This window comes from Paenibacillus sp. LHD-117, from assembly GCF_030929555.1.
Taxonomy (GTDB): domain Bacteria; phylum Bacillota; class Bacilli; order Paenibacillales; family Paenibacillaceae; genus Pristimantibacillus.
Genome location: NZ_JAVFVT010000044.1, coordinates 1 through 57,671 on the forward strand (window position 1 = coordinate 1; position 57,671 = coordinate 57,671).

General features: G+C 55.5%; 42 protein-coding genes and 1 pseudogene (1 of these 43 running past the window's edge). 36 read left to right on the forward strand and 7 right to left on the reverse strand.

All coding sequences use genetic code 11. The annotated features are described in order from the left end of the window. Positions 1-502 precede the first annotated feature (502 nt). From RB620_RS26045 to RB620_RS26060, 4 genes are all read left to right on the forward strand, one after another. A complete protein-coding gene (locus tag RB620_RS26045) occupies positions 503-1,207 on the forward strand; it encodes a response regulator transcription factor (RefSeq protein WP_308099519.1) in 705 nt (234 codons plus the stop codon). A gap of 3 nt (positions 1,208-1,210) precedes the next feature. Then, positions 1,211-2,680 carry a sensor histidine kinase gene (locus RB620_RS26050; protein WP_308099520.1) on the forward strand — a complete coding sequence of 490 codons (1,470 nt, stop codon included), beginning with the start codon at positions 1,211-1,213 and terminating at the stop codon, positions 2,678-2,680. After that, positions 2,677-3,858, forward strand: coding sequence for a WD40 repeat domain-containing protein (locus tag RB620_RS26055; protein WP_308099522.1), 1,182 nt, complete (start codon positions 2,677-2,679; stop codon positions 3,856-3,858). The genes RB620_RS26050 and RB620_RS26055 overlap by 4 nt, the downstream gene beginning before the upstream one ends. Positions 3,859-4,097: 239 nt before the next feature. After that, positions 4,098-4,847 carry an N-acetylmuramoyl-L-alanine amidase family protein gene (locus RB620_RS26060; RefSeq protein WP_308099524.1) on the forward strand — a complete coding sequence of 250 codons (750 nt, stop codon included), beginning with the start codon at positions 4,098-4,100 and terminating at the stop codon, positions 4,845-4,847. 156 nt (positions 4,848-5,003) lie between these two features. Here RB620_RS26060 and RB620_RS26065 read toward each other — a convergent pair whose 3' ends face one another. Next, on the reverse strand, positions 5,004-5,435 hold the full coding sequence (locus RB620_RS26065; RefSeq protein ID WP_308099526.1) for a hypothetical protein: 432 nt from the start codon (positions 5,433-5,435) through the stop codon (positions 5,004-5,006). A 1,234-nt stretch (positions 5,436-6,669) separates the two neighbouring features. Here RB620_RS26065 and RB620_RS26070 point away from each other — a divergent pair. Together RB620_RS26070 and RB620_RS26075 are read left to right on the forward strand one after the other, a co-directional pair. Continuing rightward, entirely contained in the window at positions 6,670-7,599 is a 930-nt protein-coding gene (locus RB620_RS26070) for a hypothetical protein (RefSeq protein ID WP_308099528.1), read from the forward strand. A gap of 49 nt (positions 7,600-7,648) precedes the next feature. Beyond that, positions 7,649-7,993: a DUF1360 domain-containing protein gene (locus RB620_RS26075; protein ID WP_308099530.1), complete on the forward strand. Its 345-nt coding sequence runs from the start codon at positions 7,649-7,651 to the stop codon at positions 7,991-7,993. An 86-nt stretch (positions 7,994-8,079) separates the two neighbouring features. On the opposite strand, the gene RB620_RS26080 is transcribed toward RB620_RS26075, so the two are convergent. Then, positions 8,080-8,601: a hypothetical protein gene (locus tag RB620_RS26080; RefSeq protein ID WP_308099532.1), complete on the reverse strand. Its 522-nt coding sequence runs from the start codon at positions 8,599-8,601 to the stop codon at positions 8,080-8,082. A gap of 243 nt (positions 8,602-8,844) precedes the next feature. On the opposite strand from RB620_RS26080, the gene RB620_RS26085 reads away from it, so the two are divergent. Beyond that, the gene (locus RB620_RS26085) at positions 8,845-9,786 is read left to right on the forward strand and encodes a hypothetical protein (protein ID WP_308099535.1); all 942 of its coding nucleotides are present in this window, start codon (positions 8,845-8,847) and stop codon (positions 9,784-9,786) included. A gap of 90 nt (positions 9,787-9,876) precedes the next feature. Here RB620_RS26085 and erm read toward each other — a convergent pair whose 3' ends face one another. Both erm and RB620_RS26095 read right to left on the reverse strand, forming a co-directional pair. Next, on the reverse strand, positions 9,877-10,764 hold the full coding sequence (gene erm, locus RB620_RS26090; protein ID WP_308099537.1) for a 23S ribosomal RNA methyltransferase Erm: 888 nt from the start codon (positions 10,762-10,764) through the stop codon (positions 9,877-9,879). A 310-nt stretch (positions 10,765-11,074) separates the two neighbouring features. Then, entirely contained in the window at positions 11,075-16,663 is a 5,589-nt protein-coding gene (locus tag RB620_RS26095) for an S-layer homology domain-containing protein (protein ID WP_308099539.1), read from the reverse strand. A 221-nt stretch (positions 16,664-16,884) separates the two neighbouring features. Here RB620_RS26095 and RB620_RS26100 point away from each other — a divergent pair, with 221 nt between their 5' ends. The 6 genes from RB620_RS26100 to RB620_RS26125 all read left to right on the forward strand — a co-directional run bounded on the left by RB620_RS26100 (position 16,885) and on the right by RB620_RS26125 (position 23,504). Further along, entirely contained in the window at positions 16,885-18,231 is a 1,347-nt protein-coding gene (locus RB620_RS26100) for an extracellular solute-binding protein (RefSeq protein WP_308099541.1), read from the forward strand. Between the two features lie 108 nt (positions 18,232-18,339). Then, positions 18,340-19,233: a carbohydrate ABC transporter permease gene (locus RB620_RS26105; RefSeq protein ID WP_308099542.1), complete on the forward strand. Its 894-nt coding sequence runs from the start codon at positions 18,340-18,342 to the stop codon at positions 19,231-19,233. A 16-nt stretch (positions 19,234-19,249) separates the two neighbouring features. Continuing rightward, on the forward strand, positions 19,250-20,110 hold the full coding sequence (locus tag RB620_RS26110) for a carbohydrate ABC transporter permease (RefSeq protein WP_308099543.1): 861 nt from the start codon (positions 19,250-19,252) through the stop codon (positions 20,108-20,110). A 10-nt stretch (positions 20,111-20,120) separates the two neighbouring features. Beyond that, a complete protein-coding gene (locus tag RB620_RS26115; protein WP_308099544.1) occupies positions 20,121-21,947 on the forward strand; it encodes a cache domain-containing sensor histidine kinase in 1,827 nt (608 codons plus the stop codon). Beyond that, the gene (locus RB620_RS26120) at positions 21,944-23,119 is read left to right on the forward strand and encodes a response regulator (RefSeq protein WP_308099545.1); all 1,176 of its coding nucleotides are present in this window, start codon (positions 21,944-21,946) and stop codon (positions 23,117-23,119) included. The genes RB620_RS26115 and RB620_RS26120 overlap by 4 nt, the downstream gene beginning before the upstream one ends. 124 nt (positions 23,120-23,243) lie before the next feature. After that, positions 23,244-23,504: a hypothetical protein gene (locus RB620_RS26125; RefSeq protein ID WP_308099547.1), complete on the forward strand. Its 261-nt coding sequence runs from the start codon at positions 23,244-23,246 to the stop codon at positions 23,502-23,504. 166 nt (positions 23,505-23,670) lie between these two features. Here the strand turns inward: RB620_RS26125 and RB620_RS26130 are convergent, their stop codons facing one another. Both RB620_RS26130 and RB620_RS26135 read right to left on the reverse strand, forming a co-directional pair. Beyond that, complete coding sequence (locus RB620_RS26130; protein ID WP_374121465.1) at positions 23,671-24,552, reverse strand: arylamine N-acetyltransferase family protein; 882 nt, start codon at positions 24,550-24,552, stop codon at positions 23,671-23,673. Positions 24,553-24,742: 190 nt separating this feature from the next. Continuing rightward, positions 24,743-26,236 carry a PhoX family protein gene (locus RB620_RS26135; protein WP_308099550.1) on the reverse strand — a complete coding sequence of 498 codons (1,494 nt, stop codon included), beginning with the start codon at positions 26,234-26,236 and terminating at the stop codon, positions 24,743-24,745. Between the two features lie 169 nt (positions 26,237-26,405). Here RB620_RS26135 and RB620_RS26140 point away from each other — a divergent pair, with 169 nt between their 5' ends. From RB620_RS26140 to RB620_RS26210, 15 genes are all read left to right on the forward strand, one after another. Beyond that, entirely contained in the window at positions 26,406-26,705 is a 300-nt protein-coding gene (locus RB620_RS26140) for a DUF6916 family protein (protein WP_308099552.1), read from the forward strand. 61 nt (positions 26,706-26,766) lie between these two features. Beyond that, the gene (locus RB620_RS26145; RefSeq protein ID WP_308099555.1) at positions 26,767-27,261 is read left to right on the forward strand and encodes a phage tail protein; all 495 of its coding nucleotides are present in this window, start codon (positions 26,767-26,769) and stop codon (positions 27,259-27,261) included. 45 nt (positions 27,262-27,306) lie between these two features. After that, a complete protein-coding gene (locus tag RB620_RS26150) occupies positions 27,307-27,816 on the forward strand; it encodes a phage tail protein (protein WP_308099557.1) in 510 nt (169 codons plus the stop codon). 23 nt (positions 27,817-27,839) lie between these two features. Next, positions 27,840-28,364 (forward strand): phage tail protein, encoded by a 525-nt coding sequence (locus RB620_RS26155; RefSeq protein ID WP_308099559.1) that lies wholly within the window; start codon positions 27,840-27,842, stop codon positions 28,362-28,364. 27 nt (positions 28,365-28,391) lie between these two features. Then, positions 28,392-35,420 (forward strand): S-layer homology domain-containing protein, encoded by a 7,029-nt coding sequence (locus tag RB620_RS26160; protein WP_308099561.1) that lies wholly within the window; start codon positions 28,392-28,394, stop codon positions 35,418-35,420. 350 nt (positions 35,421-35,770) lie between these two features. Continuing rightward, positions 35,771-36,580 carry a nucleotidyltransferase domain-containing protein gene (locus tag RB620_RS26165; protein ID WP_374121463.1) on the forward strand — a complete coding sequence of 270 codons (810 nt, stop codon included), beginning with the start codon at positions 35,771-35,773 and terminating at the stop codon, positions 36,578-36,580. Positions 36,581-36,913: 333 nt separating this feature from the next. Beyond that, entirely contained in the window at positions 36,914-38,338 is a 1,425-nt protein-coding gene (locus RB620_RS26170) for an RtcB family protein (protein ID WP_308099565.1), read from the forward strand. Positions 38,339-38,341: 3 nt separating this feature from the next. After that, positions 38,342-39,652 carry an AAA family ATPase gene (locus tag RB620_RS26175; RefSeq protein WP_308099567.1) on the forward strand — a complete coding sequence of 437 codons (1,311 nt, stop codon included), beginning with the start codon at positions 38,342-38,344 and terminating at the stop codon, positions 39,650-39,652. 741 nt (positions 39,653-40,393) lie between these two features. Further along, positions 40,394-41,845, forward strand: a complete 1,452-nt coding sequence (locus RB620_RS26180) for an FAD/NAD(P)-binding protein (RefSeq protein ID WP_308099569.1) — start codon at positions 40,394-40,396, stop codon at positions 41,843-41,845. 143 nt (positions 41,846-41,988) lie between these two features. Continuing rightward, the gene (locus tag RB620_RS26185) at positions 41,989-42,252 is read left to right on the forward strand and encodes a hypothetical protein (RefSeq protein ID WP_308099571.1); all 264 of its coding nucleotides are present in this window, start codon (positions 41,989-41,991) and stop codon (positions 42,250-42,252) included. A gap of 43 nt (positions 42,253-42,295) precedes the next feature. Beyond that, positions 42,296-42,439 carry a hypothetical protein gene (locus tag RB620_RS26190; RefSeq protein WP_308099573.1) on the forward strand — a complete coding sequence of 48 codons (144 nt, stop codon included), beginning with the start codon at positions 42,296-42,298 and terminating at the stop codon, positions 42,437-42,439. A 414-nt stretch (positions 42,440-42,853) separates the two neighbouring features. Beyond that, positions 42,854-43,450, forward strand: a complete 597-nt coding sequence (locus tag RB620_RS26195; protein WP_308099575.1) for a sulfurtransferase TusA family protein — start codon at positions 42,854-42,856, stop codon at positions 43,448-43,450. Continuing rightward, positions 43,450-44,595, forward strand: a complete 1,146-nt coding sequence (locus RB620_RS26200) for an MBL fold metallo-hydrolase (protein WP_308099577.1) — start codon at positions 43,450-43,452, stop codon at positions 44,593-44,595. The genes RB620_RS26195 and RB620_RS26200 overlap by 1 nt, the downstream gene beginning before the upstream one ends. A 121-nt stretch (positions 44,596-44,716) precedes the next feature. Further along, positions 44,717-44,986 carry a metal-sensitive transcriptional regulator gene (locus RB620_RS26205; RefSeq protein WP_308099580.1) on the forward strand — a complete coding sequence of 90 codons (270 nt, stop codon included), beginning with the start codon at positions 44,717-44,719 and terminating at the stop codon, positions 44,984-44,986. Between the two features lie 150 nt (positions 44,987-45,136). After that, positions 45,137-45,616 (forward strand): DsrE/DsrF/DrsH-like family protein, encoded by a 480-nt coding sequence (locus RB620_RS26210; RefSeq protein ID WP_308099582.1) that lies wholly within the window; start codon positions 45,137-45,139, stop codon positions 45,614-45,616. A 39-nt stretch (positions 45,617-45,655) separates the two neighbouring features. On the opposite strand, the gene udk is transcribed toward RB620_RS26210, so the two are convergent. Continuing rightward, a complete protein-coding gene (gene udk, locus RB620_RS26215) occupies positions 45,656-46,276 on the reverse strand; it encodes a uridine kinase (protein ID WP_308099584.1) in 621 nt (206 codons plus the stop codon). 180 nt (positions 46,277-46,456) lie between these two features. Here udk and RB620_RS26220 point away from each other — a divergent pair, with 180 nt between their 5' ends. The 8 genes and pseudogenes from RB620_RS26220 to RB620_RS26255 all read left to right on the forward strand — a co-directional run. Further along, positions 46,457-47,023 carry a glycerol-3-phosphate responsive antiterminator gene (locus RB620_RS26220; protein WP_308099586.1) on the forward strand — a complete coding sequence of 189 codons (567 nt, stop codon included), beginning with the start codon at positions 46,457-46,459 and terminating at the stop codon, positions 47,021-47,023. Between the two features lie 66 nt (positions 47,024-47,089). Further along, positions 47,090-48,577 carry a glycerol kinase GlpK gene (gene glpK / locus RB620_RS26225; RefSeq protein WP_308099588.1) on the forward strand — a complete coding sequence of 496 codons (1,488 nt, stop codon included), beginning with the start codon at positions 47,090-47,092 and terminating at the stop codon, positions 48,575-48,577. 230 nt (positions 48,578-48,807) lie between these two features. Further along, on the forward strand, positions 48,808-50,532 hold the full coding sequence (locus tag RB620_RS26230) for a glycerol-3-phosphate dehydrogenase/oxidase (RefSeq protein WP_374121464.1): 1,725 nt from the start codon (positions 48,808-48,810) through the stop codon (positions 50,530-50,532). A 191-nt stretch (positions 50,533-50,723) separates the two neighbouring features. Then, positions 50,724-51,215, forward strand: a complete 492-nt coding sequence (locus RB620_RS26235; RefSeq protein WP_308099590.1) for a hypothetical protein — start codon at positions 50,724-50,726, stop codon at positions 51,213-51,215. Next, positions 51,212-51,901, forward strand: coding sequence for an AIM24 family protein (locus tag RB620_RS26240; RefSeq protein WP_308099592.1), 690 nt, complete (start codon positions 51,212-51,214; stop codon positions 51,899-51,901). Before RB620_RS26235 ends, RB620_RS26240 begins: the two co-directional genes overlap by 4 nt. Before the next feature lie 55 nt (positions 51,902-51,956). Continuing rightward, complete coding sequence (locus RB620_RS26245) at positions 51,957-54,488, forward strand: GH39 family glycosyl hydrolase (RefSeq protein ID WP_308099594.1); 2,532 nt, start codon at positions 51,957-51,959, stop codon at positions 54,486-54,488. 441 nt (positions 54,489-54,929) lie between these two features. Continuing rightward, a pseudogene (locus RB620_RS26250) lies at positions 54,930-56,394 on the forward strand (RNA-guided endonuclease InsQ/TnpB family protein). 227 nt (positions 56,395-56,621) lie between these two features. Then, positions 56,622-57,671 carry the 5' portion of an MFS transporter gene (locus RB620_RS26255; RefSeq protein WP_308099596.1) on the forward strand. Its footprint extends 249 nt past the window's final position, so the window shows 1,050 of its 1,299 coding nt (coding positions 1-1,050); its start codon is at positions 56,622-56,624; its stop codon lies beyond the right edge, outside the window.

Genomic DNA, 57,671 nt, shown 5'->3' on the forward strand with positions numbered 1-57,671 from the left:
TGCCTTATATCGTACCTCTTTGAACGCATTGTTCCGTTGTCTCATCATCCCCGCCCCCTTCATCAAGATTGTACCTTATTTCCCTGCTATCTCTCCAACTTGATTAGGGGGCTTAATAGATACAACCCCGAATGGGCGCCATGAGTACGATTTTTCGTACACATTCGTCCCGTTGCACCCCGAATGGGCGCCATGAGTACGATTTTTCGTACACATTCGTCCCGTTGCACCCCGGATGGTCGGCGTGAGTACGATTTTTCGTATACATTCGGCCCGATGCCCCCCTAATGGTCGGCGTGAGTACGATTTTTCGTACACATACGGCCCATTGCACCCCATGTAGACGAAGAAAAGCTGTCCCTAAACGTGTTTACTTCTGGGACGGCGACAGCCGTTTCGCCTTGGCGCCTTTCATGCGTCATTTTTAAGTGCCGCCTTCTTCGTGCTATGATGGTTGCAAGTTCACACCATTTCATGGGACGCGCGGGGTGATCATCGAATCATGGACAAAACCAAAATTCTCATCATCGAGGACGAAACGGCAATTGCCGAGCTGCTGGCCTACGGCTTAACGAAGGAAGGGTATGAGACGCGGACGGCGGCAAGCGGAGCGGAAGGCATGCGCGAGATGGAGCGGTTCCGCCCCGATCTTCTTGTTCTGGACTGGATGCTGCCGGATGCGAGCGGGCTCGATCTATGCAAAAAAGTGACCGCAAGCTTCAACATTCCGATCCTCATGGTGACAGCCAAATCCGACATTACCGATAAAATACTCGGCCTGGAGTTCGGGGCGGACGACTATATTACGAAACCGTTCGATCTTCGAGAGGTCATCGCCCGCATTCGGACGATTCTTCGCCGGGTGGCGCAGGCGAACGCGAACCACGGCGCGAAGGAAGAGGTCGCGGGAGAAGCGCTGCGCATCCGGCACATCGACATCGTCCGGGGCGAGCGGCTCGTCAAGAACAACGGGGAGACGGCTGATCTGACGCCCAAGGAATTTGATCTGCTCATGAAATTATGCACGAACCGCGGCAGAATCTTCACCAGGGAAGAGCTGCTCGAGCTCGTTTGGGGTTACGACTATATCGGGGAAACAAGAACCGTGGACAATCATATTCAACGGCTGCGCAAGAAGCTGGACGCGAACGAGCTGATCACGACCATATTCGGCATCGGCTACAAGTTCGAGAAAGACGCGGATTAAGCCATGCGCATCGGGATTCGGTCCATCAGCGCCAAGTTCATCGTCGGTTTTTTCCTCATCTTCGCCGTTTCCTTCCTGCTGTTAAGCTGGACTGTTACGAGCATTATCCAGACAAGCAATCAGAAGATCATTACCGATGACCTCATCGGGCTGAAAAAAACGGGCAACAACTACGTGCGGCAAGCGTTCCTGATCAACCACTTCGCGAACGACGACATTTATTTCGCCCAGATCGCGGAGGAGATGATCGGCGATCTTCGTTACGCTACGTCCAGCGAAGTCGGCGCTTATACGGTCGGCGGCAAGCTCATCCAGGCCTCCGAAACTTTCGCCTTCGCCGACGCGGCTGAAGACGACCTGAAGCAGGCCGTTCGCGGGGCGACGGCCTATACGATTTCGTACGACGGCGGCACGGCATCCGTGCTGTACGCTTATCCGGTCATGATCGACGGCATGAAGGTCGGCATTCTCCGCTACTCGAAACCGTTCGATCTGCTTTACGAGCAGTCGGACCGCATTCTCAGCGCCGTGTTCTACATCGCGCTCGCGATCTTCGCGGCGGCGTTCTTGTTCTCCTATTTGCTGTCGCGTCATATCTCGATTCCGCTCGCCAAGCTGGCGGGCGCGTCGACCGAAGTGATGAAGGGGAATCTGGATGTCCGCTTGACGATGCGAAGGCGCGACGAAATCGGGCGGCTGGCGGATAATTTCAATGAGATGATCGGGCAGCTGAAGAGCCAGATCGGCAAGATCGAGCGGGACCGCGACCGGCTGGAGAAGCTGCATTTGCAGGGCAAACATTTTTTCGATAACGTGACCCATGAGCTGAAGACGCCGCTGACTTCCATTCTGGGGTATGCGGAGCTGATCAGGGAGAATGGGGAAAACGATCCGGCGTTTTTCCGCAAGGGGATGAACCATATCGTGGACGAAAGCCAGCGGCTGCACGGCATGGTCGTATCCCTGCTGGAAACGTCGAAGGAGCAGGCGGGCTGGGAGGACAGCGGCCGGATCGAAGCCGGGCAACTGCTGAGGGACGTATGCGACGCCATGTCTTTTAAGGCGCAGCGCTACAAGAAGACGATCCGTTGCGAGTCGGAAGCGGAGCTTTACGTAGAGGCGCAGCCGGACAAGCTGAGACAGTTGTTCATCAACTTAATCGATAATGCCATTAAATACAGTGATCCGCATTCGGAGATTAGCGCCAAGGCGGAAGCGTCTGCGACCGGGTGCGTCCGGATCGTCATCGCAAACCCAAGCGTTCCGATCGCCCCGGAACGGCTGGCGCATATTTTCGAGCCGTTCAACGGTGTTGAACATTCGGCCCGGGAGCAAGGCAGCGTAGGGCTTGGCCTTGCCATCGCCCGATCGATAGCAGACGAGCTAAGCGGCCTGATCCGCGTCGCGAGCGAAGCCGGGGAAACCGTCGTAACGGTTGAATTGCCCGGTATGGAAGCGGGGAGACAAGGATGAACCCAATACGCAAACGAAACAATAGGGTAACGCCATCGGGACCGCTTGCGGTCCTGCTGCTGGCCCTTCTGCTGCTGTCCGGCTGCGCGGGCGGCTTGCGCACGGAAACGATCGTCATACCCGATACGGCTGAACCTACGCCAGCCGACGCCGGGGGCGATGTTTTCGAAGTGAATACGATATACCGGTTGGCGTCCATGGACGAGAAGTACAGCGGCGTGATCCGATGGGCGAGCCCTGACGAGCTGATCCGATTGTCATGGGACAACAAGGGAAGCGTTGCCGTCGACCGATACGTTCAGCCTTTCGAGCAGTCGCAAAGGGTGCTGGATGTGGGAGCCCATATCATCGATTTCGGCAGCTTATCTCCGGATGGCCGGTACTTTACCGGATTTGCTTACGGAGACAAGGAGAATGGCGACTCCGCGTTAACGCTTCAGCCGTTGCCGGATGGGGAGAGGCAATCGATCGATACGCTTCAATCCGTCCTGAGACTGGGCGCGCGTACGCTCGCTTGGTCGAACAATAGCCGTTTTGTTTCCTATTTCTCGATATCGGAGCAAGGCGAGATCTGGATCGAAGCCTATGACACGGAGAGCGGGACCAAAAAAACGTACGCGATGCCGGATCAGATCAAGACGGCATTTTATTTATCGGTTAGGCTGTCGGATGACGGAAGCAGCGCGCTGATCGTGAAAGAGGGGAAAAACGATCCGCTAAGCTTCGAGCTCGGCAAGCTGAAGGAAAACAAGTTCGAAACCCAATACGAGCATACGCTGAACCAGAGCGGTGCGGTTGATTGGCTCGATGGCGACCGGGTTGCGTTCGTCGGTACGGACCGCACCTTGTTCTCGTATGATCTTCGGAATGAAGGTTATTCCGTGCTGCTTGACCAAGTCGACGGCTTCGCATTGTCCGACGATCGTCAATACATTGCCTACGCGACCGCCGAAGCGACCGTCGACGTCGCAAAGCTGCAAGGAAATAACTTGCTAAGCAAAAAAACGGTCTATCGCGGCTTCGTCGCGGATCAGCTCTCGTGGAGCCCGGATGGCGGCGCCTTGCTCATCCATGGGAGGAAGCCGTATGATGGCCCGATCGTAGCTAAGCCGTCCCAAGATTCTGATATCAAATACAGTTACGCTGCCCAGCTCATCGTCGTTGATTTCCTGAAATAACGAATGAAACAGACCACACATCTTCTCAGGCGGAGGGACGTTGCAAGACGTTCCCTCCGGTTTGGCGGAAGATGTTTTTTTTTTGCCACGCGCTTCTCAGACTCTCTCACTCTATGCTTTTCGTGCTAGAATTAGTTTAGAGACATTTTCGTTACAAGTTGTTGACGTTCCCGTGATTTTCCGATGTTATAACTAAGAGGCGGCAATCATCTATCCACATTCGGGAGGGCGTCATCTTCATGATCAGACATAGGAGAAGTAAAAAGATTGCTAGATTCGCGGTGCTCCCGCTCGTTCTGCTGGTCCTCATGGGAGTCGTATTGATCGCGGCAAGCCAGTTCACCAAAAATTCAGGCGAAATGACCAAAGCGCTGGACGGGCGAGAAGAAGAGCCGGCTCAAGTGAGCTCGGGAAACGCGGAAACCGAGATCGCGAAGGAAACGTTCAAAATCATGATCGACGCGGGCCATGGAGGCAAAGATCCAGGCGCGCCGGGTGCGAGCGGCGTCGAGGAGAAAGTCAGCAATCTTGCGATCGCCTTGAAAGTAAACGAACTGCTTCGGCAGGATCCGATGTTCGAGGTTCGAATGACCCGCACGGACGATACGTTCGTGGAGATCGAGGACCGATCGGCAATGGCGAACGATTGGGACGCCGACGTCCTGCTTTCGATTCACGGCAATTCTTACGAAGACGGCAGCGTCTCGGGTTCGGAGACGTTTTACCGCTACGATAACGGCCTGGCGCTTGCTACTTCGATCCATCAGAAGCTTGTCGATGCGATGGGCTTCAGAGACCGGGGAGTCCGGCTGAACGAGCTGAAAGTATTGACGTTAAGCCAAATGCCTGCGATTCTGATCGAGACCGGCTACCTGACCAACGCCGCGGAAGAAGCCGTCATCCTGAGCGAGGAAGGGCAGAACAAGATGGCGCAAGCCATCGTGGACGGACTTAAGCAATTCGTTCAGCAATCCGCAGCGACGAAATAAATCAAGAGTCTAGCAGTGTAAGATAAGAGCAACTCCAGAATTTATGTCTGGAGTTGCTTTTGTTGTATATCTGAATTGACATAAAATTGGTTGTCTCCACGGTACGGGGGAGGCGTGAATTTCCCCTATGCAGTGGGTCTATCTTCTGTAACGCTCCTAGTCTAACGGTCTTTCTGTGCATTCAATAGTCCCATGTTTTTTCTTTTTTTTAATGGCAATCTTAATGATCTCCTTCTCGACAAATCTAAATGCCAGTATGCGCTCACCACACTCTGGATGGATAGGACCGCCGAAGTTGGCTTCATGGGCAAACACTTCGCAAACCGTAATTTCCTTGATCTCGAACTTATCGCATTCTTTTATGTCATCTCTCGATATCAAACATTGAAACGGAACGTCATCTTTAATCGTATGGCACGGCATTTCAATTCCGCCGTCAACTGCCGTATACGTTATTTTCTTGCGGAGGACGCCGCAAATCACGACAACCCCCGGACATACTTTTTCAATAACTGCCTCGACGCATACTTCCGCACAGGAGGTTCCTTTTACCGCAGGCGGAACCAATTGTGTTTTATGATCGATCATGACATGGCATTCAAGCGGCATTTTTGGCGCCGGCGGTCCTGTTGGACCCGTTGGCCCTGTAGGACCCGTTGGCCCTGTAGCTCCCGTTGGTCCTTCTGGTCCTCTCGGTCCTTCTGGTCCCCTTGGTCCTTCTGGTCCCCTTGGTCCTTCTGGTCCCCTCGGTCCTTCTGGTCCCCTCGGTCCTTCTGGTCCCCTTGGTCCTTCTGGTCCCTTTGGTCCCCTCGGTCCTTCTGGTCCCCTTGGTCCTTCTGGTCCGCGCGGACCTTCTGGTCCCGGCGGCCCCTCGGGTCCGGGCGGACAAATTACCTTGCATTTGCAGCAGCATTTCTTTTTGCATTTGTAGCAGCGTTTCTTTTTGCATTTGTAGCAGCATTTCTTTTTGCATTTGTAGCAGCATTTCTTTTTACGTTTGCAGCAGCATTTCTTTTTGCTTTTGGGACAAATGTGACTATTCTCGTTCTCAGAACTGCATGATTCCTTCTTGCACTCGGAACGGCTGATTTTCTTTTTGAAAATTCGCTTAATCGAAGTCTTTTTCTTCAGCAAAAGCTTGCTCAACGACTTGTCACATCCTTTCATATGCTCCATATATACTACACAGGTAAGGAGCACAAATTGCTAGGTTAATATCCTTACATTGCAAATACCTAGCAGACGTTTGCCAAGTATAACTAGAGAGAAAGCAATTCGGATCGCATACATACAAAGAGACCCATGCTTTAAAGTCATGGGTCTGCCCGATTCAACTGGTATTCGTTAGTGTGAAGCTTCGTTACTGCTGGTTTTGGTCGGTTTCTTGTGAAGCAAGCTCCGTCTTTAATGACTCTTTCGGTTGGTTATCCGGAATGGAGGGAGCTTTGGAAATCAACTTATTTGGATGAACATTCACTCTTGGTTGAACAATCACCCGTCTCGTCACGCCCTGAGCATAGTATATCTTGGAATTATTTCCGCAATTACATCCCATCGTTATTTTGAACCTCCTTTATTAGTATGAATCTATTTCTACTTTAAAAAGGCGGCATTGACCTTTCATTTCATTATCTTATGAGAAAATAACAGAGCAGGAAGGAACAAACGTTGACGTTAAATGCCTGATTTTTAATGAAGAATCAATGCAGGCTTGGCGAAGGCCTATTTTTGATACGCTGATGAATTCATCCATACCTAACTTGTCAGCGACAAATATATTAATTCTGAAAGTAATCTTATCTTCACGAGGAGGAATAATAGAATGTCGCAACTTATTAACCCCAGCTTTGAGACGGGCGACTTTACCGGTTGGGTTGTAACGGTTCCACCAGGGGGGACAGCAAATGTCGTTTCGGTATTCGGGAGTTTTACTCCAATCGAAGGCAATTTCTTTGCTCTGCTGAAAACGGACGGTCCCAATTCTTTTACAACGATTGAGCAAACCTTTACTGCGGTAGCAGGCCAAGTCATATCCGGGTATGCATTCTTTCAAGGAAATGACAGTCTGCCATTCAATGATTTTGGCGAAGTACAGATTCTTCAAGGTATTACTGTCGTCGCAACCCCATTTTTTGCATCGGTAGCAACGGGAAGCACTGGCTGGACACTATGGTCTTATACGATTACGACTGCAGGAACGTATACAGTCCGAGCAAGGGTTACTAATGCTCTCGATTCAGTAGCAGACAGCTTCCTGGGATTGGACGCCCTCCAACTGTCTTGTCCTGTTGCCAACCCGCAATCCTGCTGTCAAATCGTCGTTGATCATCTGACTCAATTGGTTCCTCCGCTTGCGCTCGGCTTCACTCCGGGACCTGTTCAGGATGTGACCGTTACGGCGACTATCGAGGGCGTATGCCCTGAGAAAGTAATCGTCTGCGGCTTAATCAAGAAGACGATCACTTATCAAGGCGTCGTTGCCGATCCGGAAACAGGAGAATTCATTGTTGGAACGGTGGTGAAAGAAGATCAGATCCCATTCCAATGCGCGATTGACCGGGAAGACGCGAACGCGGGAGATCCGTTCCATGTAGTGCCGAATGGCGCGGCGGTGCTTTGTTCGTTATCGGTTGGACCTCAAAACACAGGAGTCTATGAAGGCTTTGATGTAGCATGGAAATGGGCCGAAAAAGATGTCGTGAAGGTTTGTATCCGCAAAGGCTTTTTCCCAGGACCAGTTCTACCGCAATAATCATGAAACAAGAGACGGCGTATCATGAACTCGAAAAAAGGTGGAACCGATGTCAGATATTTCATGGCTTCATTTTGTAATATTGGTGCTTGCCGCTTTTCGTTTGACGCGCTTAATCGTGTTTGATCAAATCACTTCCTTCATCCGAAAGCCGTTCATGAGCATTACCGTAGAACACAAGGAAGACGGTTCAATGGTAGAACGGATTGAATTGCCGGCTTCGGGGATTCGTTCTTGGATCGGGTATTTGCTAAGCTGCTATTGGTGCTCAGGTATTTGGGTCTCACTGCTTGTTGTCGCTCTCTATTGGCTAGTTCCGCAGTCGTACCCTTTACTGGTCGCTCTTGCCGTAGCCGGCGCGGCAGCTCTGATTGAATCGAAGGTTTCATCGTAAATTCTTTCCCAATAAGAACAGCCTGCTCGAGTTTACTCGGCAGGCTGTTTTTACATATATTGCGTGTTAGTTACCATTCCTCCGTGTCATGAGAGATCGGAGCAGCACTCCACTTTATGGGGTTCCTTCTTACAGTGCTTGATGGATTTTCGGATACATATTTTGAGGATTTCTTTCTCTATAAATTTCCAGGCTACAACTATTTCTGCTCCAGTGACGGGATTAGTTTGAATGCCGAAATTTGCCGGGCGGGCGAAGACGGTGCAGAGTACGGTCTTTCCGACAATTTCGAAGGCGTCTCCTACGTTGGCGTCATCGCGGTCAATGAAGCATTGAAACGGAATGTCGTCTTCTTTCTTGAAATTTTCCACTTCCGTTCCGTCCTGCAGAACGGCGGTGTATACGATCGTTTTACGGACGACGCCGCAGATCGTCACCTTCTCCGGACATACTTCTTCGATTGCGGTGTCGATGACAATAAAATGAGTGACCGGAAATTCATTTGGATTATCCGGGTTGAATTTTGCGGGCGGAACGAGCTGCGTCAGATGTTCGACCACGACTTGGCAGCAGGATTGAGGATTGGCAATAGGGCAGATACCATCCATTTTTTACTTCCTCCTTAGATTTAGGTTCTCTGCTGGAATCTAGTGAAAAGTAGGCAAGAGGACTATCTTGTATATATATTGGCGGGGAGCCGTATCGGTATAGACAAGTGATGACGTTAAACAACTATTTTTGATTCCGATGAAGGCTGATATAGAAAGGCCGATGAATACGTACAAGCAAAGCTTGTCTGTGCGCAATATATTGATTCTGTAAGATATTAAATTGCGAGGAGGTGAAAAGAGATGTCGCAAATTGTGAATCCCAGCTTTGAGACAGGCGACTTTACCGGTTGGAGCTTAACAGTTCCTTCGGGGGGTTCTGCAACGGTCGTTCCCACGTTCACTACGCCATTTTTTCCGTTTTTATCTTTTAACCCGGTCGAAGGCAATTTTTTCGCTTTGCTGAAGTCGGGTGACAGCACTTTAACGACAACGATCATCCAAACTTTTACGGCGACAGCAGGCCAGACTATTTCAGGGTATGCTTTCTTCCAATGCGAATTCCAGGGGCCGCCATCCGATGGTTCTGCTAGAGTGCAGCTCGTAGACGAGCAAAGCGCCACGGTCATTGCAACCCCATATCTTGCCGAGGTTCTTACAACCGGGAGTACGGGTTGGGTTCAATGGGCTTATACGTTCACGACTTCCGGAACTTTTACGGTTCGCGCAAGGGTTAATGATGCCGGTTCTCTAAGTGACAATTTCATGGGGCTGGACGCTCTTCAGCTATCTTGTCCTATTGCCAATCCGCAAACCTGCTGTCAAGCCGTCGTTGATCACCTTATTACATTGATTACGCCGCTTGCGCTGGACGCAACACCGGAGCCTGTACAGGAATTAACAGTCTCTGCAAATATCTTTGGCGTTTCTCCGGGGAAGGTTACCGTCCAAGGCACGATTACGAAGAATCTTACGTACCAAGGCGTCATTGTCGATCCGGTTACGGGCGCAGTCACGATAGGAACAGTGGAGCTTGAAGAGCAGATTCCCTTCCGGTGCGCGATTGAGCGGGAGGACGCGAACGCGGGAGATCTGTTTCATGTCGTACCGAATGGCGCAGCCGTGCTCTCGTCGTTTTCGGGACCGCAAAACACAGGCGTCTTTCAAGGATTTAACGTTGCTTTTCAATGGTTTGAAGAAGATAACGTAATTGTATGTATCCGCAAAGGCCCTGTTCCAGTTTAAGCTGAAAGGAATAGAGGGGGTATAACACAAATAAAGGGACAGCCTGCTTGGGTTTATTCGGCAGGCTGTTTATTTTTACAACAACGAAGCTTAGTCTCGCTTCCGTTTTTGGCTATGCGAAGTTTTCGGCCACCGATAGGAAGGGACATGGTCCAGCATTGTATGGAAAATAACGCCCCATTCGCGTTCGTTTAATGCGTAAACCGGCTTATCCCGGTCGATCCCAAGGCTCGACGCCAAATGTTTCAATTGCGGAGGGGTAAAGACGGTACTGAACGCTCCGCCGAAAGGTAACTTCGGATTTCTTAGCCCATATTCAGCAAGACCCGTAAACAAAGCTCCAAAGCGGCATGGAACTTCAGGACATGCCTTTCTCCTTATCGATAATATGCAGCATTCCACCTTCGGAGGCGGCGAAAAATATCCCGGGGGGAGTGTCTGCACCAGTTCCATGTCATACCTCATCCTCCAGCTTAATAGCTGCGGATTCGTCACGACTGAAGAGGTAAACCGTTTGGCCGCTCCCTTCTCTAAAATGATGGCGGCTCGCTGTAGCGGGGTAGAAGGATCATCCAATAGCTTTCTCAGAATTGGAGTTGTAATCGAAAAAGGGATATTCGATACGACGCAAAAGGGCTCTCTTGGAAGGTATCCCCGCATAAAATCGCCATGAACGATTTTAATATTAGATTCGCCTTCCACCTTGCCGATCAATTTTTGAACATACGCGGCATCGTTCTCAAAAGCGATGACGATCCTCGCCTTCTCCGCCAAAGGCAGCGTGATCGCGCCGAGGCCGGCCCCTATTTCAATGATGACGTCTTTTTTCGTAATTTTTGCCGTTTCGATCAAATCACGCACCGCGCGTTTGTTATGCAGGAAATGCTGACCGGAGAAGTTAGGGCTGCCTCCGCTTTTATTTGGATTCGTGCAGGAACTGTACCCGGCAACGACCGGCTTTTTATTCTTTTTACGCAACACAAAAACACCTCATTCATTTGTTTAGGTAAATGAAAAAGGCGCACCACAAATAGACCCGATCACGCTTTCAAAAAAACGGATGAGTCAACCTGTACCGCACCTCTTTTTACCGTAAACGCATGTAATGGGTGATCAAATAAAGCACCTCCTAAAAACTATTGCCATTATAACAAATATGCCAACGATTTCAAGTGCTGGATGACGGTGAGTCCTTTACTTTTATTTCGGTTTCTTAGGCTGAAGGTTTTGGCGTAAAAAGAAAAGCTGCTGCACCGGGTTGAACCGGGGCAGCAGCTTTTTTAAACAATCAAATCGATTCTAGCAAATTGTGCAGAAGCTTCGCGCTTTGGGCGCGGGTGCCGAAGCCGTCCGGCTTAAACGCGCCGTCCGGATACCCCTGCATTAACCTGAGCGAATGGGCGTCGCCGATCGCTTCTTGCGCCCAATGCGGCACGTTGGCCGTGTCTGAGAATGGAGGCGCAGAGCCATCTCCTGCCGTCTTGCCCGTCGAATATTCGTAGGCGCGTACGATCATCGCCGCCATCTCTTGGCGGGTAACTCCGGCATCCGGCTTGAACAGGTTGTCGCCGTATCCGGTGACGATGCCGGCATGCGCCGCAAGCTGGACTTCGGCCGCATACCAGGCATCGGTCGGTACGTCCGCGAATCGAATCGACGGGGATTCCGCCGTGCCCGCGAGGTTTAATGCCCGTACGAGCATAGCCGCGAACTCGGCGCGCGTCATGTTCCGCTTAGGGGAGAACAGCGTATCCGTGACGCCTTGCACGACGTGTTTGGCCGACAACTCCGTAATTTCGTCGATTGCCCAGTGGGAAGAGCCGACATCCATGAACGTTTTCTTATATTGAAGTAGAGCGTACTTGCTGAAATGGAATACGGTTCCCGTGATCCAGCCATCTTTCCATTCGCCGCCGACGTATTCAAGCTTGCCTGAATTCGAGATGTAATAGATGCCGGCGAGCCGTTTGTCGGTGTCCGGATTCGCTTGGAGCGAGATCGTTAGCGGGTGGTCGAATCGTTTAATCGTCTTCGGCTTTCCGTTCGGATCCGTGATGGTCAGATTGAAGTCAAGCATCATTCCCGAAAGTCCGATCTCCGCATTGTTTTCGTCCGCGGATTTGTCCAGCAGCTCCGCGGCTTGCTCGCTGCCTACTTGATCGATCGATAGCTCGATGAAGCTATCTTCCAGCCCATCGGCAGGCAACTCGTTGGCCAGCTCCTTCAGCCATTCCGAAGGAATCGTGATCCGTAAATTGCCCGATTCCACGATGACAGCGGAAGAACCGGCCAGCTCGGCCGCATGGCCCGGCAGGACAAGCTTCTCGAGCCTTACGTCCGTTCGAATAACAATATCCTCGCCGTCATCTGCATCCTCTAGCTGCTCCGGCAGCACTTCCAGTCGGCCCGAGTCCGGTGTCGGCGAAGGCGATGGGGTAGGTATAGGCGTCGGAGCAGGTGTCGACGTCGGCTCCGGCGCATCCTCTTTGACGATGCTAAAGCTGTCCACCAGCTCGCCTTCAACCGTTTTGGCGGTAATCGTGATCGTGTCTCCATCGATCTCAACCGACGTGAAGATGTTTTTGTCCTCATCGTACACGAACTCCTGCCAGTACCGTTCCGTCAATGCGTAAAACTTCGGTCCCGTAGAACCGCCGATGACGTACCGCGTGCCTTCTCCTTCGCCGACGATTTCGCCGCCTTTCATCGGGTAGGTGCGAAGGTAAATATGGTCGTGTCCGTTCAGCACGAGATCGACCTCGTATTCGTCGAAAACCGGTACCCAGTACTGCTGCACGTTCGTGTTGGCGTAAATGCTGCCGTATGGTCCCTGATGGAAGACAGCGACCTTCCACTTTTTATCCGTCGCGGCCAAGTCTTGTTTGAGCCATTCCGCCTGCTCCCGGAGCCCTTCTAACGAAGTATCCGAATTGAGCATGACGAAGTGGGTGTCGTCGTAATCGAACGAATACGTGCTGCCCATCGCGGCCTGCGGGCCGTTCTGCGGGTTGTTGAAGTGGGCCAAATAATCGCCCGTTCCGTTCGTGCCCGTTACTTCATGATTGCCGACCACGGTCTGCAGCGTATAGTCCAACAGGAGATCCTGCACGGCGCCGAACCACATGTTCCATTGCTCCTGTTCGTGCCCGTGGTCGACCAAGTCGCCCGCATGGATGAGTAAGTCGGCGTCCGGCGTATCGTTCACCGCTTTGCTCAACGCATCCCCCCATTGATCGAAGCCTGCCTGGTCGGTCGCTTGCGAATCGCCGAGGAACAGGAACTTCAGCGTATCGTCCGAAGCGGATGCGGAAGCCGTGCGGAACGATCCTTGCGCACTGACGTTGCCGTCGTCGTCGCCAACCCGGTAGACGTATTCCGTATTCGGCAATAGCCCCGCCACTTTAGCCTTGTGTACGCGATACGTGCCATCGTTATTGGTCGTGTAGAGGCTGCTGGTTCCTTCCGTCCGCGTAATATTGTCCGCGCCGAAGTCCGTAAACTCCGCCTTCGGAGCCCATTCCACGATGGTCGCTGCCGTATTCGAATGCGTTTGCCAAGCGAACCTGCGCGAGGTCATCGCGTCTTCGCCGACGGACGCGCTTATATTGGTCGGAGTCGCCGTTCCGACCAGAGGTGCGACGACGAACGTCATGACCGGGCTGTACCCGGAATCCTTCTTCGCCTGCAGCAAATAAGAGCCTGCCGCAATCGCCGCATCGCTCGTCACGACGATGCCGTTCTCTCCCGACACCGCGCCGGCGATTTCGGAACCGTTCAATAGAAGCGTCGCGCCTTGAACCGGCACGCCGGCTTCGGTCACCGTAAAAGAAGCGGGGGAACCGATTGCCACGTCGGCATGGTTCCATAGCAGCTTCAACCGATTTTTTACCGTCGACTCCAGAGGGGCGCCGAAGAACGGCATTGGCGTGCCGTCGCCGTCAACCTTGACGATGGAGCCGGACTTGAACTGGATCGTATGATTGCGCGTCACTTCTTCGCCCTTGGCTTGCTCTAGTCCGATCGGTCCGATCGCATCGTTTTTCACGGTGTATCGGATACGGGCAAGTACGTCCGTGTCCGCAAGCGCGGCGGACTGAAGCGCCGAGAAGTCGAGGCGGACAAGCCCTTGCTCGGCCTGAACGGTCGCGACAAGCATCTCCTCCGTCAGCTTAGGTCCGCGAATGACCTCGAAGCCCTGCATAACGGCCGGGTCGAATTGATATTCCGCATGCCCGCCTACCAGCTTGGCGGCGGTTTCCGCCGTAATCGTCACATCGTAGGTTTCCCCGGCAAATACTTCGGTTGGCGTTTCGTACAGAAACTGAGGCGATCCGAGATTGACGTTAAAATACCACTCTTTGATCGTCTGGTTACCGCTGAGGTCCCGAATGGCGATTTTGGCTTTGTGTCTGCCTTCGCTTAGCGGCTCGATCGGCGAGTACGAAATCGTGCCCTTCGGCGGATAGAGGCCGTGCTGAACGAGCTGATCGTCCACGTATACCCTGATTTTCTCCGGGTCGATCAACGTCGTCGCGGGATGCTGCATGGGATCGTAGCCATCGTCCTCGCCAACGGCGTTGATCGTGGGATGGGCGTTCTTCACGGTCGCGTTGCTCGCGGGCGAGATGTTTTTGATTATCGGAGGCACGATGTCCTCGGCTGTTGTTCCGTACACGGCGCGGATGTCGTCGATATAGAGCGCGCCGGCGTCCTTCTTCGAGTTGTTCGTCTCCATGTATCTCACCGGCATGTCGCTGGTGAAAGGAGGGGTTTTGCCAGCCGGCATCGTCGCTTCGACGTAACGCCAGCCCGTCCAGTTGATGCCGGTCGTCTGATCCGTGAAGTCGAGCGGAATGGCGGCGTTGTTGGCGTCGCGAAGCTGCATGCGAAGCCAATGTTTTTTGCCGTCGCCGTATACCCACATGCTGATTTTTTGCGGATAACCTGGGATTTGCAAGCGGTCTGCCGTCGTTTTGGCCTGCAGATAGGCGCCCGAAGTACCCGTTTTGCCAGTAAAATCGTACGCCAGCTTCAGCGACGAAGCGCCTGAGCGAACGAAGTCGGGATTCGTTTCCTGTGTAATCGTAACGCTATTAAAAGCTGCTCCGGCAGACATATATTTGCCGAGTCCGTCTTCGAACCCCTCCATGACGATGGGAGGGAGGCCGACGCTGACGTTCATGGACGCTTCCAGATCGCCAAAGGAGGCGATGATTCGCCCGGACTTGCCGTTGTCGCTTGTCGCCGTGAATACGCCGTTCGCGTCGACTGCTCCGATATCGCCTTCGACGCTCCACTCGAAGCTGGCGTTGTCGGCCTGAATGACTTGGCCGTTTCGTTTGGCAACGACCGAAAGCGTCTCCGATTTGCCGGATTCGTACGTTTTGGCTTCGTCGGGAAAACTTAACGCCGTTAACGTATCGACGACCTCGAGCTCGGCGGTGCCGGTCAGCCCGCTGCTTTCCGCGGTGATCGTTCCCGTACCGGCGCTCTCGCCGGCTATAAACGTGCCATCGGCCTCAATCGTGCCAAGCGAAGAGTCGACCTGCCATGTCAACGTACCGCCGAAAGCAGCTGGATGGCCGTTCGCGTCAATTCCCTTCGCGCGGAACGGGAGGGAGGAACCGGCGAGCACGCGCTCCGCGCCGGGCTGAACGACAAGGCTTGCGGCCGTTCCGAGCTCCGGCATTTTGTTCACGAGCAGAAGCCCGTTGCCCGTCTTGCGCTCGCCGCCGTCCGACGGGCTGTTCATGACGCGGAACGCCGTTTCGCCCGGCATCCTGGCCGCGAAGGTGGAAGAGCCGCCGCCGTCAAGATTCATGGCGTTAACGACTCCGATATCGGCAAGCATCGCCGCAAGCTCTTCCGTCTCCGCGCCTTCGCTGAAGCCGGGCTGGCGGCCGTCGATTTCGAAGAGGACGATGGAGCCGTCCGCCTTCGTTCCGATCGCGGTCCGGGGATGGACGCCGGTTGGACCAATACCGTTTTGAACGACACCGTCTTTCACGAGCGGCCCCATGCCGCCTATGGCGACCTGGACGTCGCTCCATTCGCCGGCAAGCTCCACGTTTACTGTAAGCTCGTCGCCGGCTTTCAGGCCGGAGAGTATGGATCGCGCGCTGCCCGATGCGGACAAGACGGCTTGTCCCTCCGCAAGCGGAGCGTTGCCCTGACCCGTGCGAATTTCGACTACCCGAAGCTGCATAGGCGCGCCGGACTTCGGTTCGCCGCTCACGATATCGAGGAGCACTTCGTCGCCTTCGGCGGAAGTCATGGTCGAAGCGTAATAATCGAATGTATAAAGAACGAGTTGATTGTCGCCGCGGTGACGGTTAATGTGCGTAAGCGGAGCAGCCGTTCCGTTCACCGTTACGGTCTTCGTCAAGGAAGGCGTGCCGTAGATCGACGTACCGTCGGCCTTCAAGCCGAATGCGTAAGAACTCGTCGAGCTGTTCAGAATCCGTCCCTCTCCGATGAATAAGCCGTTCGGCACGCCGGTCGCGTTGCCGCTAATCTCGTAAAAGTCGCCGTTAATGCCGGCGATGACGCGGTTGCCCGGGGCGTCGGCATAAGCGGCCATTTGCGTGACGCCCTCCATGCCGCGAACCTTGCCGGATTTCGTGCCGGCTACCAAACCGAGGTTCGGGTTTTTCGGGTCGAACTCCACGAAATGTGCTTTCTGGCTACCTCTTGGTGTCTGCATGTCATACCAAGTGTAGGTTGCTCCCGGAGCAAGCTCCGATTGCCGCTGATCGACTACCGTGCCGAACGTGACGCTCGGCGGATCCATCGAACCGGCGGTGACGGACGGCGCCAGCAGCGATAGCAGCATCATGATGGCAAGAATCAGGCTGGCGGCTCGTTGTCGTTTTTTCATTATTCCATTCCTCCTACTGTGTTTTTGTGCTCACCAAAGTGAGTATAAGTGAAATAATATTTCACCAACAGTAGATTGTATGAAATAATATATTTTCTTAATACTAGCCGTCAACATTTATTTAATCTTAAAAAAACAAACATCAACTCCTAATTAACTTCATTGTTTGACATGGCGATGTAGAGCATAATAACCCCATAACCATTAAGGGGGATACACAAATGGCGAACAAAACGACGAAAGTACTGAGCGTTCTGATGGCCGGCGCGCTGGCGACTTCGCTCACCGCATGCGGCGGCAATAACGGAGGAACGAACGAAGGGGCCGCGAACGGCGGCAACAACGGCGGCAATGCCGGCGGAGAGAAAGCGACAATCACTTTCCAAAACATTTATCCGGATCCGTCCGATCCGAAATACCAAATGATCCGCACGATCGTAGCGAACTACGAGAAGGATCATCCTAACGTGAAAATCGAGCTGGACTCCCTGAACACGGACCAGCAAAAGCAAAAACTGAAAACGCAAGCGGCATCCAAAGAAATGCCGGACATCACGATCGTGAACCCCGCGGCTCAAATGCAGCCGTTCGTAGAAGCAGACCTGTTCGCTCCGCTGAACGAAATGGTGGAGAAAAACGGACTGAATGACACGTTCCAAGAAGGCCTCCTAGATTACTATACCTTCGACGGCAACCTCTACGCCTTGCCTGACGGCAACAACATCGGACTCGTATACTACAACAAGGCGTTGTTCCAACAAGCCGGCGTAGAAGTGCCTACGACATTCGAGGGAATGGTCGAAGCAGCCAAGACGCTTAAAGCGGCAGGCATCACGCCAATGGCGATCGGCGAGAAGGATTCCTGGACGGGTTCGTTCCTGTTCATGAACATCCTGCTCCGCACGAACGGACCTGGCTTCCTGCAATCGGTAGTCGACGGCGAGAAGACGTTTGAAGATCCGGCGTTCGCGGAAGCGGTCGACGCATTCCAAAGCCTGGTTCAAGCGGGCGCGTTCCAAGAAGGCGCGACTTCCTTCGACTACAACGCCGGCGAAAATCTGTTCAAGACGGGCAAAGCTGCTATGTACTACATGGGAAGCTGGGCAACGGGCGGCATCGAGACTTCCGAGGTGAACAAAGACGACAACATCGGCGTCTTCAAGTTCCCGACGGTTAACGGCAAAGGCAATCCGGACGAATTCATGCTGGCTCCAGGCTCCGCTTTCGCGGTATCCAAGAATAGCAAGCACCTGGACGTTACGCTTGACTTCCTGAACTACTTCATGCTGAACTACCCGATCGAAGCGTTCAAAGTAAAAGGCGCGGTCGGCGTGGGTCAAGTGATCAACGAGGACTTCAAAGCGGCTGGCTACTCCAACATGGCCGTACAAGTGCTGGATCTGTTCAAAGACGTAAAAGGCGGCGACATCTCCTTCGACAACACGATGAACCCGGGTACGTCCCAAGTTCACCTGACGAGCATTCAAAACCTGTTCGTATCGAAGAAAGAAGGGGCCGAAGTGGCCAAAGAGCACCAAAAAGCGTACGAAGAAAACAACAAGAAATAACATCTAGACAAAGAAAAACCGTTAATGCGATGACGGAGGGGGCTGCTGAACAAGCGCTCCCTCCCATTGCGTCATCGGGCGAAGATTTTGAAGAAGGAGATGGATGCCTTGAACGTACTGAAAGTGTCCAAGTGGACCATCGCGGCGTTCGTGCTGCCCTGCGTTCTGCTATATGTCGGACTGGTATTCGTGCCGATCCTCGTATCTGTGTATACCTCATTGCTGGATTGGAACGGAATAGGGGATTCGTCCTTTATCGGACTCGACAACTTTACCTACATGCTGACGGACGATCCGGTGTTCTGGCCGGCGGCCTTGCGCACCTTCCTGCTCGCGGGATTCTCGATGATCATTCAATTGCCGCTCGCGCTGTTCGTGGCGATTCTAATCAGCCGCTACGTGCGCAAAGCGAATTTTCTTGTTTCCAGCTATTTCTTGCCGGTCATTTTGTCGGTCGTCGTTATCGGTCAATTGTGGAAGACGATTTATAACCCTGCCTCCATGGGCGGGATGATTAACCAAATTCTCGAGAAAATAGGACTGGAGAGCTGGGCTCACGCTTGGCTGACCGAACCGAAATACGCGATCTACGCGATTATCGTCGTCGGTCTGTGGCAATACCTGGGCTACCACATTCTGATCCAGTTCACTGGCGTACAGAACATTCCGGCCGACATTTACGAAGCCGCCAAAATCGATGGCGCCGAAGGCTTCAAGGCCGATCGCTATATAACGCTTCCGATGGTCATTCCGATCTTCAAAATTTCCGTCGTATTGTCGTTCATCGGTTCCCTGCAATCGTTCGACCTGATCATGGTCATGACGGGCGGCGGTCCCGGCAACGCGACGGACGTTATCGCCAGCCATATGTACAAGATGTCGATCCTGTCGCAGAAATTCGGATACGGAAGCGCCATTGCGACCTTCCTTGTCGCCGTCTGCTTGATCGCGACTGTCATCATCAACTTCCTGTTCACTCGTCTGGACAAAAAGTATTCGTAAGAAGGAGGCGCTTCACATGAGCCGATCCGCGACTCTACCAGAAAGCGGCAGACGCTTCTCGGTAGCCAAACCATTCATTTACCTTGTGCTGGGCATCCTGCTCGTCACGCAGCTTTATCCGCTCGTCTGGCTGTTCTTGTATTCCTTCAAGACCAACGACGAAATCCTGTCCGGCAGCTTCTTCTCGCTCCCCGACGTGTGGCAGATCGAGAACTATCAGGCGGCGATCGAAAGCGGGAACTACTGGAAGTATCTCAGCAACAGCCTGATCGTCACCTCGATCACGATGGTGAGCGTTATCCTTCTTGCCTCTTTGGCGGCTTTCGCCATTACGCGGTTCCAGTGGAAATACGGCCAAATGGTTTTGCTGCTGTTCTTGCTCGGCATGATGATTCCGCTTCAGAGCACGCTCTTGCCGCTTATGATTATTTTCAAGAACATGGACATCCTAAACACGCATCTGTCGTTGATTTTGCCGTATATCGCCTTCCAAACGCCGATTTCCGTGTTCATCTTGAGCGGCTTCATGAAGTCGATCCCGAATGAGATCGAGGAATCCGCGATCATCGACGGCGCGGGCGTATTCCGGATTTTCCGCAGCATTGTTCTGCCGGTTTCCATACCGCCGATCGTGACGGTGTGTATCCTGACGTTCATTAATATCTGGAACGAATATATTTTGGCCGCAACGTTCATCTCTTCGGAGAGGCTGAAAACATTGCCTTTCGGCGTTAACAGCTTCGTCGGCCAATATTCCGTCAACTACGGCGCCATCGGCGCTTACCTGGTGCTTGGCGCGCTGCCGGTCATCATCATTTACTTCCTGCTCTCCGAGCGTATTACGAAAGGGATGGTAGCTGGCGCCGTTAAGGGGTAAGATAGGAAACATGAAACCATTCCAATCGATCCACGGCCGCTTGTTCCCGATGTTCCTGCTCAGTATGCTTGGGCTCCTGCTCGTCGTAACGGTGGTGTTCTACCACCGTGCGACGGAGCAGGTCAGGGACAAAGTCAGCTCCATTTCCGAAAAAAACATTTCTCAGACGGTCGATTTGTTCGATCTATTGCTCAAAAGTTATGACAGCGTCACCAAATCGCTGAACAGCAACAACGAGCTGATCCGCCTGCTCAAGCAATACAGCACGGCCGATTCCGTTCAGGCGGTCCAGCTGGAGAAGCAAATCAGCGACATTATCGCAGCGATCTTCTATTCGCGCAGCGATAACGTCGGCATTCATATCGTGACCCGGTACGACAAAGTGTTCAGCTTCGATCGGACCAACGGAGGCTCCGTCCGGGAGTATTCCGAGACGAGTTGGTTTACGGAGCTGAAGGGCTCCACGGGTGAAATGAAATGGCTAGGGGTATATCCGGAGTCGCTTATGAGCGCAGGCATACATCGGCCCGTTTTTGCGTTCGGCCGTCAACTGTTCGAGTTGTCCTCGCTGAAGTCCATCGGCATCGTGCTCATCGAGACGGATGCCGACGCCATCGCGTCGGCGCTCACGAACGCGAGTCTCTCGGCAGACAGCCAAGTTGTCATCCGCGACGCGGACGGAGCCGATATTATCCGCTCCAAGGTCGCGGAGGAGACCCAGATCGGGGATATCCCGGCCGGCTGGCCCGGCAAGATCGCTCCGGGCGCGATCGTGGCGCGGAGCGTTCCCGGCGCGATGATGACCGCGGCTCGGATCGGCATCGCGGATTGGACGATGATCAGCATCACGCCGAATAAGGAGCTACAGCTGGAGCTGAAGGATACGCAGCAATTTCTAATCTCGCTTTCGCTTATCCTGATCGTAGCGGCGACGGTGCTGGCTACGCTGGTGTCGCGCTCCTTTTCTTCCCCGTTCAAGCGGCTCATCCAGCAGATGAAGATGGTGGAGCTGGGCAATTTCAAGGGCGAGGTGCAGGTTCAGTCCTACTACGAGATCAATGTGTTGGTAGGCTCCTTCAACCGTATGGTGCAGCAGATGGACGATCTGATCGAACGCATCAAGCTGTCGTCCATCAGCGAGAAAAACGCGCAGCTGCAGGCGCTGCAGTCGCAAGTAAACCCTCATTTCCTGTTCAATACGCTCGACATGATCTATTGGATGCTGGATGAACGGGAGAACGACAGGCTTGGCCGCGTCATCTTGGCGTTGTCGCGCATCTTCCGCTATAGCAGCGACTGGGAAGAAGCGTCGATGGCGAAGCTTCGGCTGGAGCTGGAGCAGTTCCGGCATTATTTTACGATTATCGAGACGCGTCTCGGCGGCAGGGTGCAAACGTCCATCGAGGTGGAAGAGAGATGGCTGGGCGTGGAAGTGCCCAAGATGATTCTTCAGCCGATCGTCGAGAACGCAGTGAAATACGGGCTTGAACCACTGAAGCGCCCGGGTTCGCTACACGTTTATTCCAGGGAAGCCGATGGCGGCAAGCTGGAGATCGTCGTGGAGGACGACGGCATCGGCATGGACGAGGATACGCTGCGGCGGATTCGGACGATGCTGGAAGAGGCGCCGCAAGCGCCGGTCCAAGAGGAAGCCGGCTCGGCCGAAGGCGAAGGCGGGCATCGGGCTCGCAGGGGCATCGGGCTGCTGAACGTTCACAGGCGGATTCGGCTCATGTTCGGGGAAGCATACGGACTGCGCGTCGAGAGCGAGATGGGCGAAGGCACGGTAATTATCGCATCATTCCCGATACAGGGGGGAGAGGGGACTTCCGGATGAACATTCTGGTCGTCGACGACGAGGAAGTCATACGCAGCGGCATCGAGCGGACAATTCGCAGGCAATTTCCGCAGCACCGCGTCTTGATGGCGGCCAGCCCGGAGGAAGCTGTCGAGCTGCTGAAAAACTTGCCGATCGATCTCGTGCTGACCGACGTGCTCATGCCGGGCATGACGGGACTTGAGCTGATCGAGATTTCGCGCAAGCGGCATTCGCATATCAAGTGGGTCGTCATCTCCGCTTACTCCGAATTCGCTTATGCGAGGGAAGCCGTCCGCCTCGGGGCGAAGGACTACCTGCTCAAGCCGATCGGCAAGGAATTGTTGATCGACATGATCCAGGACATTGGCGAGGAGATTGAGAAGGAGAACGAACGGAACAAAGAAACGCAGCTGCTCGCGCGCAACCTGCGGTTCCTTCGGGAAGCCATCTTCGCGCGCTGGGCGTCCGACCTCGATCTCGGCGGCATCGACCTGTCGCCGTTTGTCGGCAATCACCCGTACTTCCATCTGCTCATGCTGAGGCTCGACAGCGAATCGGACTTGAAGCTCGAGCATTTTATCGTGGAGAACGTCATGTCGGAGCTGATCGATTCGGCCGGTGAAGGGTTCGTGGCCAGCATCGACTCCAAGAACTTGCTCGGGCTGGTCACCTTGCGGGAAGCGGCCGGTCTCGGGCCGCTTATCGAGCAGCTTCGGTCGCATCTGAAGCGTTACCTCAAAATTCCGTTCCAGGTGCTGCATTCGGAGCGGATTACCGACCTGGAATCCGTGCCGGAGCAAGTGAAGCAGATGCACAAGTCGTCCGAGTCGAAGGTGTACGACCATTATGCCAGCGGCGGGGAAAAGGCGGTCGAGGTGGCGATGCAGTATATCCACTCCCATTTCGCATCGGAGCTGACGCTGGAGAAGGTTGCATCCGTCGTTTACTTGAACACGGTTTACTTCAGCCAGCTGTTCAAGCAGAAGACGGGGGGCGGCTTCAAGGAATACGTGACGCAGCTGCGCCTGGACCGCGCGATGGAGCTGCTGAGCCAATCGGAGCTCAAGATCGGCGAAATCGCGGATCGCGTCGGTTACTCCGACGTCCGCCACTTCTCCCAGATCTTCCGCAAGAAGACCGGCTGCACGCCGTCCGAATACCGCCAGAACGCTGCCGCGCCGGTTCATTAACCGGCGCTTTTTTTTCGCGCTAATAATGATGACCTGCGTTAAGTTCCCCAAGAAAGGAAATCGTTCCCTGCATCTAGAATGGTATTAGCAATAACAGTAATCGCATTGCGGAAGGAGAACTTCGATGCAAAAGACGCTTAAAACCATTGTATCCTGGATGCCGTACGTCTTTTTGCTGGTCTGTCTCTTGTTTTACATCGTCCTGCTGCGGGCGCCGATCTGGTTTCTTGGCGGGATCGCCGTCGGGCTGGCCGCTTATTGGGGAAGTTATGGCGTTATCAAAATTGGAGGATTCTCTGTCCTAAAATGGTTCCTAATCGCGATCGTATATTTGTCCTTTGCCTTATTGTTATACGGGCTGTGGTATACGGTTCAGCTTGACTAGAGTCTGCCAGCATCGAAAAGCCGCGAGCAACGGATTCACGTTGGTTCGCGGTTTTTTTCTGCACAACTTGTGCAATTGGTCGTAGTCAAAGCCGACTCGCCTCGTAACCGCGGATTGCAGAAGTTCCCACATGTGCCTGCCACGGGCGACCCGGGTCGTACCCGCCTCAGACGTTCCCCGCCAACTCCTGCGCCCGTTTCCACTCCTCGTGCATGGCGTGGACCTTGCCCCATAACGCGTCTCGACCCGCCGAATCGTAGGCGACGAGCCGTTCACCGAATACGTCTCCGAGTACGTCGCGCCACCGCGATTGGGTGGAGAGCTCGATTTTCTCCACACGGTCGCCGTCGCGTCTGCTCCATACGCAGCCGCGCAGCTCGTTGCTTCCCGTCGCATGTCTATGGCGAACGAGGAATGTCCGAATCCACGGCGATTCCGGTGAGGTGCTGTAATGCTCGTGTTTTGGATAAAAAACCGACAAGTCCTCTAAGACATCCGACGCCACATCCACCCCGACGAAATGAGCGAGGGGATCATGTTCGATCCGCCAACCGTTCTTCGACAGCTCTGAATGCGTGACGGTGTACGTGAAGGGACCTTGTTTGTAAATGCCTGCCGCCAGCGGAATCGGCTCGAACGGCATATCACCGAGTCCGGCGTCCGCGATCCACAACGCCTCGTCGCCTTCCTCGTTTATCGTTCCGACGCTCATCGCCAGATGGAAGCCGTTCAGACGCGGTTCCATTCCGGCCGGCTGTACACCCGCCCAATGCCAATGGACTTTAAATCCCAATGAACGCAGCAGTGTCCCGAAAGCGCCGTTCAAATGAAAGCAGTATCCGCTGCGTCCGCCGATGATAAGCTCGATTGATTGCTTGGGATCGATGGAGGCTGGCTTGCCGGCGACAATGTCGATCGTTTGCCAAGACAGCCGCTCCACATGGGCGCGATGCAACCGGTTCAGAAAAGGAAGCGTCGGCCTTTCGATCTCGGAGAGGCCGAGTCTTTTCAGATAAGCCTGAATCTCGGAGTTATTCAGAATCATGATGTTCATCTCCTTGCGCATTGTAGGGTGTTGCATCCTAGTTTACAATGAATCTGACTTGTTTAAAATGGACAGAAATCAATAAATTCAAAGGGGCAACGCGGTCTTGAAAGTCCGCGTTTATTGCGCTCTACACCAAAAAAAGCCCATTCCACGGTTCGCGATGGAATGGGCTTTCTGCGTGAAAGATGAATTAGAGCTGCCGGAAGGCGTAGACGCCGCTTTGTTTGCCGTCCGCTCCGATCACGGAAGCGAACAGGGTGCCGCTAGGGCCGAAGGCCGGCAGCGACATTGCGCCGTCGCCCGGCGCGTACGCGAAAGCTTGCGCTTGCCCGAACGACTCGCCTTGGGGAGTTAACGCGTATAGAGCGTTACTGCCGAACGCGGCGAACGCGCCTTGGTGGAGCTGATCCGCGGCGATTCCGGATGCGGCCCACAGCCTGCCGGAGTTATCGAACGCGAGAGCGCCCGGTGAGCTGATCGCCGCCTGACGTCCCCCGGCGACGACGAGATCGGATTCGAACGCGACAGCTTCCGCGTCATTGCCGTTCTCGACGATCCGAAGGATGCTGCCATGGCCGTTGCCGGAACCGTCGTTGCCGCGTTGAGCGACGAACAGCGACCCGTCGGCAGGGTGAAGGGCAACGCCGTAAGCCCCTTCGAGCTTGGTGGCGCCGAGCACGAACGCGGCTTCGTGAGCGTTCGTCAGGACGCCCGCTTGCTCCTTCAGCAAGACGAGCAGCTCTTCGCGCAAACGATTGACGCCAGCCGGGACGCGGTAGGCAGGATCGGCAAGCACGCGGCCGGCGGCTTCGCTCGTCAGCTCGACCCAGCGGCCTGCGCTAAGATTGGCTGCGTAAAGCTTGCCATCCTCGAGCAGGGCGGAGTTGCCGCTGCCTTTAGCCGGATCGTATTTGGCGCTGCTTATGAATTTGTACAGCGCATGTTCGCCGCCCATATAAACGGCGATCCGTCCGCTGCTCGTGACAACGACGGTTGCATCGCCATGCGCGAAACGTCCCAGCGCCGTGTGTTTGCGCACGCCGAAGCCCGCGTCCTTCGGATCGGCTTCGCCGATCCAGCCGTACGACGGCGGATTGATGCCCGCACGAATGGCGTCGGCATCGTCTGGCCGCTCGCCGGCAAGAACGGTGCCCCACGGCGTGCGGCCGACGGAGCCGTTGCTCCATAGTCCTTGCGCGACGGATGAACCGTTCATGGCTTTGGAGCCTTTGGCCGGACCGGTCAACTGGACGCGGTCCATGGCCGTGATGCGGCGGGAGCCCGCGACGGACTTGTCCGCCTTCCAAGCGCCGCCCGGCTCGCGTTTGACGCCAATGATCGAAGCGCCGCGCTCGCGCGGGTCGCTTGCGCCCGCAAGGCTGCGGCTGACCCACAAGATGCCTTCGTTCGCACTGGCACCCTGCATGAATACGAGATTGCCTCCGCCTGAGCCAACCGGCTGAATCGAATCGATAGAGTAGCCGATCGGCGCGGTTAATTCGCTCGCCTTCATCGGCTTCAGCGATGGGAAAGGCAGCGCCGCGGGTGAACCGCCGGCGGCCGCTTCGGCTTTTTCGACCAATGGTCCCAGACCCGTTGACGCCACGGCGATCGTGGCCGCGCTGGAACCGAGGAAACCTAGAAATTTGCGGCGTGACATTTGATTATTTTCGTGACCGTTCATGGGCACCTCCGAAAGTACTGTGAATAATAGCAAATTTATTGCAAAGTTCGAGAATTAAGTATGTAAATAGCTGTTGATAATCGTCTCTATCAACTATAATACATAAGGGAGAACAGTGTTGGAAAGCGGTTCTCGCAATTTTATTTTTTGATATAAGGCAGGGAAGCGGATGGCATCTATTAAACTACAACAATATAAAGAGGCGGCCGCGACTAGATTCGCGGTAAAAGGCGTCGAGCCGCTGCTGGAATTAGTGCTTGAGGACGTACAGGATCGAGGGCAGGCGTCGGGTTATGAATCGTTTACCCTCGTCTTCCGGGGACCACGGAGTCCGTTTATTCCGCAGCAGTTAGTCCCGCTGGAGCATGCCGGGCTTGGGCCGTGCGACATGTTTCTTGTGCCGGTGAGCCAGGATGCGGAGGGGTATCGGTACGAGGCCGTGTTTAATCGGTTGGTAGAGGAAGAGTAAAGGGATTTAGTAGATTGGAAGGGGAATAGTCATGGGACAGCCGTACTTAGGGGAAATTCGGATGTTTGCCGGTAGTTTCGCTCCAGCGGGGTGGGCGTTTTGTAATGGTGATTTAATAGCCATCGCGGAGAATGACGCTTTATTTACTTTAATCGGCACGACGTATGGGGGGGATGGGCAAGAAACGTTTGCACTGCCGAACCTGCAGAGTCGCATTCCGATTCATCATGGACAGGGGCCGGGTATCACCAAAACCTACACGATCGGGGAAGCGGCCGGAACGGAGACGGTTACGCTTACGACGAACCAAATACCGGCGCATAACCATTACATGCTTGCCCGCAAGGAGCAGGGTAATACGAGCAATCCGGAAGGCGCCGTGCCTGCGTTGTCCACTTTGGCTTCTTATACAGGCGCCGGAGGTGTCGTAGGCAATAACATGTCCGCATCATCGATCGGTATCGCCGGAGGGAGTCAGCCCCACGACAATATGATGCCGTACCTATGCGTCAATTTCATCATTTCCTTATTTGGGGTATATCCGACGCAAAATTAGTTGGATCGGAAGCTAGTATTTGTAATGTTAGAAGGAGGAGCACGAATGGGCGAGTTTCTAGGGGAAATCCGTTTGTATTCGTTTAATTTCGCGCCCAAAGGTTGGGCGTTGTGTAACGGGCAGCTTCTGCCGATCAACCAGAATCAGGCATTGTTTTCTTTGCTTGGAACGACATATGGGGGGAATGGCCAGACGACGTTTGCACTGCCGGACTTGAGAGGGCGCGTGCCGGTCCATCCGGGTAGAGGGATCGAGCAAGGACAGAGTGGCGGGCAAGAAGCGCATACGCTTACTCAATCGGAGCTTCCAGCCCATACGCATATAGTTCAGGCCAGCTCGGCCGCGGCCACGCAAAAAAATCCTGACGGACAGGTATGGGCGGCACCGGCCGTGAGCGCCTATCATAGTTGGGGTACTGTCGATCCTAGCAGCGTGGCAATGAACCCGCAAGTCATTGCTAGCAGCGGGAGCTCGCAGCCGCATACCAATATGCAACCCTATTTGACACTCTCATATTGTATTGCATTGGTTGGCATCTTTCCGTCGAGAAATTAAAAGTTTTAAGGAGGTATTGCAAAGTGGCAGATCCATTTGTTGGCGAAATACGCATCGTAGGATTTAACTTCGCCCCTACCGGCTGGGCATTGTGCAACGGTCAGCTTTTGCCCATCTCGCAGAATACGGCTTTGTTCTCGCTGCTTGGCACGTTTTACGGGGGCGACGGCAAGTCGACGTTTGCGTTGCCGAATCTGCAAGACAGCGCGCCGATGCATTCCGGGCAAGGGGCTGGATTGTCCGAACGGTCTATAGGAGAGTCGAGCGGAACGCAATACGTAACGCTGCTCACATCGGAGATGCCCGCGCATAACCATGCGATTAGGACTGGATCCACGATGACGGTTCAGGGCAATCCGGATGGGGCTTTCCCCAGCACGACCGCGGGAAGGCGCGGAGGCCTGCTGTATGGTCCGCATGCAAGCGGTGTAGTCATGAATCCGGAGGCGGTAAGCGTTACAGGATCAAGTCTTCCACATAACAATATGCAGCCTTACCTCGGGATGTATTTCATAATCGCGATGCAAGGGATATTCCCTCCTAGGTAATATGCGGAGGGAGAAGGAGGGGACCATATGGCAGCTTCGATACATAGGATCATGGGAAAAAAAGGCGTGTCTCGGTTTGTATGGGCGGTTGTCGCGGTTATCGTCGCGACTGCCGCGTACTTTGGTTTGAGCGCGGATGCTCGGGCCACAGATTGTACGCCAGCCCAAGTCAGCGCCCTGCGCGCCGACGTGGCGAACAGCAACAGCACGGCGGGCGTGCAGACGATCACGCTAGCCGCGTGCGACTACGATCTGGCGGGTACACCGCTGGAATTAACGGCGGCAGCCACCATTACGGGCACGGGCAGCCATGACGGCGGTTCGAGACTGAAAGGCAACGGCGATAGGGTTCTTATTATTAACGAATCGATGAACGATGGCTTTGGAAACGTTACCCTGCAAAATCTGGCCATTATGGACGGCGATTCCAATGAAGCCAATTACGGCGGCGCCGGCGTATTCGCGGATACGGGAACAGGCACGTTAACCTTGCAAGATGTTGTCGTGCAAGGCAATACCGCCGCCACCGGCGGCAACGGCGCGGGTCTGTATATTTCCGGCGCGGATGGCGGAGCGCTCGTTCTCGATCGCGTCACGCTGGTCGGGAATGCAGCGGACGGTAGCGGCGGCGCGTTGTTCCTGGACGGGGATCTCGATCTTCGGATCAACAACTCCACGATCGAAGACAACATCGCCACCAAAGGAGCCGGCGGCGGCATCGGGTTCTTGCCCGCGGGGCGCAATGGCAAGGTCGAGATTCGGAACAGTTCCTTTATTGGCAACGAAGCGAAAGGCGGCACCTCGGGAGCGTATACCGGCTTCGGCATCGGCGGCGGCATCGCGGTCGGCGTGTCGGATACGCTGATCGCGAACAGCACGTTCAGCGGCAACTTCGCGCGTGACGGCGGGGGCGGCATCGCTACGACGGTGGACAAGCCTGCCGGCGTGACGGCCAATCCGAAATACGTCCATTTGACAATCACGGATAACGATAGCGAGACGAAAGCTGGCGGGGGACTGCTTGTTGTAGCAGGAAAGCCGGAGCTAATCAAGTCTATCGTTTCGGGGAATAGATCGATTGCCGTACCTGCCAATAACGACATTGGTTTGGGGACGTCGAGCGATCCTGCCAATCTTCAACTTAATCCGTCTTTCAGCTCCTACAATGTGGTTACATCAGCGGCTGGCGTTTTCTCCGGCGCAGCGGGAGCTGGGAACAACAAAACGGTAGCGGATGCAGGCTTGAATCCGCTGTCGGTCGATAATGGCGGTTATACGCTTACACATGGATTAACGGCGACAAGTCCTGCGCGCGGAGCAGGCGGGCCGGTGCTTGCGGGTGAAGTGAACGATCAGCGCGGGTTCCCGCGACTGATTGCTAACGAGACGGCAGCCGGCGCGGTAGAGGGCTGGAGCAAAAAATCCTTCAAACACGATACGACATTCACCCAATTGTTAACACTCCGAAACGGCGTTGTGCCTAACGTGGTACGTTCTTCCGCGCAACCGGTCGATCTGATAGCTAGCGATTTGCCGCTTACCGGAAGCGGTGAAACACGAACGCTGACTGTCACACCGGCCACCGCGAAATACGGGAAAGCGACCTACACGTTTAGCGTCCCGGATGCGGCGAACGGGGGCGGCGCCACCATTGCGTCTACGTTGGAGCTTGAAGTAACGGCGCATGCCGATCTTCAACCTTCGATTCAAACAACGGGTTTGTATTACGAGACAAAGTCAGGAGCGACTTATACGGTTAACGTAACGAACATCGGGCTCGTGTCGACGTCCGGAAACGTAACAGTAACGCTGACGAAACCAAGCGGCGTAACGATCACTGGCATTTCGGGAAGCGGTTGGTCTTGCACGCCGGCGACAGGCATTTGCACGAGATCCACGGCCATCGGGGAGGGACAAACCTCAACCTTGACGGTGACGTTCGACGTCGGCCCGAACGCGAAAGGCAATGGCTCGCTTACCGCCGACGTGGATTATGCCAACGACGAGAATCCAGCGAACAACGATTCTACGACGTCAATTACGATCCACCCGCTGCCTCGCGTCGAGGCGGTGTTGATACCGGCGGATGGCTTGTATAAAGCCGGGGATACGTTGACGTTCACGGTCGATTACGATCTGAACGTTACGCTGAATGAGGCGGGCGGCACTCCGTCGCTTCCGATTACGATCGGAGCCTCGACGAAACAAGCGGCTTTCGCCAGAATGAGCGGATCCGACAAGTTTGTATTCGAATACTTGATCGAAAACGGCTTGCTCGATGCCGACGGAATTACGGTCGGAACGAACCTGTCGCTGAACGGAGCCGTGCTTGAAAGTCCGGCGGGCGTTCCGGCTTCCCTTGCCTTATCGGCAGGCAATACCTCCGGCATCTTGGTGGACGCGAAAGCTCCGGCTATCTCCACGGTGAACGTGCCTGCGAATTCCGTATATTCGGCAGGCGAAGAGCTTTCGTTCGGCGTTCAGATGGACGAGAATGTCGCCGTCACCGGCTCACCGGAGCTTAGCATCGAACTGAACGGATCGACGGCGATAGCAGAGTTCGATTCCGTTACAGGCAGTTTATTGACGTTCAAATACACCGTTCAAGCCGGGGACAACGATGCCAACGGCATCGCGCTTGGCGCTCTGTCCTTGAACGGCGGCACCATTAGGGACGCGGCTGGCAACAATGCCGTGCTTACGCTGCAAGGCGGCATTGATACGTCCGGCATTATCGTTGATACGACTCCGCCTTCGGTGAATAGTCTTGTCGCAGAAACGACTTCCGGCCTTTATAAAGCCGGAGACGATTTGACGTTTAAAGTTACTTTCCAAGAGCCGGTAACGGTAACGGGAACGCCAAGGATCGGTCTGGATATCGGCGATCAAGATCGGTTCGCGAATTACGTGAGCGGCTCGGGCACGAACCAACTGACGTTTAGCTACACCGTACAGGCGGGGGATGACGACGCGAACGGCATTTCGTTCCTAACGCCGGGACCGATCGGATTAAACGGCGGAATGATCCGGGATGCCGCGGGACATGACGCGATTCTGACGGTAGGCTCCTTGCCGATCGTGTCAGGCATTAAAGTCGATACGGTGGCTCCCGCCTCAATATCTGCAAACGTGACGCCGGGCACGTATCGTTCCGGCAACACGATCGAAGTTCGGGTCGCTTTCGGGGAACCGGTGATCGTAGCCGGGGGAACGCCGAAGCTGGCGATTACAATCGGCGCCGTCACGAAAGACGCGCTGTACCAATCGGGCTCGGGTACGGGTACCTTGGTTTTTGCCTACACGCTGGAAGACGGTCTTATCGATGCGAACGGCATTACGCTTGACACGGCACTGCAGTTAGGGGCCGCGACAATCGCGGATGCCGCGGGCAATGCGGCATCGAATGTCATTCCTGCTCCTCACACTCTGACTAACGTGCTGGTCGATACGGTTATGGCCGGCATCGGCAGCGTGACAATTGCAAATGGCGTCTATCATGCGGGCGACGAGCTCTCCTTCGTCGTGACGTATAGCGAGGCGGTTTCGGTCGGTACGAACGCCGGAGCCAATAAGCCGTTGCTGGCTTTCGAAATCGGCGGCTCGGCATTCGAAGCTCCGTACAAATCCGGCAGCGGAACCGATACGCTCGTCTTCGCCTATACGGTGCGAGCCAACGATGCGGATGGCGGCGCGGTTGACTTGACCGGTACAAGCGCTATTCAACTGAACGGCGGCACCATTCAAGATACTAGCGGCAACGATGCCGATCTCGATCTGTCCGGCGTAGCGAATACTTCGGGCGTGATCGTGGACAGCACGATTCCGCTTATTAGTGGAGCTACGACTCCTGCTGCAGGCAGCTACATCGTCGGCGAGAGGCTGACGTTCAAGCTTACGACCGACTCGCAGGTGACGGTGAACACGGCCGGCGGTACGCCATCGATAGGTCTGGTCCTCGGCGGCGCGACGAAACAAGCCGTCTACGACGGTGCGGTTGGAACGGCCGTGACCGAGCTATCCTTCAGCTACACGATCGTCGCCGGCGACCTGGATGCCGATGGCATCGCGATTGCGGGCGCCGGTCTGACCCTTAACGGTTCGACCATTAAGGATCTGCGGGGCAATGATTTGAACCGGACGCTTTCGGCCATCACGCTGCCGATCATCGCCGTGGATGGCGTTGCGCCTTCCATTGAATCGGTGGACGTTGACGACGGTACGCATTTGAAGGGCGATACGTTAACGTTCAGTATTACCTACAGTGAGCTGGTGACGCTAACCGGCGGAACGCCGAAGCTGCCTTTGACGATCGGATCAAGCGCGGTGGAAGCATCGTTTGCATCCGGTTCCGGCACGAATACGCTCGTATTCTCGTACGTGCTGGCAGACGGTTTGGTAGATTCGGATGGCATTACGATCGGTTCGGCGCTGCAGCTCGGCGCTGCAACTATCGCGGATGCCGCGGGCAACGCTGCTGCCGGCGCGATACCGGCTCCTTATGAACGTGCGAATGTGAAGGTCGATACGACGATTCCGGCCGTCGATTCGGTCACGATCGCGGACGGGATCTACCGTGCCGGCGATGAGCTGGCCTTCGAAGTGAAGTATGACGAAGCAGCATCTGTGGTTACGCCAGCCGGAGCGAATACGCCTTCCTTGGCATTCAAGCTCGGAAGCAAAACGTTCCATGCGGCCTATCAGTCCGGCAGCGGAACCGATACGCTCGTCTTCGCCTACACGGTGCAGGCGGACAACGCGGATGGAAGCCCGGTCAACCTGGCCGACACGGCAGCGATCGCTCTGAACGACGGCACGATCAAGGACGCGAACGGCAATGCGGCGAGCCTGCATTTAGCCGGCGTCGGTAACACTTCCGGCGTCATCGTGGATAGCGTCGTTCCGGTTGTTAACAGCGTGGATTCGACGGCGGGCAGCTATAAGCTTGGCGACAAACTAACGATTGATCTCGCCATCAGCTCGGACGTGACTGTCAATACGTCAGGCGGAACGCCAACGCTCGGACTTGCCATTGGCAGCTCGACGAAACAAGCCGCATTCGATTCGGCGGCAAGCGCGGATTCGAAGCTGGCATTCAGCTACACGATCGCCGCGGGCGATCTGGATACGAATGGAATCGCGATTGAAGGCACGGCGATCGAGCTGAACGGAGCTGTCATCCAAGACGCACAGGGCAATCCGCTGAAGGTCGGTCTGCCGGCCGGCATCAATGGCCAACTGTTGGTGGACGGTGTCGTTCCGACGATCGTAAGCATCGAAGGACCGGTTGACGGAGATTACCGCGTCGCCCAGAAGCTGACGTTTAAGCTGAACGTCAGCGAACCTGTCGTCGTCGATGAAACCGGCGGACAGTCGTCGATCGCGCTCTCGATCGGCGGCAATACCGTTCAAGCACGTTACGCGGGCGGAACGGATCCATCGACGCAGCTTGTTTATGAATATACGGTAGCGGCAGGCGACACGGATGCGGACGGCATTGGCGCGGCCTCCGTCCTTGCGCTAGGCGGTGCGCAGGTTAGCGACGCAGCAGGCAACGCCTTGGCGCTTGCGCTGCCGGCAATCGATCTAGCCGGGGTGAACGTCGACACGACCGCGCCTGCGGCTCCTGTCTTCTTGGACGCGGACGGTAAAGTGTTCCAAACGGGCACGCCGACCATCGAAGGAACGGCCGAACCGGGTACGACGGTACACGTAACGGTGACGGGAGAAGCGATCATGGCGACGGCGACGGCCAACGCGGGCGGCAAGTGGAGCGTGGTCATGCCAAGCTTGGAGCTTGGCGACGCCGAGCTCTCCGCCACCGCTACGGATCTTGCGGGCAACGTCAGCCCGGCTGCCCTGTTGAACATTAAGGTGACTTCCGCTCCAACCGGACCGGTGTACAACGATTACGTCTTGGAGCTGGAGATCGACGGGATCCGCCTGAACGCGATGATTACGGCGCAGGATATCGCGAACGGCGAAATTTCGATTATTTTGAAACAGTATGAAGATGTCTCCTTGAAGGTCAGCTCGCAGTGGCTGGACCGTATGCTGAAGCTGAATGGCAAGCTCGTGTTCGAGCTAGGAACGAAACTAGGCTCCATCGCGATTCCGTTGTCGGACGTTCGAGACCGTTTGGAAGCCATCGATGGCACGGTTTCTCCGTTCGTGGTATTCGAGATCGAGAACGGCCAAGCCGATTCCTCCATCGCGGCCGCGATCAAGAAGCTTGGAGCATCCTCCGAAGCGCTTCCTGTCCTGTTCCGCATCGAAGCTGTGGATCAATCGGGACAACGAAGCAGCGTGACATGGGACGGCACGCCGACGGTTGTGGCATTTGGCGATAATAAACCTGAAGCCGGTACGGTTCTTGTGCTAATGGATGAGAAAACAGGCAAACTGAAATACGTGCCTGCCAAGCTCCGCGAAACGCAAGGCGTATGGGAATTCGTGCTGGAGAACGGCGGGACGGGCAGCTACGCTGCAATCCTCGTTGACGTTTCGTTCGGGGATATGAAAGCTCACTGGGCGCAAGCAGATGTGGAACGCTTAGCTTCGATGCTTATTATCGAGGGACGCGAAGGCGGGCAATTCGACCCTCAAGGTCCGATTACCCGGTCCGAGTTCACGGCGCTGATCGCCAGAATGCTGGGCCTCGGAGGAGCGCCTGAAGGCAACGACCAGTACAACGACGTTTCCGGCGAGTGGTATTCGGACGCGGTCGCCGCAGCATCGGCGGCGGGTATCGTAGGCGGCTACGGCGACGGCACATTCCGTCCCGATGCGCAAGTATCCCGCCAAGAGATGGCGGTCATGATGCTTCGCGCGCTTCAATGGCTGAAGCTGAAGGCTGACTTGAACGGCGGCGAGGCACCATTCGGCGATACGGGCGAAGTTGCGTCATGGGCCGCAGAAGCCGTCGAGACGATGACCGAAGCGGGCATTATCCAAGGGGACGACAACGGCATGTTCCGTCCGTCCGACGATGCCAAACGCGCCGAGGCGGCCGTCATGCTGCTAAGGCTGATCCGTCTGGCGGGTCTTGTTATCGAATAACCGGAACTATCCGATGTTATGAACACCGGTGACGCTTTATGCGAAGCGCCGCCGCCGCTAACGATTAGCGGCGGCGGCGTTTTTTTAAAATATAAGAAAGTATAAGTTTTCTCTATACTGGGCTTATATTTCTCGGAATGAAACGCGCCACGCCGCCAAAGGACGGCGCCAGCCGTTTCACCTTGTGAGAGCAATAAATCCGCCTGGCGAACCTAATTCCGACGGTTGTTGGTTAACTGGCCAGTTGTAGTTTTTTGCGTGATCGTAAAGTTTCGCCATAGTTGCGCCATGTTCATAAGCCCCTTTTTAGGTCAGAATAAGCGTATATCAAATTTGAAGAACAACACGGAATGGGGCGAAGGAACGTGGACGTGCAATCCGATAGGAAAAAAATCATTAAAGAGGAGCTCGACCGATTGGAGCGCGAGGAGAACGTCCGCATTCTCTACGCTTGCGAGTCGGGCAGCCGGGCGTGGGGGTTCCCGTCCAAGGACAGCGATTACGATGTGAGGTTCCTTTATATCAGGCCGAGGGAATGGTATCTATCGATCTTCGACAAGAAGGACGTCATCGAGCGGCCGATCAGCGAAAGCCTCGATATTAGCGGATGGGATCTTCGGAAGGCGCTTAAATTATTTCGCAAATCGAACCCCCCGCTGCTGGAATGGCTTCAGTCTCCTATCCGATACTCGGAATATTCAAGCGTAGCGGAGCAAATACGCGGCATGTCGCCGCTTGCGTTCTCGCCGAAATCTTGCATGCACCATTATTTGAACATGGCGCGCGGCAATTACCGGGACTATTTGCAGGGAGACTTTGTGAGGCTCAAAAAATATTTTTACGTACTGCGGCCGGTGCTTGCTTGCGAATGGATATTGCGATACGGGGAGTTGCCTCCCATGGAATTCCAAACGCTGGTCCAGCGGCTTGTTCCGGACGGCAGCGAGCTGAAGCATGCGATTCAAGAGCTGCTCGCGCGCAAAATGGCTGGCGAGGAGCTGGATCTCGCGCCTCGCATTCACGTCATAAACGATTATTTGGATGCCGGGATTAAGCGGCTGGAACTTGCGGCCGAAGCCGCGGCTCCCGCGAACGGAGAGCTGGATGACAGGCTGGACGGATTGTTCCGGTCGGCGCTCGGCGAGGTTTGGGGCAAGTGAGCGGGTAGAGTTTTATACTAAACCGTTTATTCCTTTGAACCTGCTGAGCGTCTCGGTTAAGATTACGTTACTACATTTGGAAAGGAGGCTGATGGTCGTGATCGTCGCTATCGATAGTCGCATACCAGGAAATCGACAACCGAATACGTTCATTGTCCATTGGCCTCGACGGGCCTGAGCAGGAGTAAGACTTGAACATCCGCAAGTCTCGATCGATTCGGTCGGGAAGCGGTCGGAGTCTATTCTTTAATGCGCAGCAAAACCGTGAGCTCTCGTGGCTTGCGGTTTTTTTGCGTACTATTTTTTTGAAGACGAGAGAGGGAAAACGAATTTATGAAAACGACACAGAATTATTATAGGCGCGTGGATCTTCCCGCAGGAGATCTGCACGTGTATGCCAGCGACGTATTGTTCCGCGGAATGGGCGCGAAAGTGCTGGAGATGGCGAACAACAACCTGCAAATTCCGAACATCCGTTACATGAGCTATACGCCTGACGCTCACGTGGGAGTGGGGACGTGCATCGGGACGACGGCGGTATGGGGCATGGAGGACGGTTTCGTATCGCCGTCGATCGTGGGCAGCGACATCGGCTGCGGCATGCGCGTACACCTGACGAACGTGCACGAAAGCGAGCTGAAAGACGTCAGGCTGCGGCGCAAGCTGGTCAAAACAATCGAGCGGTTAATCCCGGTAGAGAACCACGCCAGGGGCTATTTCTCGGACATCAGGCTGGAGCATGTGCTGCGCAAAGGGCTGCACGGCCTGCCGGGCAAATACGTGCCCGATGCTTATACGCCGAGGAAAGCCACCTCGCTGACGCATGTCGAATACGGCGGCTTTCGGTTCGACGAAGCGGAGCTAGACCGGCTGCCGGAGCCGATCTGGCATCGCGCGCACAGGCAGCTAGGAACGCTTGGCGGCGGCAATCATTTCGTGGAGATCCAGTCGCTAGCCATCCATGAGGACAATCGGGACATTGCGGTCAAATGGGGGCTTGCAGACGGCATGGTCATCGTCATGATCCATTCCGGTTCGCGCGCATGGGGAGGAGCCGTCAATCAGTATTGCGGCACCGAGGTTGCGAAGACGATGAGCAGGATGGGGCTCGGAACGCCCGATCCCAAGCTGCAGTTCGCGCCGCTGGACAGCCCGGCGGGGCAGGCTTACGCGAACCTGATGTATTCCGCGCTCAACTTCGCCGTCGCGAATCGGCATTTGATGGGTTATGCCGTGCGGGAAGCGTTCCGCGACACGCTTGGCAAAGAAGCGGAGATGCGAACGCTGTACGATCTGATGCATAATTACGCCTGCGAGGAGCAGGAGGGTGAGACTGCTTATTTCGTTCATCGCAAAGGGGCGACGAAGGCGTTGCCGGCAGGCCATCCGGGAAATCCGAAACCGTATGCGGAGACGGGGCATCCCGCTCTCATACCGGGTTCGATGGGGACGGCCTCCTACCTGATGGTCGGCGAACGCCCCGGCGCGGCTAACTACTATTCGATCTGTCACGGAGCAGGCAGATTGCGTTCGCGCAACGCGACGAAGCAGCTCGTGACGGTGGACGAATTCGCCGAGTCGCTGCGCGTCGGCCGGGAGGATGAAATCGTCGTGAACCACCGGGCGCTGGAATCGATTCTCGACGAATCCCCGCAAGCTTACAAAGACGTAGATCAAATCGTAGAAAGCGTCGTCGGCGCCGGCTTGGCGTCCGTCGTGGCGAAATGCCGGCCGATGGCGACGATCAAAGGAGTATAAACCATGAGAAATAATACGGTCATGGCAATCAACAAAGAAGTTCCGTTCATCTGCAGAGTGTCGGATGCGACGGGAAGGACGAGCGCGGGCGCACATGTTTACTTCGATTATGCCGACATCATGAGCAAGGTCCAATTTTTCCTGAAAGAAAGATTCGGCTGCGAGCTCAAGCTCTATTACCAGGATGAAAATAACGATGTGTGGGACGCATTGGACGAGGATCTTAGGAGCGGCTACGACGGAGTCCGGCATGCGGCGAGCCTCTACGATCTGGTGGAGACCGCTCAGTTTCGATACGAGACGGAGCGGGATCGGGGGATGTCGGGGTACGAAATCCGCCCGTCCGCGCGCAACAACCTGTTCATATACGATGCCAACCGAGTGGCTTTCGCGCGCGTTCCGAGGGAGACTCAATACGGACTGGGGCACGAAGATATTATTTTCGCGGAGGATGATGAAGCGCTGGGCGCTTTCCTGGCGGATACGCGCGCAAGACAGCTGGATAACCGGAAGCTCATCCTGTTCAGCGATACGAAGGACGGGCTGGAGCAGGAGAGGCTGCGGCCCCGGGAATCGGTCACGCGAGACGACGTATTCATGGAAGAGGCGCTCAAGTCTCAAATCTACCGTTCGGTGGATGAATTTTTTGCGAATGAGGGGGCGTTCTTCCGCGATTACGGCATACCGTACAAGAGGGGCATTCTGCTCTACGGCAAGCCGGGCAACGGGAAAACGACGCTCGTCAAATCGATCTCCCAGACCGCCGGAGCCCCGGTTGCGTATTGGCAGATCACGGAATTTACGAGCAGCGAGTCGATCTCCGAGGTGTTCGCGGCGGCGATGCGGATGGCGCCGATGGTGCTCGTGATCGAGGATATCGATTCCATGCCGGAATCTTGCCGGTCCTACTTCTTGAACACGCTGGACGGCGCGGCGTCCAAAGAAGGCGTATTCCTGATCGGGACGACAAACTATCCGGAGAAAATCGACCCCGCGCTAATGAACCGCGCCGGAAGGTTCGACCGCGCATACGAGGTGAAGCTGCCGGATGAAGCGCTCCGGCATGCGTATTTGATTCGCAAGGGGATGGGCCGAATCGTGGGCGAAGATCAGTTAGCTGAGGTTGCCCGCCGCACCGAAGGTTTTACGTTCGCTCAGCTGGGCGAGTTGTTCGTGTCGGCTGCCCTGCAACGGCATTACGAAGGCGAAGCGGATCTGGGACGCCTGATCGGCGAGATGAAATCCGATTACGCCAAGGGCCGCAGCGGCGACTGGATGGCGGCGGACAAGGGCCGGGCGATGGGTTTTCTGTGAGTTGAAGCGAGGGCGTCGCGGTTGGCTTTTGGCGGTTGGCTCCTAAGGGCCAACCACCTTGTGAAGCTGTCGATTTAATGTTTACAGCAATTGACGACCCAATCGTCGCGGTAGAGTCGCATGTCATGTGTTAGATCTTGTAACGGTTGCCAGCGCGGCTAAATCCGCCTTTTGTGCTAGTTTGAAATTGTAACGGTTGCGGTGAGGCTTAAGCAGCATCAAAACGGCGAAATGGGGCTGATTTCGATGAAATAAGCTCGCTGGCAACCCTTATGATTTGGGAAGCGGCGTTTCAGGCAAAATAGGCGCACTGGCAACCGTTACATCATTCACGAACCCCGTTAGCCCGTGCACCCCCCCTCACCACAACCCACGCCACCGTCGCGCCGCCAATTGCTTAACCATCCCTCGCCGACACCGCGCATCCGCTCACTATGACTACCCCTCACCAATACCAGGCCACTTCGTCATCATCCATTTCCAACTTCGATCCTTCACTCCGGTAATCCCGTTTTCAAAATGTCGGTCATGTTGCACATTGCTTTTCGAAACATTTGTTCTCAATGTCCAGATCGTGGCGAAACGCTTTAAAATGACGTGAATACGTTATAAAATATGACGTAAATGAAGCATGGCGTATGACGAGGGAAGGCGTGCAGACAAAGATTTAAGGCATTAACGATTGAATTCGTTAACTAATGTGACGTGACCTAAATTCCACAACGGAAGGACAGAATCCGCATGAGCATACAAGCCTTGAACGAACGGGTCAAACAAGATTTATACTATTTGGCTTACGGAGGAGCGGAATGGGTTCGTCCGATTAAGGCCGAAGGCGAACACGTATACGACGTGGTGATCGTCGGCGGGGGACAGAGCGGGCTCGGGCTTGCTTTCGGACTGCTGCGCGAACGAATCGCGAACATTCTGGTCATCGACGAGAATCCGGAGGGGCTGGAAGGTCCATGGGATACGTATGCGCGCATGGTTACGCTGCGGACGCCGAAACATCTGACCTCGGTCGATCTAGGTATTCCTTCCTTGACGTTTCGTTCCTGGTGGGAAGCGCAGACCGGCGAAGAAGGCTGGGCGAAAGTGGACAAAATCCCGCGAGGCGAATGGATGAATTACTTGCGTTGGTACCGAAAAGTATTGGGGCTGCCGGTCGCGAACGAGGCGAAGCTGAAGCTGATCGAGCCCGTAAGGGAAGGGCTGCATAGGCTCCATCTGGAAGGAACGGGAGCGCCAGCCGAGCGCTTGCTTGCCCGGAAGGTCGTGCTCGCGACCGGCATTCAGGGCGGGGGGGAGTGGCATGTTCCGCCGTTGATCCAGCAGAAGGTTCCGCGGCGCTTCTATGCCCATACGTCGGAGCCGATCGACTTCGAAAGGCTGCGCGGCAAGCGAGTGGCCGTGCTCGGCGGCGGCGCATCGGCCTTCGACAACGCCCAGTTCGCTTTGTCCGAAGGCGTGGCTGAGGCGCATGTCTTCGTTCGCCGAGCCAAGCTGCCAAGGATCAATCCGATCCGCCAGATGGAGAGCTCGGGCATGATCGAACGGTACCCAGCGTTATCCGACGCGGACAAATACGCGGTCATGTCCCATTTTTACAAACATAATCAACCGCCTACGAACGATACGTTCGCTAGAGCGGCGGCTTATCCGGGTTTTCATTTGCATCTGGGCTCGCCGTGGCTTGACACGAGGCTGGAGGAAGGTGCCGTCGTCATCGTCACGCCCCAAGGCGAGTTCTGCTTCGACTTCTTGATCGTCAGTACCGGCCTCGTCTCCGATCCGACGCTCCGTCCGGAGCTGCTGCTTGTCGAAGGCGACATCGCAAGGTGGTCCGATCGTTACGAAGCGCCGCCCGAGGTCGCGAGCCCGATGCTGGACGCGCATCCGTATCTCTCATCTGGCTTCGCCTTCACCGGTCGCAGCGAAGAAGGACAGAGGCGGCTGCACGGGTTATTCGCGTTTAATTATTCCGTCATGGTCAGCTGCGGCCTATCCGCATCGGCGATCTCGGGGATGCGGTTCGCGGTTCCGAGACTGGCGTCGTCGATTGCCGATCAGCTCTTCATGGACGACAAGAACGCGATTTTGACCGACTTCTATGCTTACGAGGATGCGGAATTCAGCGGAGAATGGACGCCGCGGGCACAGACTCAGGACGAAATCGGGTATTCCGCAGGATAGCGCGGTCCCAAGAACAGTCCCAAGAACAAGTAGAACATTGTCAGAAAGAATTGTGATTCGACCGCGCGCTTCGACACCCCTCCGTGAGACAGCCCGTTATACTTAACCTGTGATGAAAAATACAGACAACGGAGGGGCGTTATTTGAACAAAAACTCGCTGAGGAAGCGGACGGAATGGTTCATCCGCATGGAAATCGATCGTGTCATTGCCAATTTGAAGAACGGAGTCGTCAATAAGGAGCACGCGCTCGGGAGCTTGAACACGTTACATCAAATCGCGTCGACGATGAAAGATTCAGATTCCATGCAGCATGTTTGCAGGGTGATGGACAGGGTTAGAAACTCGGCACATACGACAGGGGCATTCTATTTCACCGAATATCGGCGAGAGTCGATGTGGCAATAGACTGACCGGAACAATTCCGCCCCGCAGAACGGTATTCCTCCGAATGGAACAGCAGCTGGCGATCGATCCATTCGGCGGCAAGCCGCGGATGAGAGATTGGGAAGAGATGGCCGGCGGACAGATCGTCCGTCGCGAATCGCCGGAATTCGTCCGGGATATGCCATACGCGATCTTCTCGGCCCCATAACAGGCGAATCCGCCGATCGTCCCATGCTGCCGGATTGAGGCTGAAGGTTGCTGGATCGGCAAGCGTCCGTGTAATGTCAGTAGACGTCCTGCGTACTCGCGGGGACAACAATTCCTTTCTCATGTAAGCGATATAGTCCTCCGGCATGTACTCGCCTTCGGCGATCAGGTCGGAGGATTTTAATTGTCCGGCCAGCGGCGATGGAGAGGGACAGTATAGGGGGAGGACGGAATCGTGTTATTGACAGTGAGGGGCATTCGTTTTATGATGATAATACCCTATGGGGTATGTGGAGATCGGTATAGCGCGCAGTTCGGTAATTGTTCCCGCACTGTAAAGCGCCATTATTTTTGGTTTCTATATACCCACGGGGGTATTGGAGTAGTTACTAATCATCAACGGAGGGATATCATCATGTCGTTATCATCGCTTCAAGCGGACGTTACACTGGATTGCAAAGGGCTCGCTTGCCCGATGCCGATCATACGAACGAAAAAAACGATCGAGTCGATGGATACGGGCCGCGTGCTCGCAATCGAAGCTACCGATCAAGGTTCGCTCGCGGATCTTCAAGCGTGGACGCGCAGCATGGGTCATCAGTATTTGGGAACGATTAAGGAAGGGACATTGCAGAAGCATTACGTGCGGAAGTCTTCGCCGGATGAAGGGGCATCGCCTCGCAAACACGCACCCACGACCCCAAATGATCAGCTCCTCGCCATGATGGATGCAGGGGAGTCGGCATTCGTAATCCTCGACGTGCGCGAACCGGCGGAATACGCATTCGGCCATATCCCCGGAGCGGTATCCGTTCCGCTAGGGAAACTCGAAACTGGCATCGAGGAGCTGCGTTCCTTGTACGGAGGCGCCGAAATCCATGTCGTTTGCCGCTCGGGAACGAGGAGCGATTTGGCTTGCCGACTGCTTGCGGAATATGGCTTCGATCGCGTATGGAACGTGTTTCCCGGCATGTCGGAGTGGGAGGGGCCGGTGGAGAGGTGGATCGGCTGATGACGTCTGCAGAAGGGGTTAAAGGCATGGAAGCGGCCAAGCTGGCCGAATACGTGCTCGGCCGCAAAAAGCTGTTTATTCTGGATGTGCGCAATAACGAGAATTACGCCGATTGGAGAATCGAAGGAGCAGGCATTGCAACGGTCAATCTCCCTTACTTCGAGCTGCTGGACGATATCGAACCGGCCGTTAAACTTATTCCGCATGGCGAGCCCGTGCTTGTCGTCTGCGCCAAGGAAGGGTCTTCCGTCTTCGTGGCGGAGCAGCTCACGGAAGCGGGCGTGCCCGATGTATCCTATTTGATCGGCGGGATGAAAGCCTGGAGCGAGCACATGGAACCGGTGAAGGCCGGCGATCTGAAAGGCGGCGGCGAGCTGTATCAGTTCGTCCGTCCCGGCAAGGGCTGCTTGTCCTATATGATCATCTCAGGCGGCGAAGCAGTCGTCGTCGACGCGATGCGTATGACGGAGCGATATCTCGCTTTCGCGGCAGAAAAAGGCGCAGTTATCCGGCATGCGATCGATACCCATCTCCATGCAGACCATCTGTCGGGCGGCCGCAGGCTGGCGGAACAGACCGGTGCCGACTATTGGCTCCCGCCCAAGGATGCGGAAGAGGTTGGTTTTGCTTTCCGCAGTCTGGACGAAGGGGCGGAGATTGCGGTCGGCTGCACGGCCATCGCGCTAGCCGCCATCTATTCGCCGGGCCATACGATCGGCAGCACGACGCTGCTCATTGACGGAACGTATTTGCTGACGGGCGATATTTTGTTCGTGTCGTCGATCGGACGCCCGGACCTGGCGGGCAATGCCGAGTCTTGGGCGGATGATTTGCGGGAGACGTTATTCACGCGGTACAAAGGTTTGCCGCAGGAGCTGCTCGTCTTGCCCGCGCACTACGGCAAGGTCGGCGAGCTTGGCGAACGCGGCCTGGTAGCTGCGGAGCTAGGCGAGCTGTTCCGCCGCAATGCCGGTCTGGCGGTGGCGGACGAAGCCGCGTTCAGGCGCGCCGTCACGGGGGATTTGCCTCCGCAGCCGCATGCCTACCAGTCGATTCGCTTGGCGAACATGGGCAAGCTGAACCCGACCGTAGAAGAACAACGCGAGATGGAGATCGGTCCGAATCGCTGCTCCATCCATGACTAACGTAATGAAGGTCAAGCCGGCGATTGAATTTGCGCGACAAACCCGATATAGTACCTCTAAGAGCGAAAGAACGGCCGTCCCGTATGAACCGGCGCGGAGGCGGCGAACGGGAGGATACGACGTGGACAAATACGAGTATGACGATTCGGTAAGAAGAAGACTGAAGCGGATGGAAGGCCAGATTCGCGGCGTGATGCGGATGATGGACGAAGGGAAAGAATGCCAGGACGTCGTGACGCAGCTTTCCGCCGTGCGCAGCGCGGTCGATAAAGCGATGGCGCATATCGTCGCCTCGAATTTGGAACGCTGCATCGTCGAAGAGAAGGAACGCGGCGGCGATACGGGCAAGCTGGTGAAGGAAGCGGTCGAGCTGCTCGTAAGAAGCAGATAAAGCCCGATCAGCGAAGCTGGCGCGTGCGGGCAATAGTTGGCTGGACATACGGGAGATTGGCGGCGGCGAATGCTTGCGGCCGGTCTTTTGCGCCTTTTTTAATACCGGCAGGGGTATTCATGAGATGAATGAAAAGGAGATGGATGACGGATGACGACAAAGGAAAAAACAACGATCGTGTTGTTCAGCGGCGACTTGGACAAGGCGATCGCGGCGTTTATTATCGCGAACGGCGCGGCCGCATACGATCATGACGTGACGATCTTTTTCACGTTCTGGGGACTGAATACGATGCGCAAGGACGAGCTTGTGAAGACGAATAAAGGGCTGCTGGAGCGGATGTTCGGCTGGATGATGCCGCGTGGAGCGAAGAAGCTAGGTTTGTCGAAGATGAACATGGCTGGCATGGGCCCGCAGATGATCAAACACGTCATGAAAAAACATAACGCGCTTACGCTTCCGCAGCTCATCGAGCTGGCCCAGGAGCAAGGCGTGAAGCTGGTCGCCTGCACGATGACGATGGATCTGCTGGGCCTGAAGCGGGAAGAGCTGCTGGACGGCATGGAATATGCCGGCGTAGCCGCGTACTTGGGCGACGCGACGGAAGCAAAGGTAAACCTGTTTATTTGAATGAAACGATCTGCGCCGCAAAGGACGGCGACAGTTGTTTCACTTTGCGGCGGTCAAATAATTTTCCGTAAGCGCGGATAGAACCTGGATGCCGACTTGATTATGCCCGCCTTCGGGGATGATCAGGTCGGCGTATTTTTTGGACGGCTCGATGAACGCTTCGTGCATTGGCTTCACCGTATTCAAGTACTGGTCGTGGATCGACTTGATCGTCCGCCCGCGCTCTTCGATATCCCGGAGCACCCGGCGCAGAATCCGAACGTCCGGATCGGTATCAACGAATACTTTGATATCGAGCAGCTCGCGCACCTTCTCGTCGGACAGGACGAGCAGTCCTTCCAAGATGACGATGTTGTTCGGCAGCAGCTCGATCTGCTCGGTTGCGGAGCGCGCGTGGAGCGAGAAGTCGTACACCGGCGCGATCGCGGCGCGACCCTCGCGGAGCAGCTTGAGATCCCGAATGAGCAGCTCGTTGTCGAAGGCGAGCGGATGGTCGTAATTGAGCAGCTCGCGTTCCTCGAAGCTGAGGTCCGGATAGTTTTTATAATAATTGTCTTGGGAGATAAAGGTTACTTTATCCGCGCCGATCCGGTCGATAACCGATCGCGCCACCGTCGTCTTGCCGGAGCCGGTTCCTCCCGCGATTCCGATCATTAACATAGGCAACAATTCACCGTCCTAGTCATAAATACGATTGCAATCTCCGTATTGTAGCATAGGCGCGAACCTTTTTCATCCCGGATGCGGCAACGCGGAGATGGAGCATATTGGACATTTGCGCTGCACCCGCTGTTCGTATTACCTTAGAGTGTAGAACGAATCATCGGGAGGTGGACGAGGGTGCCGCTTTTGACGACGCAACAAACCGTGCTTCCGGCGGCCCGCAAGCCAAAGGAAGTCGAAGCGGTCATCGCTTCGCCGTTCGAGTACATGGTGCTGCTCGGCGGCCACTTGGGCCATGTGAAGGGACTCGTTGATCTGGCGCAGAGCAACGGGAAGAAGGTTCTGCTGCACGCGGATTTGATCGACGGGCTGAAAAACGACGAATACGCCGCGGAGTTTCTGTGCCAAACGATACGGCCGGCCGGACTGATCTCGACGCGGACAGGGGTGATCGCGAGGACGAAGCAGGCCGGCCTAATCGCGGTACAGCGCCTGTTCTTGCTCGATTCGGACGCGCTGGAGAAAAGCTACAAGCTGCTCGAGAAGACGCAGCCGGATTACGTGGAAGTGCTTCCCGGCATTATGCCGGAGATCATCCGCGAAGTGAAGGACCGGACGGGCGTCCCCGTCATCGCTGGCGGCTTGATTCGGACGAAGGAGCATGTGAGCGAGGCGCTTGCCGCCGGCGCGGCCGCGATTACGACCTCGCGAAGCGAGCTATGGCGGGACGGGAATAGGGCTTGACGGGTTGAACGGATTCGTTATACAGTGTGCGCACCGGACGCGTTATCGGGATGAGGAGGAATCGTTGTGGAAACATATATATTATCGCTGGATCAAGGAACGACCAGCACTAGAGCGCTGCTCGTTGATCGGAAGGGCGGCATCGCGGGAATCGCACGCGAAGAGCTGAAGCTTCACTACCCGTCGCCGGGAGCGGTGGAAGCCGACGCGATGGATATCTGGAAATCGGCGCAAAGCGTCATACGCGGCGTGCTCGAGAAGGTAGGGGCAAAGCCTGAGCAAGTTGCGGGCATCGGCATTACGAATCAGCGCGAGACGACGGTCGTCTGGGACAAGGCAACGGGGCTGCCGATCCATCCGGCCATCGTCTGGCAGTCGCGCCAGACGGTCGAAATATGCGACCGATTAAAGGCGGCGGGCCACGGTGAAGTTATTCATGATCGTACGGGGCTGCTGATCGACGCTTATTTCTCCGGAACGAAGGTCGCTTGGCTGCTCGAGCAGGTAGATGGGGCGCTTGAACGCGCGGAACGCGGGGAGCTGCTGTTCGGCACGGTCGAGACATGGCTGATCTGGAATTTAACAGGGGGCAAGTCCCATGTGACGGATGTGTCGAACGCTTCGCGGACGCTGCTGTTCAATATCCACGAGAGGCAGTGGGACGACGAGCTGCTTCGCATGATGAACGTCCCGCGGCTTATGCTGCCGGAGGTGAAGTCCAGCTCCGAGATTTACGGCTGCTTGGACGAGTCGATTCTAGGCCGCGCTATCCCGATCGCGGGAGCGGCGGGCGATCAACAGGCGGCGCTGTTCGGCCAGAACGCGTTCCGGAAGGGCGCGACCAAAAATACGTACGGAACCGGCTGTTTCATGCTTATGAACACGGGCGAGCAAGCGATCATGTCGCGGAAAGGACTGCTGACGACCATCGCCTGGGAGTTGGACGGCAAGCTGGAGTACGCGCTTGAAGGCAGCGTGTTCATGGCAGGTGCAGCGATTCAGTGGCTTCGGGACGGACTTGAGCTGATCGACACGGCATCGGAGACGGAAGCTCTCGCGGCCGAAGCGGAATCGACGGAAGGCGTTTACGTCGTGCCCGCGTTCGTTGGCCTTGGCACCCCTTACTGGAATAGCGACGTTCGCGGTGCGGTGTTCGGTTTGACGCGCGGCACGACCAAAGCGCATTTCGTCCGCGCCGTGCTGGAGTCTCTCGCCTACCAGACGAAGGATGTGCTTGCGGTGATGGAGGAGGAAGCAGGCATTCAGCTGGAGTCTCTTGCCGTTGACGGAGGAGCGGTGGCGAACGGGCTGCTGATGCAGTTCCAGAGCGATCTGCTCGGCGTGCCGGTCGAGCGCCCGGTCGCCCTGGAATCGACGGCGCTTGGCGCCGCATATTTGGCCGGTCTGGCAGTCGGGTTCTGGAAGGACAAAGCGGAGATCGAGGCGATGCGCCAAGTGGATCGCCTGTTCGAGCCCGCGATGGAAGAGGCTCGGAGACGGGAGCTGTACGACGGCTGGCAGCGCGCGGTGAAAGCCGCGATGGCGTTTTGTTAATCGGCGAGGTTCGATGCCGGGATTGCGTTTCCCGGGATCGCGTGGTATAGTGGGTTCAAGTTAATAAAGGTCGGAGATTCGGAGAAACCGTTTGGGCTGCCAGTACTTCCTATTTGGGAAGGCGGCGGCCTGAGCGGTTTTTCGTCGTTTGTGCGTGTTTTGCGGATATTGCGAGCAACTGGGTAAAGATAATCATACCTTATACACGAGGATCATCGGGAGGGGACATCATGGAGAAGGGCAACAAAGGGAATACGGAAACGAGAGACAACGGTTTGGCGGCGGGCTTCGGGGCGCGCGACCGTTCGCGCATGCTTAGAGAAATGGCTTCGAAAAAGCTCGACGTGCTGGTCATCGGAGGAGGCATTACGGGAGCGGGCATCGCGCTGGACGCCGCTTCGCGCGGCATGACGGTCGGTCTCGTGGAAATGCAGGACTTCGCCGCTGGCACGTCCAGCCGTTCGACGAAGCTGGTGCACGGCGGATTGCGGTACTTGAAGCAGCTGGAAATCGGCGTCGTGGCGGAAGTCGGCAAGGAGCGGGCGATCGTATACGAGAACGGACCGCATGTCACGACGCCGGAGTGGATGCTGCTGCCGCTATACAAAGGCGGGACGTTCGGCAAGTTTTCCACTTCGATCGGCTTGAAGGTCTATGACTTCCTGGCCGGGGTGAAGCGCGGGGAACGGCGGAAGATGTTAAGCCCAGCCGAGGCGCTGGCGAAGGAACCTTTGCTCAAGCGAGATGGCCTGAAGGGCGGCGGATACTATGTGGAATACCGGACGGATGACGCGAGGCTGACGATCGAGGTGCTGAAGAGAGCGGTCGAGACGGGCGCGTTGGCAGTCAACTACGCCAAAGCGGAGCAGCTGCTGTACGACGGGAATGGAGCCGTCTCGGGCGCGGAGGTGCTCGATCGCATTGGGGGAATGACGCACCAGATCTACGCGTCCCACGTGATCAATGCAGCCGGGCCTTGGGTGGACGCAGTCCGGGAGTTAGACGGCTCCAAGCGGGGAAAGACGCTGCGCCTGACCAAAGGCGTTCATCTCGTCTTTGACGGCAGGCGGTTTCCGCTTCGACAAGCGGTCTACTTCGATACGCCGGACGGCCGCATGGTATTCGCGATTCCGCGCGACGGCAAAACGTACTTCGGGACGACGGATACGAACTACGCGGGGGATACGGCTCATCCGGCAATGACGGCCGAGGACCGCGACTATTTGCTGCAAGCGGCCAACGGCATGTTCCCTCAACTGCTGTTGACCCCCGCCGACGTAGAGTCGAGCTGGGCCGGACTGCGGCCGCTTATCCAGCAGGAAGGCAAATCGCCGTCCGAGGTTTCGCGCCGTGACGAGTTGTTTGTGTCCGAATCCGGCCTGCTGTCCATCGCGGGCGGCAAGCTAACCGGCTACCGCAAGATGGCGGAGGCGGTCGTCAACAAAGTCGCGTCGCTGATGGGGGGCGCGAGCAACGGCCGAACGTTCGGTCCGAGCATGACGCGCGATATCCCGATATCGGGCGGAAACGTAGGCGGCTCGGCTGGATTTGAGGATTTTGTAGGCCGATCCGTAAAAGAAGGCGTGGAACGCGGCTATGGCGAAGGCGAGGCGAAGTTCCTCGCGCAGCGTTATGGCTCGAACGTCGGCCGAATCTTCGAGGATGCGGAACATGCCGATCGATTGGGAAGCCGGTTCGGCTTGCCCGCCGAGCTCGCCGCGATGCTGCGGTATGCCGTACGGCACGAAATGTCCGCGACGCCCGCCGACTTCTTCGTCCGCCGCACCGGCAACCTTTTTTTCCGCATGGACGAGGTTCGCGCATGGAAGGAGCCCGTTATCCGGGCGATGGAGCAGGAGCTCGGCTGGAGCAAGGAGCAGCGGGACCGATATACGGCGGAATTGGAGACGCTCATCGCCGAAGCGGTCACGCCGGCGCGGGTTTCTGCAGAGTGAATTATATGCGCCTCGCGAACCTCTCGCTTCGATTCGGAACCCTTTTCCAATTCGGACGTATTTCGACATGACCCGGCCGTTCTGTGCTAGAATAAATTGACGAATGGGACGGCAAATAGTCGGATGAAGCGGCGTATTACTGCTGGAAGACAGCGATCGCCGTTACTATATGTACGAGTCGGGGTGAAACGATGAGAAGGCGCAGACTGTTCGTGACGGCACTAATCTTATTCCTATTTTCGGCCGCAACGGCGGCGGAGACGGCGAGTGCGGGCGTATTCGACCGGATCAAAGATATTTACGAAACGCCTGATCGCTTGGAAGAGCTCCAGCAATCCTACGATGCAAGCATCAAGGCGATGGAAGGACAGCTGGAAGAGTCCCGCAAGCAAGCCCAGGAACTAATCGACCGGCAGGATGAGCTGCAGCGCAGCAACGAAGCCTACCGGGAGCAGAACGAGGCGCTCGCGCAAGAGAACGAACGGCTTTTGCGCCAGATGGACGAGCTGGAGCGGAGCCGGGAGTCGATGTACCGCAAAGCGGCAGTCGCCGGAGGCATCGTCGTGGCGCTCATCGCCGCCTATGCGTTGTCCGTCCGGATATGGCGCTACATGGTATGGCGCAAGCAAGGGCGCGAAAGCCGGCGTCATGCCGACGACGGCCGGGGAGTGACGCTGCCGTGAACATCGTCGCGCCATCCCCTCTCGGACACATCAGAGTCGAGCTGCAGGAGCAGGATGCGCTCCAAGTGCTGCATCCGAAGTCGATTATTACTTTCCATGGCTCGCCGAGAAATCGCGAAGACAAGTTCATGGATATCGGCGGTGCCTTCCGCAAGAAAAAGTGGATCCGTTCCCGCCTGCAAGGGCCCGCCGCGTTCGTCATGGGTTTGCCGGCGGGTTATTCGCTTGTGCCGGTGGACGTGCCTGAGGGCGGCAGCTTGCTGTTCGACTTCCGCCACGTCGCATTCCTCACGGATGGCATGCCGTTCAAGAGCAAGGTGATGCGACTGAAGACGGCTTGGATTACGAGGGAGCTTATCCGCATCCAATTCTCCGGACCGGGCACGCTCGGTGTGCTGGCCAGCGGCGATCTTGCCGCGATCCAGCTGGATCCGGAACAGCCGCTGTTCGTGGACAAAGGCGCGTTGGTCGCATACCCCGAGGACGCCTCTATCCGGTTATCCGTCTATGGCAACTCCTTGGCGAGTCAACATATGAACGTGCAATGGGAGCTGAAGGGCAAAGGTCCGGTACTGATTCAGACGGGTTCCAGGGACACGGGGCTCGAGAGCCGGCTCAGCGACGACGGCTGGTTCAAGCGGGTGCTACGGGAAGCGCTGCCGTTCGGCAGCGTGTACATCAAATAAGGGGAGAGTCGGTAAAATAAAACTGATTCGTCAAGAATGGGGGAGGTGATGCCGCTTGCGAAACTCCGTTTATGAATGGATAGAGACAACCGATACGCTTCCGTTCGACGTGCAGCTCCACAGCGTCAATTACGTTCCGAGCCACTGGCATAACAGCATCGAAATCATATTCGTGCTAAGAGGCGAGCTCGAAGCAACGGTCAATCAAACGAAATATGCCTTATCGGAAGGCGATGTCCTTCTAATCAACGATTGCCACGTGCACGAAGTCATTGGCATGGGCATGAACATCATCGCAACCTTCTTGATTCCTACCGGATATCTAAAAGAAAACCTAAAAGGCGCGGAAACGAAGCAATTCCGATGTTTTTCCGGTTCCGCAAGAAAAGAGCAGCGTCAGGCGCTCGACCGCATCCGCCAGTATATGGCCGAAATGGTTTATATCCAGCATAAGCAGGGGGAAACGTTCGAGCTGGAGATGCGAATCCGAATGCTGAGCATCTTCTCGCTGCTCATCAAACAGTTCGAGGCGGAAGCGGAAGACGGCGGGGGCGCCATGAACGAGAAATACATGGACCGGATGCTCCGCATCATCACGTATATCGACGAGCATTATAGCGAGCCGATCTCGCTGCAAGCCATTGCGGAACGGGAATATTTGTCCATCCCGTATCTCTCCAAATTTTTTAGCGAAAACATCGGCGTGAATTTCCAAACCTACATAACGAGCATTAGGCTGAAAAACGCGGTAGACGAGCTGCTCCGCAGTGCGGACGCATCGATTGCGGACATTGCGCTAAAGCATGGATTCCCGAACGCCAAGTCGTTTTATTCGGCGTTCAAGTCCAGATACGGGCTCACCCCGAACGATTACCGCAAACAATACAGGCCAGAAGCGAATACGGACAAAGGCCGCCCTTCGTCCAATTATTTGGCGTTCAGCCAATCCAGCGCGTTAGGCATCATCCACCAGTACTTGCACAGGGGCCAATCCTTCCAAGACATCGAAGTCGGGGGACTGGATACGGAGTGTCATGCCGTGCCGGTGACCGGCGAAGGAACGTCGCTTCGCCATACTTGGAAGCAGCTCATCACGATCGGCAAAGCGAAGGAAGGGCTGCATGCCGACGTGCAGGAGCAGCTTCGTTTCGTCCAGCAAACGAGTCCGTTCCGCTATATTCGCTTCCATGGGATTTTTGACGATGACATGATGGTCTACCAAGAAAATGCCGAAGGCGAACCCGCCATCAATTTCAGGTTCGTGGACCAGCTCTTCGATTTCTTGCTTTCCATCGGCTTGAAGCCGTTCGTAGAGCTGGGATTTATGCCATCCGAGCTGGCGGCGGACAAAAGCAAGACGATTTTTTACCGAAAGAGCTGCGTCAGCCCACCAAAGTCGTTGGACAAGTGGTGTTTGCTGATGGACCGATTCGTCCGTCATTGTATGAATCGGTACGGCGCGGAGGAAGTGGAAAGCTGGCGCTTCGAATTTTGGAACGAGCCGGAGCTCGAAGTCTTCTGGCCAGGGACGAGGGAACAGTATTTCGAGTTTTATTCGAGGACGTACCGGACGTTCAAGGCGATTTCGCCTGCGCTTCTCATTGGAGCGCCGGGACGCATCATGTCGATGCAATCGGAAGAGCTGCTGCTCGCGTTTTTTGAGTTCTGCAGAAGGGAATCCTGCTTGCCGGATTTTATTCCGCTTCACTTCTACCCGCATGAATCGATCTCGGTTATGGCGGATAAGGAAAGATTAGACCGCTGGTTGAAGCTGGAGCCGTTCCGGATTCTCATGGAGGAATTCGGACAGGTATCGCCTAATCCCGATTATCTTCGCGATTCGCTAACGAAGGAACTTGCGCTGCTGAAGGAGCAGGGGTTCGGCGATGCGGAGGTCTACCTGACGGAATGGAACTCCACCGCATACCATAGAGAGCTGACGAACGACACGCTCTACAAGGCGGCCTACATCGTCAAAAACATCGTCGACAACCTAGACCGGATCGACGGCTTCGGCTATTGGGTGCTCAGCGACAATATCGAGGAGACGCCCGCATCTTCGCAGCTGTACCACGGCGGGCTGGGCTTGATTGCGCAATACGGCATACCTAAGGCGGCGATGTCCGCTTACGAGCTGCTCGCGAAGCTTGGCGACCGGCTGGTCGCGAGAGGAGAGCGATACATCGTCACGGCCGGCCGCGGCGGGTATCAGGTGCTTGCCTTCAATTACTGCCACTTCGACGATTTGTATGCCCTAGGCGATATATCGTTCATCGACGCGACCAACCGCTACAACGGCTTCAAGGATGGCAAAACCGTCAGGCTGCGGCTCGCGCTAACGGGACTTGCGGCGGGACGCTACCGCATGGCCGTCCATGAAGTCGGCCGCAAGCAAGGCAGCAGCTATGACCGCTGGACGGAGCTCGGCGCGCCGGAGTACGTGACCCAGGACGATATCGCCTACCTCAAAGCGGCTTCCCGCCCGCGGCTTCGGGTGCAGTACCGGGATATCGAAGGCGATCTGGAATACGTGTCCGTCTTAGAGCCGCACGGCATCTCCCTGCTGGAGCTGTCGCCGGTCTATTAATAGATCGCTCCGAAGTACCGTAACCATTCGATCATCTAACGGAACTCAGCGCTCTTATTAGGCATGTATTGGCTCATTTAGATAGCTAACGGAACACACAACGCTTAATCGATTTTTCAGGCAGAGAAGGCCTAATAAGGCCTAATAAGGCCTAATAAGGCTCCATACTTTCGTCCCTCAAATCGAACAAAATGAGCCGAATAGCGTCGACTGCTTCCGTAAGCATCCAAGAACAACCACAATGGCAACGGTTTTTCAGTTTTCAGGAACGTCTACTAACCCGTCTATCAATTTGCGCCGAGAGGACTCTCACTTCTGCAAGTGGCGAGGTGAATCGGCGACTTCCTGAGTCTTCTCTCAAAATGTTCTTCTTCCCCAACAACATATGCGATATAATCGAAACAGAACATATATTCGCATCGTTTACGGAGGGGAGGTGAGATCTTGCCTGAAGAGAAGAAAGATTATCGAACCTACCAAATTTGGATCAAACCCGGTCATCGATTGTTTACTTACCTGGACCAGGCTTGTCAGAATGCCAAGAATCTCTACAACACGACGAACTTTTATATTCGTCAAGTGTTTACCGCCTTTGGGCGGAATGAACCGCTGCAGCCGTTGCATCAGCAAGTTATGGACACGCTTAACTCAACTATTGACGCCATGAACGAGCGACGAAGCGAGAAGAATCGTTCTCGCCCATTCAAGCTGCCGACCCAGGAAACTCCTTTTATTCAATATAACTTCCTGGACGCGTTATTCAAAGTGATGGAACAAACCGACTATCGGGCGCTTCCCGCGCAAAGCAGTCAAGGAATCATGAAAGTTGTGTTTCAAAATTGGAACGCCTTCTTCGCCAGCATCAAGGACTACCGCAATCATCCCGAGAAATATAATGGACAGCCCCATATTCCGGGATATGCCCGAAACAGGGTGAAGGAAGTAGTGTTCTCGAATCAGGATTGTGTGATCAAAGATCGGAAGTATCTCAAGTTCCCCAAGACCAAGCTGCAGCTTAACATTGGCAAGTTAGGCCATACGGATAGCAAACTGATGCAGATACGAGTAGTCCCAAGCTATGGCCGCTATGTGGTCGAACTGGTTTTTGCATATCAGAAAGAAATGAAGGAAGCAGCGCAAGAAAACGTAAAAGCCGTAAATCATTCTGATTTACTAATGGCCATTGATCTTGGCGTCAACAATCTTGCAACCATCGTCACTACCACCGGTTCGAAACCGGTCGTGGTGAAGGGCGGGATTGTCAAGTCGTTCAATCAGTACTATAACAAGATGAAGGCCTATTACACGAGCCTTCTGCGTATGGGCAAAGCGCCTGGCGAAGGAACGCAAACATCGAGACGGTTAGAGCGGATGCATCTGAAGCGACACCGCAGGATCAAAGACCTGTTCCACAAGGCAAGCTTTCGGATTGTGAAGCTGGCAGTGGAAAAGCAGATCGGCACGATCGTCATCGGGCATAACGACGGTTGGAAGCAAGGGGTTGCGATCGGACGGCGAAACAATCAGTCCTTCTGTCATATCCCGCATCGGATGCTGATCAAGATGATCCAATACAAAGCGGCCGAGCAGGGCATAACGGTTGTTCTGACGGAAGAAGCATACACCTCGAAAGCCAGCTTCCTGGATCATGACCCATTAGTAGATTTTCGGTCGATTTCGCGGCTTGGTGAACAAAGCATGCAGCTCTTCTCTGGCAGGCGAATATATCGCGGGCTGTATAAGAGCGCGAAGGGCTTGATTCATGCCGATGTGAACGGCGCAGCCCAACATTATGCGAAAAGTATTCCCTAACGTATTCCCCCAAGGAACGAATGGGATAGAGGGGTTGGATGGAAAAAAGACCATCAACGTGTCAACTCCACTGGTGTTAAGTATCCTGAAATAAGGGATGTACATCAGAAACCCCCACTCCAGACGATGCGAATGTATCGGTAAGTGGCGGGAGTATTCATGTCGTTTTTTAATCTATACGCCGGGAAACGGAAAGCGTTTACACGAAAAGACATTAAAAATCGCCCCTAAACAATGCAAGCCGCCTCCTGTCCGCAAGGGGGCGTTTTTTTATATAATTCTATATGTAATCGCTTTCAAATATGATTGGAGGTTTCCACTATGGCTGCAGCAACGGTCAAAGCAACAACAAGAACGCCATTCGGCAGACTTACTTTCGGCATTATGTTCGGTTACGGCTGTATGATGCTGGCGCTCATGACGCCCGCGATTCTATTATTGACGTTCAAAATGATCGAGATCGATCCCGACGGCTATACGGGCTCGTACGGATTGGTGGCCGGAGTGGGCGCGTTCTTCGCCTTGATCGGCAATCCGCTTGGCGGCGCGATCAGCGACCGCACGAAGCTGGCGTTCGGCAGGCGCCGCACTTGGATACTCATCGGCCCGCTCGTCGGCTGCGCGGCTCTGCTGTCGGTTGGGCTGGCGACGGAAGTTTGGCAGATCATGATCGGTTGGGCGATCGCTCAGCTGTTCTTCAACTTCGGGATGGCGGCTTACACGGCGCTCATACCGGATCAAGTGAAGCAGGAGCGCCAAGGCACGGTTTCCGGCCTTGTCGGACTGGTGCTTCCGATCGCAATGGCCGTCGGCATGGTGCTGATGATGCTCATGACCTCGGTACCTTCCGAGACGAAGTGGATTCTGCTGTCCGTGATCGGCATCGTGGGTCCTATCGTTAGTTTATTCGTCATCAAGGACGTCAAACCGGAGATCGAGCCGGCCAAGGGCGAGAAGCTGTCGATCGGGGAGAAGCTCAGCCGGGTTTACCCAAGCCCTCGGAAGTTCCCCGCGTTCACGTGGGCGGTCGTGTCCAAGTTCCTGCTTATGATGGGTTACTGCAGCAGCTTGTATTTGACGGTCATGCTGGTGAACCGAATGGGGTACACGGAGGCTGACGCCACGACGGCGGTCGGTACCATTAACATTATTTCCATGATCGCCATGGCGTTTACGAGTATTCTGGGAGGCGTCCTTTCGGACAAATTCCGCAAGCAGAAGCCGTTCCTGTACGGCTCCGCGTTTATTATGGTCATCGGCATTCTCGTCTATGCTTTCGTGCCGAGCGAGCTGGCGTTTATCGTGGCCGCGGCGGTTATCGGGCTTGGGGGCGGCTGCTTCTCGGCGGTCGACATGGCGCTGGTGGCGAGA

Coding starts and splice junctions, on each gene's coding strand:
- RB620_RS26045 (WP_308099519.1), top strand. CDS start 503: ATGGACAAAACCAAAATTCTCATCATCGAGGACGAAACGGCAATTGCC.
- RB620_RS26050 (WP_308099520.1), top strand. CDS start 1,211: ATGCGCATCGGGATTCGGTCCATCAGCGCCAAGTTCATCGTCGGTTTT.
- RB620_RS26055 (WP_308099522.1), top strand. CDS start 2,677: ATGAACCCAATACGCAAACGAAACAATAGGGTAACGCCATCGGGACCG.
- RB620_RS26060 (WP_308099524.1), top strand. CDS start 4,098: ATGATCAGACATAGGAGAAGTAAAAAGATTGCTAGATTCGCGGTGCTC.
- RB620_RS26065 (WP_308099526.1), bottom strand. CDS start 5,435: ATGATCGATCATAAAACACAATTGGTTCCGCCTGCGGTAAAAGGAACC.
- RB620_RS26070 (WP_308099528.1), top strand. CDS start 6,670: ATGTCGCAACTTATTAACCCCAGCTTTGAGACGGGCGACTTTACCGGT.
- RB620_RS26075 (WP_308099530.1), top strand. CDS start 7,649: ATGTCAGATATTTCATGGCTTCATTTTGTAATATTGGTGCTTGCCGCT.
- RB620_RS26080 (WP_308099532.1), bottom strand. CDS start 8,601: ATGGATGGTATCTGCCCTATTGCCAATCCTCAATCCTGCTGCCAAGTC.
- RB620_RS26085 (WP_308099535.1), top strand. CDS start 8,845: ATGTCGCAAATTGTGAATCCCAGCTTTGAGACAGGCGACTTTACCGGT.
- RB620_RS26095 (WP_308099539.1), bottom strand. CDS start 16,663: ATGAAAAAACGACAACGAGCCGCCAGCCTGATTCTTGCCATCATGATG.
- RB620_RS26100 (WP_308099541.1), top strand. CDS start 16,885: ATGGCGAACAAAACGACGAAAGTACTGAGCGTTCTGATGGCCGGCGCG.
- RB620_RS26110 (WP_308099543.1), top strand. CDS start 19,250: ATGAGCCGATCCGCGACTCTACCAGAAAGCGGCAGACGCTTCTCGGTA.
- RB620_RS26115 (WP_308099544.1), top strand. CDS start 20,121: ATGAAACCATTCCAATCGATCCACGGCCGCTTGTTCCCGATGTTCCTG.
- RB620_RS26120 (WP_308099545.1), top strand. CDS start 21,944: ATGAACATTCTGGTCGTCGACGACGAGGAAGTCATACGCAGCGGCATC.
- RB620_RS26125 (WP_308099547.1), top strand. CDS start 23,244: ATGCAAAAGACGCTTAAAACCATTGTATCCTGGATGCCGTACGTCTTT.
- RB620_RS26135 (WP_308099550.1), bottom strand. CDS start 26,236: ATGAACGGTCACGAAAATAATCAAATGTCACGCCGCAAATTTCTAGGT.
- RB620_RS26140 (WP_308099552.1), top strand. CDS start 26,406: ATGGCATCTATTAAACTACAACAATATAAAGAGGCGGCCGCGACTAGA.
- RB620_RS26145 (WP_308099555.1), top strand. CDS start 26,767: ATGTTTGCCGGTAGTTTCGCTCCAGCGGGGTGGGCGTTTTGTAATGGT.
- RB620_RS26150 (WP_308099557.1), top strand. CDS start 27,307: ATGGGCGAGTTTCTAGGGGAAATCCGTTTGTATTCGTTTAATTTCGCG.
- RB620_RS26160 (WP_308099561.1), top strand. CDS start 28,392: ATGGCAGCTTCGATACATAGGATCATGGGAAAAAAAGGCGTGTCTCGG.
- RB620_RS26165 (WP_374121463.1), top strand. CDS start 35,771: ATGGGGCGAAGGAACGTGGACGTGCAATCCGATAGGAAAAAAATCATT.
- RB620_RS26170 (WP_308099565.1), top strand. CDS start 36,914: ATGAAAACGACACAGAATTATTATAGGCGCGTGGATCTTCCCGCAGGA.
- RB620_RS26175 (WP_308099567.1), top strand. CDS start 38,342: ATGAGAAATAATACGGTCATGGCAATCAACAAAGAAGTTCCGTTCATC.
- RB620_RS26180 (WP_308099569.1), top strand. CDS start 40,394: ATGAGCATACAAGCCTTGAACGAACGGGTCAAACAAGATTTATACTAT.
- RB620_RS26190 (WP_308099573.1), top strand. CDS start 42,296: ATGGAACAGCAGCTGGCGATCGATCCATTCGGCGGCAAGCCGCGGATG.
- RB620_RS26195 (WP_308099575.1), top strand. CDS start 42,854: ATGTCGTTATCATCGCTTCAAGCGGACGTTACACTGGATTGCAAAGGG.
- RB620_RS26200 (WP_308099577.1), top strand. CDS start 43,450: ATGACGTCTGCAGAAGGGGTTAAAGGCATGGAAGCGGCCAAGCTGGCC.
- RB620_RS26210 (WP_308099582.1), top strand. CDS start 45,137: ATGACGACAAAGGAAAAAACAACGATCGTGTTGTTCAGCGGCGACTTG.
- udk (WP_308099584.1), bottom strand. CDS start 46,276: ATGTTAATGATCGGAATCGCGGGAGGAACCGGCTCCGGCAAGACGACG.
- RB620_RS26230 (WP_374121464.1), top strand. CDS start 48,808: ATGGAGAAGGGCAACAAAGGGAATACGGAAACGAGAGACAACGGTTTG.
- RB620_RS26235 (WP_308099590.1), top strand. CDS start 50,724: ATGAGAAGGCGCAGACTGTTCGTGACGGCACTAATCTTATTCCTATTT.